This window comes from Arthrobacter sp. PsM3 (assembly GCF_030433895.1).
In the GTDB taxonomy this organism is placed as follows: domain Bacteria; phylum Actinomycetota; class Actinomycetes; order Actinomycetales; family Micrococcaceae; genus Arthrobacter.
This window is the reverse complement of sequence record NZ_JARUXE010000029.1, coordinates 1-55,110: the sequence shown is the minus strand read 5'-3', so window position 1 is coordinate 55,110 and position 55,110 is coordinate 1. Positions and strand designations below refer to the sequence as shown.

The 55,110-nt window shown below is 66.0% G+C and carries 60 protein-coding genes, 3 tRNA genes and 2 pseudogenes (1 of these 65 only partly in view); 42 read left to right on the top strand and 23 right to left on the bottom strand.

The features are described from left to right. Positions 1–2,650, bottom strand: the 5' portion of a protein-coding gene (locus tag QCD75_RS15650; protein WP_301230194.1) for an Rne/Rng family ribonuclease. 629 nt of this gene lie to the left of the window's left edge; the window shows 2,650 of its 3,279 coding nt (coding positions 1–2,650); the start codon lies at positions 2,648–2,650; the stop codon falls past the left edge of the window. 473 nt (positions 2,651–3,123) lie between these two features. On the opposite strand from QCD75_RS15650, the gene QCD75_RS15645 reads away from it, so the two are divergent. Continuing rightward, positions 3,124–3,795 carry a vitamin K epoxide reductase family protein gene (locus QCD75_RS15645; RefSeq protein ID WP_301230192.1) on the top strand — a complete coding sequence of 224 codons (672 nt, stop codon included), beginning with the start codon at positions 3,124–3,126 and terminating at the stop codon, positions 3,793–3,795. Between the two features lie 116 nt (positions 3,796–3,911). On the opposite strand, the gene ndk is transcribed toward QCD75_RS15645, so the two are convergent. From ndk to ileS, 4 genes are read right to left on the bottom strand one after another with little or no spacing between them, the layout of a single operon-like run. Next, positions 3,912–4,331: a nucleoside-diphosphate kinase gene (gene ndk / locus QCD75_RS15640; RefSeq protein ID WP_226761098.1), complete on the bottom strand. Its 420-nt coding sequence runs from the start codon at positions 4,329–4,331 to the stop codon at positions 3,912–3,914. A gap of 40 nt (positions 4,332–4,371) precedes the next feature. Beyond that, a complete protein-coding gene (locus QCD75_RS15635; RefSeq protein ID WP_301230189.1) occupies positions 4,372–4,815 on the bottom strand; it encodes a DUF4233 domain-containing protein in 444 nt (147 codons plus the stop codon). A 3-nt stretch (positions 4,816–4,818) separates the two neighbouring features. Continuing rightward, complete coding sequence (locus QCD75_RS15630; protein WP_301230187.1) at positions 4,819–6,177, bottom strand: bifunctional folylpolyglutamate synthase/dihydrofolate synthase; 1,359 nt, start codon at positions 6,175–6,177, stop codon at positions 4,819–4,821. 3 nt (positions 6,178–6,180) lie between these two features. Beyond that, complete coding sequence (gene ileS, locus QCD75_RS15625) at positions 6,181–9,561, bottom strand: isoleucine--tRNA ligase (RefSeq protein ID WP_301230185.1); 3,381 nt, start codon at positions 9,559–9,561, stop codon at positions 6,181–6,183. Between the two features lie 328 nt (positions 9,562–9,889). On the opposite strand from ileS, the gene QCD75_RS15620 reads away from it, so the two are divergent. Next, a complete protein-coding gene (locus QCD75_RS15620; protein WP_301230183.1) occupies positions 9,890–10,912 on the top strand; it encodes an endonuclease/exonuclease/phosphatase family protein in 1,023 nt (340 codons plus the stop codon). Positions 10,913–11,103: 191 nt separating this feature from the next. Here the strand turns inward: QCD75_RS15620 and QCD75_RS15615 are convergent, their stop codons facing one another. Then, positions 11,104–11,865 carry an SDR family oxidoreductase gene (locus QCD75_RS15615; RefSeq protein ID WP_301230181.1) on the bottom strand — a complete coding sequence of 254 codons (762 nt, stop codon included), beginning with the start codon at positions 11,863–11,865 and terminating at the stop codon, positions 11,104–11,106. 90 nt (positions 11,866–11,955) lie between these two features. Further along, entirely contained in the window at positions 11,956–12,330 is a 375-nt protein-coding gene (locus tag QCD75_RS15610) for a DUF488 domain-containing protein (protein WP_301230179.1), read from the bottom strand. A gap of 72 nt (positions 12,331–12,402) precedes the next feature. On the opposite strand from QCD75_RS15610, the gene valS reads away from it, so the two are divergent. Next, positions 12,403–15,021: a valine--tRNA ligase gene (valS, locus tag QCD75_RS15605; protein ID WP_301230177.1), complete on the top strand. Its 2,619-nt coding sequence runs from the start codon at positions 12,403–12,405 to the stop codon at positions 15,019–15,021. Positions 15,022–15,073: 52 nt separating this feature from the next. On the opposite strand, the gene QCD75_RS15600 is transcribed toward valS, so the two are convergent. The 8 genes and pseudogenes from QCD75_RS15600 to QCD75_RS15565 form a co-directional block, all read right to left on the bottom strand. Then, a complete protein-coding gene (locus tag QCD75_RS15600; RefSeq protein WP_301230210.1) occupies positions 15,074–15,370 on the bottom strand; it encodes a putative quinol monooxygenase in 297 nt (98 codons plus the stop codon). A gap of 297 nt (positions 15,371–15,667) precedes the next feature. Beyond that, a pseudogene (locus QCD75_RS15595) lies at positions 15,668–15,823 on the bottom strand (trehalase-like domain-containing protein); the annotation flags it as partial. Between the two features lie 405 nt (positions 15,824–16,228). Continuing rightward, the gene (locus QCD75_RS15590; protein ID WP_301230175.1) at positions 16,229–16,873 is read right to left on the bottom strand and encodes a mycothiol-dependent nitroreductase Rv2466c family protein; all 645 of its coding nucleotides are present in this window, start codon (positions 16,871–16,873) and stop codon (positions 16,229–16,231) included. Positions 16,874–16,976: 103 nt separating this feature from the next. Further along, positions 16,977–18,257 (bottom strand): ATP-dependent Clp protease ATP-binding subunit ClpX, encoded by a 1,281-nt coding sequence (clpX, locus tag QCD75_RS15585; RefSeq protein ID WP_226761218.1) that lies wholly within the window; start codon positions 18,255–18,257, stop codon positions 16,977–16,979. Positions 18,258–18,472: 215 nt separating this feature from the next. Beyond that, positions 18,473–19,132, bottom strand: a complete 660-nt coding sequence (locus tag QCD75_RS15580) for an ATP-dependent Clp protease proteolytic subunit (protein WP_226761217.1) — start codon at positions 19,130–19,132, stop codon at positions 18,473–18,475. A 38-nt stretch (positions 19,133–19,170) separates the two neighbouring features. Further along, a complete protein-coding gene (locus QCD75_RS15575; protein ID WP_226761225.1) occupies positions 19,171–19,812 on the bottom strand; it encodes an ATP-dependent Clp protease proteolytic subunit in 642 nt (213 codons plus the stop codon). Between the two features lie 244 nt (positions 19,813–20,056). Then, positions 20,057–21,451, bottom strand: a complete 1,395-nt coding sequence (gene tig, locus QCD75_RS15570) for a trigger factor (RefSeq protein ID WP_301230172.1) — start codon at positions 21,449–21,451, stop codon at positions 20,057–20,059. 68 nt (positions 21,452–21,519) lie between these two features. Continuing rightward, a tRNA-Pro gene (locus tag QCD75_RS15565) sits at positions 21,520–21,594 on the bottom strand. A 131-nt stretch (positions 21,595–21,725) separates the two neighbouring features. Here QCD75_RS15565 and QCD75_RS15560 point away from each other — a divergent pair. Continuing rightward, positions 21,726–21,796: transfer RNA gene (locus QCD75_RS15560), tRNA-Gly, on the top strand. A 267-nt stretch (positions 21,797–22,063) separates the two neighbouring features. Here the strand turns inward: QCD75_RS15560 and QCD75_RS15555 are convergent. From QCD75_RS15555 to QCD75_RS15545, 3 genes are all read right to left on the bottom strand, one after another. Further along, the gene (locus QCD75_RS15555) at positions 22,064–22,981 is read right to left on the bottom strand and encodes an Fpg/Nei family DNA glycosylase (protein ID WP_301230170.1); all 918 of its coding nucleotides are present in this window, start codon (positions 22,979–22,981) and stop codon (positions 22,064–22,066) included. After that, complete coding sequence (locus tag QCD75_RS15550) at positions 22,981–23,472, bottom strand: ribose-5-phosphate isomerase (protein ID WP_301230168.1); 492 nt, start codon at positions 23,470–23,472, stop codon at positions 22,981–22,983. Before QCD75_RS15550 ends, QCD75_RS15555 begins: the two co-directional genes overlap by 1 nt. 117 nt (positions 23,473–23,589) lie before the next feature. Then, on the bottom strand, positions 23,590–24,591 hold the full coding sequence (locus QCD75_RS15545; protein WP_301230166.1) for a hypothetical protein: 1,002 nt from the start codon (positions 24,589–24,591) through the stop codon (positions 23,590–23,592). 144 nt (positions 24,592–24,735) lie between these two features. Between QCD75_RS15545 and pepN the strand changes: the two genes are divergently transcribed. The 4 genes from pepN (at position 24,736) to QCD75_RS15525 (ending at position 29,090) form a co-directional block, all read left to right on the top strand. Further along, entirely contained in the window at positions 24,736–27,294 is a 2,559-nt protein-coding gene (pepN, locus tag QCD75_RS15540) for an aminopeptidase N (protein WP_301230164.1), read from the top strand. Then, a complete protein-coding gene (locus QCD75_RS15535; RefSeq protein WP_301230162.1) occupies positions 27,291–27,776 on the top strand; it encodes an OsmC family protein in 486 nt (161 codons plus the stop codon). Before pepN ends, QCD75_RS15535 begins: the two co-directional genes overlap by 4 nt. A 191-nt stretch (positions 27,777–27,967) precedes the next feature. Beyond that, positions 27,968–28,627 carry a mechanosensitive ion channel family protein gene (locus QCD75_RS15530; RefSeq protein WP_301230160.1) on the top strand — a complete coding sequence of 220 codons (660 nt, stop codon included), beginning with the start codon at positions 27,968–27,970 and terminating at the stop codon, positions 28,625–28,627. Between the two features lie 4 nt (positions 28,628–28,631). Then, the gene (locus QCD75_RS15525; RefSeq protein WP_301230158.1) at positions 28,632–29,090 is read left to right on the top strand and encodes a globin; all 459 of its coding nucleotides are present in this window, start codon (positions 28,632–28,634) and stop codon (positions 29,088–29,090) included. 38 nt (positions 29,091–29,128) lie between these two features. On the opposite strand, the gene QCD75_RS15520 is transcribed toward QCD75_RS15525, so the two are convergent. Beyond that, positions 29,129–29,830, bottom strand: a complete 702-nt coding sequence (locus QCD75_RS15520) for a Pr6Pr family membrane protein (RefSeq protein ID WP_301230156.1) — start codon at positions 29,828–29,830, stop codon at positions 29,129–29,131. Between the two features lie 88 nt (positions 29,831–29,918). Next, a complete protein-coding gene (locus QCD75_RS15515; protein WP_301230154.1) occupies positions 29,919–30,578 on the bottom strand; it encodes a hypothetical protein in 660 nt (219 codons plus the stop codon). 63 nt (positions 30,579–30,641) lie between these two features. On the opposite strand from QCD75_RS15515, the gene tesB reads away from it, so the two are divergent. After that, positions 30,642–31,622, top strand: coding sequence for an acyl-CoA thioesterase II (tesB, locus tag QCD75_RS15510; protein WP_301230152.1), 981 nt, complete (start codon positions 30,642–30,644; stop codon positions 31,620–31,622). An 84-nt stretch (positions 31,623–31,706) separates the two neighbouring features. On the opposite strand, the gene ettA is transcribed toward tesB, so the two are convergent. The 3 genes from ettA to QCD75_RS15495 all read right to left on the bottom strand — a co-directional run bounded on the left by ettA (position 31,707) and on the right by QCD75_RS15495 (position 34,698). Beyond that, positions 31,707–33,389 carry an energy-dependent translational throttle protein EttA gene (ettA, locus tag QCD75_RS15505; RefSeq protein WP_301230150.1) on the bottom strand — a complete coding sequence of 561 codons (1,683 nt, stop codon included), beginning with the start codon at positions 33,387–33,389 and terminating at the stop codon, positions 31,707–31,709. 129 nt (positions 33,390–33,518) lie between these two features. Then, on the bottom strand, positions 33,519–34,091 hold the full coding sequence (locus QCD75_RS15500) for a single-stranded DNA-binding protein (protein WP_301230148.1): 573 nt from the start codon (positions 34,089–34,091) through the stop codon (positions 33,519–33,521). Positions 34,092–34,374: 283 nt separating this feature from the next. Beyond that, the gene (locus QCD75_RS15495) at positions 34,375–34,698 is read right to left on the bottom strand and encodes a helix-turn-helix domain-containing protein (RefSeq protein WP_301230146.1); all 324 of its coding nucleotides are present in this window, start codon (positions 34,696–34,698) and stop codon (positions 34,375–34,377) included. Positions 34,699–34,870: 172 nt separating this feature from the next. On the opposite strand from QCD75_RS15495, the gene QCD75_RS15490 reads away from it, so the two are divergent. From QCD75_RS15490 to QCD75_RS15335, 33 genes and pseudogenes are all read left to right on the top strand, one after another. After that, positions 34,871–35,110, top strand: a complete 240-nt coding sequence (locus QCD75_RS15490) for a helix-turn-helix domain-containing protein (RefSeq protein ID WP_301230144.1) — start codon at positions 34,871–34,873, stop codon at positions 35,108–35,110. 154 nt (positions 35,111–35,264) lie between these two features. Continuing rightward, positions 35,265–35,753, top strand: coding sequence for a hypothetical protein (locus tag QCD75_RS15485; protein WP_301230142.1), 489 nt, complete (start codon positions 35,265–35,267; stop codon positions 35,751–35,753). Further along, positions 35,750–36,007, top strand: coding sequence for a hypothetical protein (locus tag QCD75_RS15480; protein ID WP_301230141.1), 258 nt, complete (start codon positions 35,750–35,752; stop codon positions 36,005–36,007). The genes QCD75_RS15485 and QCD75_RS15480 overlap by 4 nt, the downstream gene beginning before the upstream one ends. Then, positions 36,004–36,192: a hypothetical protein gene (locus QCD75_RS15475; RefSeq protein ID WP_301230139.1), complete on the top strand. Its 189-nt coding sequence runs from the start codon at positions 36,004–36,006 to the stop codon at positions 36,190–36,192. Before QCD75_RS15480 ends, QCD75_RS15475 begins: the two co-directional genes overlap by 4 nt. Next, positions 36,189–36,629 carry a hypothetical protein gene (locus QCD75_RS15470; protein WP_301230137.1) on the top strand — a complete coding sequence of 147 codons (441 nt, stop codon included), beginning with the start codon at positions 36,189–36,191 and terminating at the stop codon, positions 36,627–36,629. The genes QCD75_RS15475 and QCD75_RS15470 overlap by 4 nt, the downstream gene beginning before the upstream one ends. After that, positions 36,626–37,930 (top strand): ParB/RepB/Spo0J family partition protein, encoded by a 1,305-nt coding sequence (locus QCD75_RS15465; RefSeq protein WP_301230135.1) that lies wholly within the window; start codon positions 36,626–36,628, stop codon positions 37,928–37,930. The genes QCD75_RS15470 and QCD75_RS15465 overlap by 4 nt, the downstream gene beginning before the upstream one ends. Then, the gene (locus QCD75_RS15460) at positions 37,923–38,324 is read left to right on the top strand and encodes a hypothetical protein (RefSeq protein ID WP_301230133.1); all 402 of its coding nucleotides are present in this window, start codon (positions 37,923–37,925) and stop codon (positions 38,322–38,324) included. The genes QCD75_RS15465 and QCD75_RS15460 overlap by 8 nt, the downstream gene beginning before the upstream one ends. Before the next feature lie 100 nt (positions 38,325–38,424). After that, positions 38,425–39,021, top strand: a complete 597-nt coding sequence (locus tag QCD75_RS22235; protein ID WP_367400661.1) for an HNH endonuclease signature motif containing protein — start codon at positions 38,425–38,427, stop codon at positions 39,019–39,021. A 13-nt stretch (positions 39,022–39,034) separates the two neighbouring features. Further along, positions 39,035–39,478, top strand: coding sequence for a hypothetical protein (locus tag QCD75_RS15455; RefSeq protein WP_301230131.1), 444 nt, complete (start codon positions 39,035–39,037; stop codon positions 39,476–39,478). 289 nt (positions 39,479–39,767) lie between these two features. Then, positions 39,768–40,613, top strand: coding sequence for a hypothetical protein (locus QCD75_RS15450; RefSeq protein ID WP_301230129.1), 846 nt, complete (start codon positions 39,768–39,770; stop codon positions 40,611–40,613). Beyond that, entirely contained in the window at positions 40,610–40,954 is a 345-nt protein-coding gene (locus QCD75_RS15445) for a hypothetical protein (protein ID WP_301230127.1), read from the top strand. The genes QCD75_RS15450 and QCD75_RS15445 overlap by 4 nt, the downstream gene beginning before the upstream one ends. A gap of 205 nt (positions 40,955–41,159) precedes the next feature. Beyond that, the gene (locus tag QCD75_RS15440) at positions 41,160–42,185 is read left to right on the top strand and encodes an HNH endonuclease (protein WP_301230125.1); all 1,026 of its coding nucleotides are present in this window, start codon (positions 41,160–41,162) and stop codon (positions 42,183–42,185) included. A 2-nt stretch (positions 42,186–42,187) separates the two neighbouring features. Further along, positions 42,188–42,517 carry a VRR-NUC domain-containing protein gene (locus QCD75_RS15435; RefSeq protein WP_301230123.1) on the top strand — a complete coding sequence of 110 codons (330 nt, stop codon included), beginning with the start codon at positions 42,188–42,190 and terminating at the stop codon, positions 42,515–42,517. Then, complete coding sequence (locus tag QCD75_RS15430) at positions 42,514–43,098, top strand: hypothetical protein (RefSeq protein ID WP_301230121.1); 585 nt, start codon at positions 42,514–42,516, stop codon at positions 43,096–43,098. Before QCD75_RS15435 ends, QCD75_RS15430 begins: the two co-directional genes overlap by 4 nt. 111 nt (positions 43,099–43,209) lie before the next feature. Beyond that, positions 43,210–43,491 (top strand): HNH endonuclease, encoded by a 282-nt coding sequence (locus QCD75_RS15425; RefSeq protein ID WP_301230119.1) that lies wholly within the window; start codon positions 43,210–43,212, stop codon positions 43,489–43,491. A gap of 152 nt (positions 43,492–43,643) precedes the next feature. Beyond that, the gene (locus QCD75_RS15420) at positions 43,644–43,934 is read left to right on the top strand and encodes a hypothetical protein (protein ID WP_301230117.1); all 291 of its coding nucleotides are present in this window, start codon (positions 43,644–43,646) and stop codon (positions 43,932–43,934) included. A 494-nt stretch (positions 43,935–44,428) separates the two neighbouring features. Beyond that, positions 44,429–44,503, top strand: a pseudogene (locus QCD75_RS15415). A gap of 53 nt (positions 44,504–44,556) precedes the next feature. Then, positions 44,557–44,630, top strand: a tRNA-Val gene (locus tag QCD75_RS15410). 84 nt (positions 44,631–44,714) lie between these two features. Beyond that, the gene (locus QCD75_RS15405; RefSeq protein WP_301230115.1) at positions 44,715–45,236 is read left to right on the top strand and encodes a terminase small subunit; all 522 of its coding nucleotides are present in this window, start codon (positions 44,715–44,717) and stop codon (positions 45,234–45,236) included. A 3-nt stretch (positions 45,237–45,239) separates the two neighbouring features. Continuing rightward, complete coding sequence (locus tag QCD75_RS15400; protein WP_301230113.1) at positions 45,240–46,835, top strand: hypothetical protein; 1,596 nt, start codon at positions 45,240–45,242, stop codon at positions 46,833–46,835. Between the two features lie 17 nt (positions 46,836–46,852). Then, positions 46,853–47,077, top strand: coding sequence for a hypothetical protein (locus QCD75_RS15395; RefSeq protein WP_301230111.1), 225 nt, complete (start codon positions 46,853–46,855; stop codon positions 47,075–47,077). Between the two features lie 11 nt (positions 47,078–47,088). After that, positions 47,089–49,101: a phage portal protein gene (locus QCD75_RS15390; protein WP_301230109.1), complete on the top strand. Its 2,013-nt coding sequence runs from the start codon at positions 47,089–47,091 to the stop codon at positions 49,099–49,101. Between the two features lie 3 nt (positions 49,102–49,104). Then, on the top strand, positions 49,105–50,097 hold the full coding sequence (locus QCD75_RS15385; RefSeq protein ID WP_301230107.1) for a hypothetical protein: 993 nt from the start codon (positions 49,105–49,107) through the stop codon (positions 50,095–50,097). An 18-nt stretch (positions 50,098–50,115) separates the two neighbouring features. Further along, positions 50,116–51,345, top strand: a complete 1,230-nt coding sequence (locus QCD75_RS15380; RefSeq protein ID WP_301230105.1) for a phage major capsid protein — start codon at positions 50,116–50,118, stop codon at positions 51,343–51,345. An 83-nt stretch (positions 51,346–51,428) separates the two neighbouring features. Then, positions 51,429–51,791, top strand: coding sequence for a hypothetical protein (locus QCD75_RS15375; RefSeq protein WP_301230103.1), 363 nt, complete (start codon positions 51,429–51,431; stop codon positions 51,789–51,791). Between the two features lie 5 nt (positions 51,792–51,796). Further along, on the top strand, positions 51,797–52,402 hold the full coding sequence (locus tag QCD75_RS15370) for a hypothetical protein (protein ID WP_301230101.1): 606 nt from the start codon (positions 51,797–51,799) through the stop codon (positions 52,400–52,402). Next, positions 52,402–52,746: a hypothetical protein gene (locus QCD75_RS15365; protein ID WP_301230099.1), complete on the top strand. Its 345-nt coding sequence runs from the start codon at positions 52,402–52,404 to the stop codon at positions 52,744–52,746. Before QCD75_RS15370 ends, QCD75_RS15365 begins: the two co-directional genes overlap by 1 nt. Beyond that, entirely contained in the window at positions 52,746–52,922 is a 177-nt protein-coding gene (locus QCD75_RS15360; RefSeq protein WP_301230097.1) for a hypothetical protein, read from the top strand. Before QCD75_RS15365 ends, QCD75_RS15360 begins: the two co-directional genes overlap by 1 nt. Then, positions 52,897–53,154, top strand: a complete 258-nt coding sequence (locus tag QCD75_RS15355; RefSeq protein WP_301230095.1) for a hypothetical protein — start codon at positions 52,897–52,899, stop codon at positions 53,152–53,154. The genes QCD75_RS15360 and QCD75_RS15355 overlap by 26 nt, the downstream gene beginning before the upstream one ends. Then, on the top strand, positions 53,147–53,530 hold the full coding sequence (locus tag QCD75_RS15350) for a hypothetical protein (protein ID WP_301230094.1): 384 nt from the start codon (positions 53,147–53,149) through the stop codon (positions 53,528–53,530). Before QCD75_RS15355 ends, QCD75_RS15350 begins: the two co-directional genes overlap by 8 nt. 46 nt (positions 53,531–53,576) lie before the next feature. Further along, entirely contained in the window at positions 53,577–54,155 is a 579-nt protein-coding gene (locus tag QCD75_RS15345; protein ID WP_301230092.1) for a hypothetical protein, read from the top strand. A gap of 112 nt (positions 54,156–54,267) precedes the next feature. Further along, positions 54,268–54,567, top strand: coding sequence for a hypothetical protein (locus QCD75_RS15340; protein ID WP_301230090.1), 300 nt, complete (start codon positions 54,268–54,270; stop codon positions 54,565–54,567). Between the two features lie 56 nt (positions 54,568–54,623). Then, positions 54,624–54,959 (top strand): hypothetical protein, encoded by a 336-nt coding sequence (locus tag QCD75_RS15335; protein WP_301230089.1) that lies wholly within the window; start codon positions 54,624–54,626, stop codon positions 54,957–54,959. Positions 54,960–55,110 lie beyond the last annotated feature (151 nt).

Here is a 55,110-nt window from a genome sequence, read left to right as displayed (position 1 = left end):
CCGCACGGGTTGCCTCTGCCTTGGCGTGGCGTTCGGCCTCGGTGGGCTCGGGGTGGACTGCTGCCGGGACGGACTGCTCCTCCGCGCCCTGGCCTCCCCTGCCGCGGCGGCGGCTCTTGCGTTCCGTCCGAGCAGCGGGCTGTTGCTCGGTCCGCGGAACGTGGTGCTCCGCGGCAACAACGTTGGCGCGGCGGTGCTCGACGGGCTCATCGTGGGTGACGATGCCGCGGCCGGCGCAGGTTTCGCACTGTTCCCCGAAGACTTCCAGCAGCCCGGTGCCCATCCGCTTGCGCGTCATCTGCACGAGGCCCAGGGAGGTCACCTCGGCCACCTGGTGCTTGGTCCGGTCCCGGCCCAAGCACTCGACCATGCGGCGCAGCACGAGGTCGCGGTTCGATTCGAGCACCATGTCGATGAAGTCGATGACGATGATGCCGCCGATGTCGCGGAGCCGGAGCTGCCGGATGACTTCCTCGGCTGCTTCGAGGTTGTTCTTGGTGACGGTTTCCTCGAGGTTTCCGCCGCTGCCGGTGAATTTGCCGGTGTTGACGTCGACCACGGTCATGGCCTCGGTGCGGTCGATCACGAGGGAGCCGCCGGAGGGCAGGAAGACCTTGCGGTCCAGGGCCTTGTGGATCTGCTCGTCGATGCGCCAGGCCGCGAAAATGTCCGTGTCCTTGGTCCACTTCTCCAGCCGGCCCACGAGGTCGGGCGCCACGTACGTGACGTAGGCCTCGATGGTGTCCCAGGCTTCCTCGCCGGAGACGATCAGCTTGGAGAAGTCCTCGTTGAAGACGTCGCGGACCACCTTGATGGTCAGATCGGGTTCGCCGTAGAGCAGTTCGGGGGCGAGGATCTTGGTGGAGGTCGACTGGCCCTCGATGCCTTCCCACTGCGCGCGCAGCCGGTTGATGTCGTGCGTGAGCTCTTCCTCGGACGCGCCCTCGGCCGCCGTGCGGACAATGACGCCGGCGTTTTCCGGCAGCCGGTCCTTGAGGATCCGCTTGAGGCGGTTGCGTTCGACGTCGGGCAGCTTGCGGGAGATGCCGGTCATGGAGCCGCCGGGAACGTAGACGAGGTAGCGGCCGGGCAGCGAGATCTGGCTCGTGAGGCGGGCGCCCTTGTGGCCGACCGGGTCCTTGGTGACCTGGACGAGCACGGAGTCGCCGGACTTCAGCGCGTTTTCGATCCGGCGCTGCTTGCCCTCGAGGTTGACGGACTCCCAGTTGACTTCACCGGCGTAGAGCACGGCGTTGCGGCCGCGCCCGATGTCGACGAAGGCGGCTTCCATCGACGGCAGCACGTTCTGGACCTTGCCCAGGTACACATTGCCGATCAGGGAGTCCTGCTGGGTCTTTGAGACGAAGTGCTCGGCCAGGACGCCGTCCTCGAGGACGCCGATCTGGATTCTGTCGTCGCGCTGGCGGACGATCATCTGCCGGTCGACCGATTCGCGGCGGGCCAGGAACTCGGCCTCGGTGATGACGGTGCGGCGGCGGCCGGTATCGCGGGATTCCCGGCGGCGCTGCTTCTTGGCCTCGAGCCGGGTTGAGCCCTTGAGGGACGTGACGCGGTTGTTGACCGGCGCCTCGGTGGCCGCACGGGGTGCACGGACGCGGGTCACGGTGTTGGGCGGGTCGTTGTCTTCCCCGCCGGTCAGTTCCAGGTCCTGGTCACCACGGCGGCGGCGGCGGCGGCGGCGCGAGGTCACGCCCTCTTCGAGCTGTTCCTCGGAGCCTTCTTCCGCTTCGTCCCCGGTGTCTTCGGAGTCAGTCCCGGCGCCGGTCTCGCCGTCGGAACCGCGGCTGCTGCGTCCGCGGCGGCCGCGGCTGCGGCGGCGGCGGCGGCTTCCGGCATCTTCGCCTTCGCCCTCTTCGCCTTCTTCTTCTTCCGTTTCGGCCACTGCCGCGGCGGCCGGGGCGGCGGCGGGGACCGGGCGGACGACGGCGGTCAGGTCGGGGGCCTGGAAAATCATCGAGGTGACTGCTCCGGGCTCCATGAAGAGCGAGGAGGCGGAGGGTGCTTCGGCAGGCGTCTCCGCTACCGGGGCGGCCGTGTCCGCGGCGGGGGCAGGGGCGGCTGCGGGGGCCTCCGGTGCCACTGCGGCTTCTCCCGCTGCCGGCGCTTTCGCGGCGGGGGCTTCGACGGCGGGAGCCTTCGCGGTGGAGGCTTCCACGGCGGGAGTTTCTAAAGCAGGAGCCTCCGCGGCGGGAGTCTTCGCGACGGGGGAACCTGCCTTGGCGCGGCTGACGCGGCGGCGGACCGGCTTCTTGACCGGTACTTCGGCGGCCTCGGCGGCCAGGGTCTCTGCAGCTGGGGTCTCTGTTGCCGGTGCCTCGGCGATGGGCGCCGCGGTTTCCGGGGCGAAGGCCGGAAGGGGTTCGGCCGGTTGGGCGACCTTGCGGGCCCGGGAGCGCCGGACGGGTGCCTTGGCCTTGGCTTCGTCGGCGGGAGCTGCGTCGGCCGGAGCCTCTGTGCCCTCAGCGGGGACTGCGGCGTCCGCTGCGGCACCGGTCTTGGGAAGGGCCTTGCGGCGGGTCCGTACCGGCCGCTTCGGCGGCGTGGCTACGGCTGCTGCGTCAACTGTCTCTGTTGCTGGTGCGGTAACAAGTGCTTCTTCGTTGCCCGTGACAACCTGGTCATTATCCATATGTGGCGACACTCCTGCCCCTGACTGCCGCCACATCCGGCACCCGTTGGGGCAAATATTTGTCAACACCCGCAGGCATTGACAGAAGTCAATTGGATACCCTCAGGTTCGCACCGGCAGTGGGGTGCGGCAGCCCTGGAGGGCCGGCGGAATTGTTCTGAAACCCGTTGATCTACACGCCACAACCAGGTGCCGTCCAATGGCATTGCGGGACAGCCCGGATCAGAGGATCCGTAGCTCCCTGCTCATCATTGGCGGTCTTGGGAACAAAGTCGCCGGACCGGAATCCGGATGTGGATCGGATTCCAGCCACGATCATTGTCTCACAGGACCCGTCAAAGCAGGCGTAAGCAAGTCATCCGGCCCACAACGTGTACCGAATCACTGGTGACGGCACAACGCATTCCGGTCTTCATCCAGCCAGCGGCGATACAATCTGACCAGTTGCAACCGACCCGAAGGACATTCATTTCATGCCCAGCATCTCCAGTGCCACCGGCGAGGCAGCCGCGAGGCAGCAAAGCTCCAGCACGGCCGCGGCGGACCGGCCGCTGCCTCCGATGACCCGCGACCGCCCGTTCGCGTGGCTCCTGCTGATCACCGGCGTCGTCGGCTGGCTTGCCTCGGGAGCCCTGGTGCTGGAGAAGCTGGCAGTCCTCAAGGACCCCAGCCACGTGACGGTGTGCGATGTGAACCCCTGGATCTCCTGCGGCCAAGTCATGCAGACCTGGCAGGGGTCGGTGTTCGGCTTCCCCAACATGTTCATGGGCATCGTCGCGTTCGCGGTCATCATCACCACGGCCATGGGCTTGTTCGCCGGTGCGAGCTTTTCCCGCTGGTACTGGCTCGGGCTGCAGACCGGCGTCACCCTGGGCTTCGCGTTCGTGGTGTGGCTCTGGTCGCAGGCGCTGTACTCCATCCACATCCTGTGCCCGTTCTGCATGGTTGTCTGGGCCGCAATGATTCCGCTGTTCGTCTGGGTCACCGTCCGCAACGTGAGCCACGGCGTGATTCGGCTGCCTGCGGGCCCCACCCGGGTCCTGGGCGACGCCGGCTGGATCATCTCCGCGCTGCTCTACGTGGCCGTGGTCGCCACCATCTTCTTCGCTTTCATCCAGGTCTTCATCGGGACGTCCGGCTATTAGGCCGCGGGATCGCCGTTAACCAGCGCGAGGTGACAGTTAAGGCCAATGTTCGTTCTGAACATTGGCCTTAACTGTCACCTCGGTGCGCGGGTGGGCCCCGGTGCGGGGGCCGGGACTTAGCCCTGGAACCAGATCTTGATCTCGCGCTCCGCGGAGTCCACGGAGTCCGAGCCGTGGACCAGGTTCTGCTGCACCTTCAGGCCCCAGTCGCGGCCGAAGTCGCCGCGGATGGTGCCGGGAGCCGCCGTCGTCGGATCCGTGGTGCCGGCGAGCGAGCGGAAGCCCTCGATCACGCGGTGGCCCTCGAAGATCGCGGCGACGACCGGTCCGCTGAGCATGAACTCGACGAGCGGCTCGTAGAAGGGCTTGCCCACGTGCTCCTCGTAGTGCTGCTCCAGCAGTTCGCGGCTCGCGTCGACCTTCTTGAGCTCGGCCAGGGTGTAGCCCTTGGCTTCGATGCGGGCGATGATGCTGCCGGTCAGGTTGCGGGTGACGCCGTCGGGCTTGATCAGGACGAGGGTGCGCTCAATGCTCACAGCTGCTCCAATGTGTAGTGGGTGGGATTCGGAAACAAGTCTAGTTGCTTTGGCCTTCTGGGTGGGCTGCATCCCAGGCGGCCTGGTCTCGTTCCCGCAGCGCGGCCTCCCGGTCAATCCGGATGCCGGTGCGGATGCCGTACCACCAGGCCACTGCGAAGAGGCCTCCGACCACGAACATCGCCGGCTCCAGGATGCCGGTCAGGATCAGGATGATCTGCAGGATCCAGCCCAGTGCCACCCCCCACGGCTTGGTCAGCACCGCGCAGGTGAAGGCGTACACGAGGCACAGCGCGATCCCGACGGAGAAGATCAGCACCGGCGGGAACTCGTCCCGCCGCAGCCCGAACACGGTGAGGGTGCCGAAAAGCACCACAAAAGCTTCCAGCAGCAGCACCGTGGAGGCGAACATGACCTTGGTGGAGCGGCGCTTCTTGGGCATGCCCGGGCGCCATTCGCGCTGGGCTTTAGTGAGCTTCGCCATGGTCTAGGCGTCCGCCTTTCCGAGCAGGATCCGGGCTTCCGCGACGAGCGTGATGGAGCCGGTGACGAGGACGCCGCCGGCGAGGTCATCGTTGGCTTCGGCACGTTCCACCGCCCATTCGAGGGCGTCGTCGAGCTTCTCCGCGACGTGGATGTTGTCCTCGCCGAATCCCAGCTCGACGGCGAGTTCCGCGAGGTCCTCGGCCGGGACGGCGCGCGGCGAGTTGGACTGGGTGAAGCAGTATTCGGCGGCCAGGTCGCCGAGGGATTCCTTGAGCTGGCGGAGGATTTCCTCGGCGTCCTTTTCGCGCAGGATGCCGACCACCACCACAAGCTTGGTGAAGCTGAAGGCCTCGTGGATGGCCTCGGCGGAGACCCGGATGCCTTCGGGGTTGTGCGCGGCGTCCACGATGATGGTCGGCGCGGTGCGCACCACCTCGAGGCGTCCGGGCGAGGTGACCGAGGCGAAGGCCTCCTGCACGAGTTCGGCGTCGAGCGCCTTTTCAGCGCCGAAGAAGGCCTCCAGCGCGGCGATCGCGACGGCGGCGTTTTCGGCCTGGTGCGCGCCGTGCAGCGGGACCAGCAAGTCCTCATAGCGGCCCGCGATGCCCTGGATGGTGACCATCTGGCCGCCGACGGCGACGGTGCGGGCTTCTACGCCGAACTCGACACCCTCGAAGCGGAACGGGACGTTCGTTTCCTTGGCCTTTTCCAGCAGCACCTGCGCCGCGTCCCGGGGCTGCGCGGCGCTGACCAGGAAGCCGCCGGGCTTGATGATGCCGGCCTTTTCGCGGGCGATCTCCTCCGTGGTTTCGCCCAGGAGGTCCGTGTGGTCCAGCGAAATCGGGGTGACGACGAAGACCTGGCCGTCCCCGACGTTCGTCGCATCGGTGATGCCGCCCAGGCCCACCTCGATGACGGCGACATTGACCGGCTGGTCGGCGAAGACGGCGAAGCCGAGGATGGTGAGGCACTCGAAGTAGGTCAGCCGGGGCTGGCCCTCGGCCTCAAGTTCGCTGTCCACGATGGCCAGATACGGGCGGATTTCGTCCCAGATCCGGACGAAGGTCTCATCCGGCACCGGGGCGCCGTCGATGCTGATCCGTTCGGTCACCTTGGACAGGTGCGGGCTGGTGTACCGCCCGGTGCTTAGCCCGTGCGCGCGCAGCCCCGCCTCGATCATGCGGGCAGTGGAGGTCTTGCCGTTGGTGCCGGTGACATGGATGATCGGGAACGCCTTGTTCGGCTCCCCCAGGATGTCCATCGCCCGGTGCAGCGGGGCAAGCCGCGGCTCCATCTTGTTTTCCGGCGCCCGGCCCAGCAGTTCGGCGTAGACGCTTTCTACGGAGAATTCGTCGGTCATGGACTACGCCTCAACTTTCCTGGCAACACTGACCTGGGGTTCCTTGACGTCGGCCGCAACAGTGTCCAGCTCGATGGTCAGGGTTTCGGTCTTGACGAGTTCGGCGTTGGCCAGCAGGGCATCGACGATGTCCTGCTTAGCGGTGACCGTGGTGTGGATCCGGTCGCTGACGTTGAGTCCGGCGTCCTTGCGGGCCTGCTGGATGGCGCGGACCATGTCGCGGGCCGCCCCTTCGGCTTCGAGCTCGGGCGTGACCTCGGTGTTGAGGACCACAAAGCCGCCGCCCGGCAGGACCGCAGCCGCGCGGGACCCCTCACCTTCCGCGGCCTCCGCCACGACGGTTTCCAGGCTGTACTCCTGCGGCTCAAGGGCGAGGCCGCCGGACACAACAACACCGTCAACACCGTCGATGGTCTGCACGGACCAGTCGCCGGATTTGGCGCCCTTGATGGCCTGCTGGACGTTCTTGCCCAGCCGCGGACCCGCAGCCCGGGCGTTCACCACGAGCTTCTGCTCGATGCCGAACTCCTCCGGGGAGGCGGCCTCGGCGTCGAGCAGCCGGACCGAGCGCAGATTCAGTTCATCGGCGACGACGGCGGCGAAGCCTGCCAGCGCGTCCGCGCCGGGCGCCACGACAGTGAGCTCCTGCAGCGGCAGGCGAACCCGCAGGTTCGCGGCCTTGCGCAGCGAGGATCCGGTGGAGCAGATCTGCTGGACCCGGTCCATGGCCTCAACGAGGCCCGGGTTGGCCGGGAACACTTCAGCGTCCGGCCAGTCGGCCAGGTGCACGGAACGCCCGCCGGTGAGCCCGCGCCAGATCTCCTCGGAGATCAGCGGCAGCAGCGACGCCGAGACGCGGCAGACCGACTCGAGCGCGGTGTAGAGCGCGTCGAAGGCATCGACGTTCTCGTCGAAAAAACGCTGCCGGCTGCGGCGGACGTACCAGTTGGTGAGCATGTCCAGGTAGCTGCGCAGTTCATCGCAGGCACCGGAGATGTCGTAGCTATCCAGCTGCGCGGTCATGTTCCGGACCAGGTCCCCGGTGTTGGCCATCAGGTACTGGTCCAGGGTGTCGGCGTAGCCGTCGTAGCGCAGCTTCGCGTCATACCCGGAGGCTTTGCCGTCAACGGCGTTCGCGGCGTTGGTGTACAGCGTGAAGAAGCTGTACACGTTCCACAGCGGCAGGATGACCTGGCGGACGCCGTCGCGGATGCCCTGCTCGGTGACCACGAGGTTGCCGCCGCGCAGGATCGGGCTGGACATCAGGAACCAGCGCATGGCGTCGGAGCCGTCGCGGTCCAGGACCTCGGAGACGTCCGGGTAGTTGCGCAGGCTCTTGGACATTTTCTGCCCGTCCGAGCCCAGGACGATGCCGTGGCTGATGACGTTGCGGAAGGCCGGCCGGTCGAACAGCGCGGTGGACAGGATGTGCAGCATGTAGAACCAGCCGCGGGTTTGGCCGATGTACTCGACGATGAAGTCCGCCGGGTTGTGGGTGTCGAACCATTCCTCGTTCTGGAACGGGTAGTGCACCTGGCCGTAGGGCATGGAGCCGGAGTCGAACCAGACGTCCAGGACGTCCTCGACCCGGCGCATCACCGACTGGCCCTCTTCCGGGGTGCGCGGGTCGTCCGGGTTCGGGCGGGTCAGCTCGTCGATGAACGGACGGTGCAGGTCCACCTGGCCCTCGTTGTTCATGGGCAGCCGGCCGAAGTCCGCCTCGATCTCGGCGAGCGAGCCGTAGACGTCGGTGCGCGGGTGGTCCGGGTCGCTGGACTGCCAGACCGGGATGGGGCTGCCCCAGTAGCGGTTGCGGCTGATGGACCAGTCGCGGGCGTTGGCGAGCCACTTGCCGAACTGGCCGTCCTTGACGTTGCCGGGGATCCAGTTGATCTCCTGGTTCAGTTCGGACATGCGGTCCTTGAACTTGGTGACCTCGACGTACCAGGACGACACCGCGCGGTAGATCAGCGGGTTGCGGCAGCGCCAGCAGTGCGGGTAGCTGTGCTCATAGCTGGCCTGGCGGACCAGCCGGCCCTGGGCACGGAGCACCTGGGTGATGGGCTTGTTGGCCTCGAACACCTGCAGCCCGGCGATTTCGGCGAGGTCGCCGTGGCCGAAAAGCGGCAGGAACTTCGCGCCTTCATCCACCGACAGGACCACCGGGATGCCGGCCTCCTCACAGACCTTCTGGTCGTCCTCACCGTAGGCCGGGGCCTGGTGCACGATGCCGGTGCCGTCGGTGGTGGTGACGTAGTCGGCAACGAGGAAGCGCCACGCGTTCTCGGTGCCGTACTTTTCGGCGTCGTGGAAGTAGTCCCAGAGCGGCTCGTAGCTCAGCCCTTCGAGCTCGGCGCCGGTGTGGCGGGAGGTGACGGCGGCCTCGGCGGCGGCAACGCCCTCGGCGCCGTCGCCGTAGCCGAGGTCCTTGGCGTAGGCGCCCAGCAGCTCGGCGGCCAGCAGGAAGCTGCCGGTGACGGGGGCGTCGGCTGCGGCGGCCTTGATGCCGGACGGTCCGGCCGGCAGGACGACGTAGTTGATGGCGGGCCCGACGGCGAGCGCCAGGTTGGTGGGAAGCGTCCAGGGCGTGGTGGTCCAGGCGAGCGCCTGCACGCCGGCGAGCTGCCGGGACAGCTCCGACTCCCCCGCGGTGATCGGGAAGGTGACGGTGACGGTCTGGTCCTGGCGGTTCTTGTAGACGTCGTCGTCCATGCGGAGCTCATGGTTGGACAGCGGCGTCTCGTCCTTCCAGCAGTACGGCAGCACGCGGTAGCCGTTGTAGGTCAGGCCCTTTTCGTGCAGCTGCTTGAAGGCCCAGAGCACGGACTCCATGTACTCGACGTTGAGCGTCTTGTAGTCGTTCTCGAAGTCGACCCAGCGGGCCTGCCGGGTGACGTAGCTCTTCCACTCATCGGCGTACTTCATCACGGACGCGCGGCAGGCGTCGTTGAACTTGTCGATGCCCATCGTCTCGATCTGGGTCTTGTCCGTCATGCCCAGCTGCTTCATGGCTTCAAGCTCGGCAGGCAGCCCGTGGGTGTCCCAGCCAAAGCGGCGCTCGACGCGGCGGCCGCGCTGGGTCTGGTAGCGGCCGACCAGGTCCTTGGCGTAACCGGTCAGCAGGTGGCCGTAGTGCGGCAGGCCGTTGGCGAAGGGGGGCCCGTCATAGAAGACGAACTCGTTGCTGCCGGGCTTGCCGCCAGGAAGATCAGAGTCCCGCTGGTCGATGCTGGCCTGGAAAGTGCCGTCCTCATCCCAGTACCTGAGGATGCGTTCTTCGATCTCCGGGAACTTCACGGAGGCCGACACACCGGAGGGGCTGGAAGCAGAGTCGGTGGCGCCTGCGCCGGAAGGTGCGGCGGAGGCCTTCGGGTAATAAGTCATCTCGACATCCTGGGTTGAGCTGGTGAACAAATGGATTCATTCAGGATGCGAGGACGGCCCCTGCACTGTCTTTCGACAACACCGGCACCGCGGTACCACCTCACTTACCGCCGCCTGGCCCCTGTGGTGGGACAGAGCTCCGGCGCCGGCCGCTCATTACTGCTGTGACGGGCTTACCCGTCCGGTTCTACCGGCCCTGGCGCGCATCTTTTCATCAAAGTTGCGGCGTCGGGGCGTTCTTCCGGAAGCTCACCGGTGATGGCCGGGTCAAAGCTGCTACCAGAAGTCTAACAACTGTCACGGGCCCGCACTGCCTACACTGAATCCCATGATGTTGCGGTCACGGGGCCGCGCTGCCCCGCGAATGCCTGCCGGCCGGGCTGCCGCCGGCTGGCGGATCATGGCCGGGCTCACCGCGGCCCCCGTCGTGGTGGTCTCATGCTTCCGCGCCGTGCCGCGGGAATGGCCCACCACCGTGGTCCAGCTGGTCTCCTTTACCCCGTGGCTGGTGCTGCCGGCCGGCGCCTCGCTGCTGTTCGCGGTGCTGGGCCGTCGCCGGTGGATGGCGGGCGCCGCGGCCGGCCTCGTGGCCGTGCAACTCTTCTGGCTGGTCCCGCTGGACTACGCCCGGGCGGCGCCGGATGCCGCACATGACACGGTGGAGCTGCGGACGATGAGCCTCAACGCGAAGCTCGGCCAAGCGGACGCGGCGGAAATCGTCCGGCTGGTCCGCGAGAACGGCATTACCGTGCTGACAATCCAGGAGTACACCAAAGCGCTCGAAGACCGGCTGGCAGCGGCAGGGCTGGCCACGCTGCTGCCGAACAGGATCAGCGCTCCGGCGGGGGGCGCCGCCGGGAATGCGGTCTACTCCGTCCACGGGCTGGCGGCCACCGGGAAGGTACCCGGCTCCCACTTCCCGATGCCGTTGATCCGGGTCACCGCGGAGTCCCGCGGGCAGCGCGCGGTCGTGGAACTGACGAACGTCCATACCCGTGCCCCCGTGGGCGTGGGCCTGCCGAAGTGGCGCAGTGACCTCGCGGCTCTTGGCCAGCTGGTCTCCCGGCCCGGCAACCTGGTGCTGGCCGGCGACTTCAACGCCAGCTATGACCACGCCGAATTCCGCCGGCTCCTGCAGAGCGGGGGCCGGGTAATGGTGGACGTGGGCATGCTTCAGGGCTCACGCCTGGTCCCCACCTGGCCGATGGAGGACCATGCCCTCCCCGGCATCACGATCGACCACCTGGTGGCCAGCCCCTCGGTGCTCAGCGCCAACTATGCGGTGCACCGCGTGCCCGGCACGGACCACGCGGCCATCATGGCGACGCTGAGCGTCCCGGCCACCGGCTAGACCAAACAACGCGGGGTCACTTACAGTCCCTAATCCCCCCGTTTATGGGCTGTATGTGACCCCGCGTTGCTGCTCAGGTACCCCGCGTTGCTGCTCAGGTACCCCCGGTGTTGCTGCTCAGGTACCCCGGCGTTGCCGCTCCGCGCCCGCGTTGCTGCTCCGGCGCCCGGTCTGCGCAGCGCCCCCGGAGGCTAGGCCTTGCGGATTAGCTTGTAGTTGGCGGCCTGGGCAACCGGGCGGATCACGATCTGGTCGAGGTTGACGTGGTGCGGTGCCACGACGGCGTACCGGACGACGTCGGCGACGTCCGCCGCGGTGAGCGGCTTCTCGACACCCTGGTAGACCTTCTCGGCGGCCGCCTGGTCGCCGCCGAGGCGGTTCAGCGCGAATTCCTCGGTCTGGACCAGGCCGGGCGCCACCTCGATGACGCGGAGGTTGTGCTCGGCCTCTTCGAGGCGCAGTGCGCCGGTGAGCGCGTGCTGGGCGAACTTCGCTGCGTTGTAGCCGCCGCCGCCCTCGTAGGCGGACAGTCCCGCCGTCGATGTCAGGTTCAGGACGGTGCCTTCACCGCAGGCGCGCAGCATCGGGAGGAACGCCCGGGTGAGCTTCATGGTGCCCAGGACGTTGACCTCGAACATCCATTCCCAGTCCTCGGTTTTGGCCTCGGCCACCCGGTCGGCGCCGCGGGCGCCGCCGGCGATGTTGATGAGTGTGTCGATGCCGCCGGCGCGGGTCACCTCGTCCACCAGCCGGGCGACGTCGGCGTCGTCGGTCACGTCTGCCGGAAGCGCGACGGCACCGGTTTCCGCGGCGAGCGCCGCCAACCGGTCCGCACGGCGGGCGACGGCGTACACCGTCCAGCCCTCGGTCCGGAGCGCACGGACGGTGGCCTCGCCGATCCCGGTGCTGGCGCCGGTGACAACTGCTGCTTGGTTCTGGATTCCTTCAGTCATGGCACCACCCTAACGGCAAGGCCCCGGGCACCCCGCCGGGCCCCCGCAGGATAAACAGGATGAAGCCGGATGAACCCGGGTGAATTCGGGTCAGTCCCGCGCCAGGAACTCCTGCAGGACCCGGGCATGGTTGGTCTCCGGGTCCCTCGCCCCGAACAGCAGCGTCACCTTCCCGTGTTCCGCGGCCAGGTCCCGCAGCGTCTGCACGGCGGGGTTGCCGTCGAGCTCCGCCTCGTAGGCGGCGCGGAAGCCGGCGAAGCGCTCCTGCATGTGCGCGAACTCGGTCCGCAGCGGCGGGGACGGCGCCACGTCCTTGAGCCATAGGTCCAGCTGCGCGCGTTCCTTGCTGACCCCGCGCGGCCAGAGCCGGTCCACCAGCACCCGGCACCCGTCGTCGTCGGCGGGTTCGTCATAGATGCGCTTGATGGCGAAACGTCCGGCAGAACTTCCCTGAGAATTGCCCATCTGCGCATGCTACTGCAGCGCCGGCGGCAGGCGACGGCGGCCTCCCGGGACGGACCGTGGAAGAATTGCCCCATGGCTGAAGACACTCAGGGTACAGACACGCCCACCACTGCCCCCATCAACGTTCCGGACAAGCCCGCCCTGGAGGGGCTGGAAGACGCCCTCACCCGGCGCTGGCTTGACGAAGGGACCTACAAGTTCAACCCGGACACCACCCGGGAGCAGGTCTACTCGATCGACACTCCCCCGCCCACCGCGTCTGGTTCGCTGCACGTCGGCCACATGTTCTCATACACCCAGACCGACGTCCTGGCGCGCTACCAGCGCATGAACGGCAAGAACGTCTTCTACCCGATGGGCTGGGACGACAACGGCCTGCCCACCGAGCGCCGCGTGCAGAACTACTACGGTGTGCGCTGCGATCCGACCACCGCGTACGACGCCGGCTACCGGCCGCCCGCCGAGCCCGCCAAGAACCAGCGCGACTTCGACGTCGTCTCGCGCCGGAACTTCATCGAACTCTGCGAGGAACTCGCCGTCGAGGACGAGTTGGTCTTCGAAAACCTCTTCCAGACGCTGGGCCTGTCCGTGGACTGGGACCTGACCTACCGCACGATCGATGACAAGTCCCGGGCCATCTCCCAGCGCGCCTTCCTGGCGAACCTCGCCGCCGGCGACGCCTACATGGCCGAGGCGCCCACCCTGTGGGACGTCACTTTTCGCACCGCCGTGGCCCAGGCCGAGCTCGAGGACCGCGAGGTCGCGGGCGCCTACTACCGGTACCCGTTCTTCACCGAAGACGGCGAGAAAATCTACATCGAGACCACCCGCCCGGAACTGCTGGCCGCCTGCGCCGCCCTCGTGGCGAATCCCGACGACGCCCGGTACCAGCCGCTGTTCGGCAAGAAGGTCACCTCCCCGCTCTTCGGCGTCGAGGTGGAGGTCCGTGCCCACCCGCTTGCCAAGGCGGACAAGGGCTCCGGCATCGCCATGGTCTGCACCTTCGGCGACCTCACCGACGTCACCTGGTGGCGCGAACTCCAGCTGCCCACCCGCGCGATTGTGGGCCGCGACGGCCGCATCATCGGCGACACCCCGGAGTGGATCACCACCGCCGAAGGCCGCGCCAGCTTCGGGGCGATCGCGGGCAAGACGGTCTTCAGCGCCAAGGAAGCCGTGGTGGAACTCCTGACCACCGCCGGCCTTCTCGAGGGTGAGCCGAAGAAGATCATGCACCCGGTGAACTTTTTCGAGAAGGGCGACAAGCCCCTCGAAGTGGTGACTTCCCGCCAGTGGTACATCCGCAACGGCGGCCGCGACGCGGAACGCCGCGAGCGGCTCATTGCCCGCGGCCACGAGATCGATTTCCACCCCGCGTTCATGCGCTCCCGCTTCGAGAACTGGATCTCCGGGCTGAACGGCGACTGGCTTGTTTCCCGCCAGCGTTTCTTTGGTGTGCCGGTACCGGTCTGGTACCCGCTGGACGCCGACGGCAACCCGGACTTCGCAGCTCCGATCGTGCCCTCCGACGCGCAGCTCCCGGTGGACCCCGCAGCGGACGCGGCCCCCGGGTACCAGGAAACCCAGCGTGACGTGCCGGACGGCTTCACCGGCGACGCCGACGTGCTGGACACCTGGGCGACGTCCTCGCTCACCCCGCAGATCGTCGGCGGCTGGAGCACCGACGAGGCGCTCTTCGCCAAGGTCTACCCCTTCGACGTGCGCCCGCAGGGTCACGACATCATCCGGACCTGGCTGTTCTCCTCCGCGGTGCGCGCCGACGCCCTGCAGGACTCCGCGCCCTGGAAACACGCCGCCATCTCCGGCTGGATCCTGGACCCGGACCGCAAGAAGATGTCCAAGTCCAAGGGCAACGTGATCGTTCCGACCGACGTGCTGGAGGAGTACGGCTCGGACGCTGTCCGCTACTGGGCGGCCTCGGCCAAGCTGGGCGCGGACACCGCCTACGAGATCGCGCAAATGAAGATCGGCCGCCGGCTCGCGATCAAGCTGCTCAATGCCTCGAAGTTCGTGCTGAACCTGGGCGCCACCGAGAACTCCGTGGTTTCCGGGGATCTCTCCGTGCTCAGCAACCCCCTGGACCGGGCCGTACTGGCCCAGCTCTCCGACGTGGTCGAGCAGGCCACGAAGGCGTTCGAGAACTACGACTACGCCCGGGCGCTGCAGATCACCGAGAGCTTCTTCTGGCACTTCACCGATGACTACGTGGAGCTCATCAAGGACCGTGCCTACGGTGCCGCGGGTGAGGCCGAGCAGGCCTCCGTCCTGGCAGCGCTGGCAACGAGCCTGGACACGCTGCTGCGGCTCTTCGCCCCCTTCCTGCCTTTCGCCACGGAGGAAGTCTGGAGCTGGTGGCGGGCCGGCTCCGTGCACCGTGCCGCGTGGCCGTCCGCCATCGCGATCGACGGCGACACCAGCCTGCTGGCCACCGTCGGGACCGCACTCAGCGGCATCCGCAAGGCCAAGTCCGAGGCAAAGGTCAAACAGCGCACCGAGGTGCTGTCCGCGACCATTACCGCCCCGGACTCGCTCACCATGCAGCTGAAGGCCGGCTTGGCCGACCTCAAGGCAGCCGCCAACGCCCGGGAGCTGACCCTGGTGGGCGGAGACGGCGAGCTGACCGTCAGCGACGTAGTCCTGGCGCCGGCCGAGGGGCCCGCGCAGGCATAGCGGCGGCCGCAACGACACCAGGCAACGACACGACGCAGCGACACAGGGGGGCTCAGACCCCGAAGGAGGTCTCGAAGCGCGTCAGCACCGGCGGTGCGGCCAGGAGTTCTCCCAGCCCGCTCGCGCCGTCGTCGGTTGCCCGCCACGCGCGGTAGGCGGAGTCCTGTTCCAGCGACGCCCACTGTTCCACCACAAGAAAGTGCGCCGGATCGGTGCTGTCGACCAGCACCTCGACGCCGAGGCATCCGTCAAACGCCCGCGTATCGGTGAGGACGTCGCGTAGCACGGCGGGCGCGGTGGGCAGGGATTCCGCTTTGAGGAACAGGTCAAGGTGGGCTGTGATGGGCATGTCGCTCCAATGTTCGCAGATGGGCACGGGACACAGGACACCACCGTGCGGGATGCCTGGGGCTCCCGGCACCGGGACCGATGCCCTGCCACTGGAAGCAACAGCGGCGCCACCGGGCTTGTTCCTTCGGATCCGCTCAGGGCACTTCCTTCCGCTGCCCGGCGCCGGGACCCGGGCGTTGCCGTTCCGCTTCGCTAATGCCCCAGACGGCATTGACCAGGCCGATGTGGCTCTCGAGCACCATCGTCGGGCCCAGGTAGCGGCGGGTAACGGTGTGCGCGCCGACGGGCCGGTCGACCAGAACACCGCCTCTTGGCCCAGCAGCCGTCCGAACACCGAGGGACTGTCAAAACGCGGGAAGCACAGCCAGACAACGCAACCGGACGCGCTGACCAGCGCCGCGGAGGAGCAGTCGGACAGCAGCGCGTAGCTGGCAATGGGCTCACTGCTCATGGGCACCCTGTTCACTGGCCAGTTCCTGGGCCGGCTGCTTTTGGGCCGGCCTGTTTTTAGGCCGGGCTGTTTTTAGGCAAAGGGGAAGCCCCATCAGCGTGTTGCCGTTGGTGGGGCTTCGACTTTTCGATTGCCACGTGACGTCTTAGGCAATCTGGCAAGATCCTTAGATTTTCAGGTCTTCCTACCTCGTCACTGGTAGCCATCATCTGACTTTGCCGAAGGCTGCGTCGGATGAGTGTCACTGAATCTTTGGTTCCTGCGTCCCGCTTCTTTCGAAGTGGGTAAATTCAATTGTTCTCCCGTCGTTCCGGATGCGCAAGGGCCCCGGAAGAACTACATCGAAGTAGTTCTTGCGGGGCCCGTTGCTGCCCGGAAGCGCCGTTCTGCGCCCGGCGGGAGGCGCTAGTTGAAGACCGGGTCTTCGGTCCGGCTGCGCTTAATCTCGAAGAAGTACGGGAACGACGCCAGGGCCACCGAGGCATCCCACAGGCGCCCGGCTTCCTCGCCCCGCGGGATGCGGGTCAGTACGGGGCCGAAGAAAGCAGTCCCGTTGAACGAGACGACAGGTGTGCCCACGTCCTGGCCCACCAGGGTGATCCCGGCCTCGTGGCTTGTGCGCAGGGCTGCGTCGAATTTTTCGCTTTCCCCCGCCGCCGCCAGTTCCGCCGGCAGGCCCACCTCAGCGAGGGACTTCGCGATGACCTCGGCGATGTCCTTGTTGGCCTCGTTGTGGATCTTGGTGCCCATGGCATCGTAAAGCGCCTTGACGTACTGGGGGCCGTGCTGCTCGGCGGCAGCGGTGATCACACGCACCGGGGCCCAGGCCTTAACCAGGAACTCCTTGTACTCCTCGGGCAGTTCGTCACGGCCCTCATTCAGCACGGCCAGGCTCATAACGTGCCATTCGGTGCGGATGTCGCGGACGCCTTCCACCTCGCCGATCCAGCGGGACGTCACCCAGGCGAACGGGCACATCGGGTCGAACCAGAAGTCCGCGCTGTTGGTCTCTGCTGTGGTCTCTGCTTGCTTGTTCAGGGATTCAGACACAGGTGATCTCCTAGGGAAGTCTGCGGGAAATGGTGCGCTGCGCCGGCTCAACGGCTTGGCACGTCACAGGTGACAGCGATGGGTGCCGCGTGTTTATTCCGGATCAGGCGGACTTGCGGCGCTTGACGTCGTGGGCGATCAGCGTGGGCGCTGCCTTCGTGGAGACGACGTCCTCAGTGATGATGACGGTGGCGATGTCGTCGCGGCTGGGCAGGTCGAACATCACGGGGAGCAGGACTTCCTCCATGATGGCGCGGAGCCCGCGGGCGCCGGTGCCGCGTTCGAGCGCCTGGTCGGCGATCGTGTTCAGCGCTTCCTCCTCGAAGACCAGTTCGACGCCGTCGAGCTGGAACATCTTCTGGTACTGCTTCACGAGGGCGTTCTTCGGGGTGGACAGGATCTGGATCAGCGCCGCCCGGTCCAGATTGGAAACCGTGGTGATGACCGGGAGCCGGCCGATGAATTCCGGGATCAGCCCGAACTTCAGCAGGTCCTCGGGCATGACTTCGCCGTAGGAGTCGGTGTTGTTTTTGACCTCATTGAGCGGCGCCCCGAATCCGATGCCCTTGCGTCCAGAGCGGGAACCGATGATTTCCTCGAGCCCGGCGAAGGCGCCGGCAACGATGAAGAGCACATTGGTGGTGTCGATCTGGATGAATTCCTGGTGCGGGTGCTTGCGGCCGCCCTGCGGCGGGACCGAGGCGACCGTGCCTTCCAGGATTTTCAGCAGGGCCTGCTGCACCCCCTCGCCCGAGACGTCCCGGGTGATGGAGGGGTTTTCGCTCTTGCGCGAGATCTTGTCGATCTCGTCGATGTAGATGATGCCCTGTTCGGCTTTTTTGACGTCGTAGTCAGCGGCCTGGATGAGCTTCAGCAGGATGTTCTCGACGTCCTCGCCGACGTAGCCGGCTTCGGTCAGCGCGGTGGCGTCGGCGACGGCGAAGGGGACGTTGAGGCGGCGGGCCAAGGTCTGCGCAAGGTAGGTCTTGCCGCAGCCGGTGGGGCCGATCAGCAGGATGTTGGACTTGGCGATCTCGACGTCGTCGTGGTGCACACCCTCGGCGAGGCTTCCGCTCTTGGGGGCGTGCCCGGCCTGGATGCGTTTGTAGTGGTTGTAGACGGCGACGGCGAGCGAGCGTTTGGCAGGCTCCTGGCCGATCACGTATTCCTGCAGGAAGTCGAAGATCTCGCGGGGCTTGGGCAGTTCGAAACTGCCCAGGTCGGCTACTTCGGCGAGTTCTTCTTCAATGATCTCGTTGCAGAGTTCAATGCACTCGTCGCAGATGTAGACGCCGGGCCCGGCAATGAGCTTCCGGACCTGCTTCTGGCTCTTTCCGCAGAAAGAACACTTCAGCAGATCCGTGCTCTCGCCAATCCGAGCCATATGTGAACCCCTTTTAGTATCTTGCTGCCGGCTCTGTCGATCTCCCGCGCAGCGCTGCACCCGTTACTGGAATCACGGACGATCCCTCCGGGACGGAGCCGTGACATGTTCCACTCTAGGTCACTTTGGGCCTGTTGGGTGGAAAGCCGACGCCGGTGCGGCCACTTAAAGTGGGCCGCACCGGCGTCGGGTACTGCTTGTTACACGATGATCCGCTACTTGGTGATTGCCTGGGGCTTCATCTTGCGGGAATCCAGCACCTGGTCGATCAGGCCGTACTGCATGGCCTCGGCCGCGGTGAGGATCTTGTCGCGCTCAATGTCGTTGTTGACCTGCTCCGGCGTCCGGCCGGAGTGCTTGGCCAGGGTGTCCTCGAGCCAGGACCGCATGCGCATAACCTCGGCGGCCTGGATTTCGAGGTCGGAAGCCTGGCCGCCCTGGCCGCCGGAGAGCGAGGGCTGGTGGATCAGGACGCGGGCGTTCGGCAGGGCGAGGCGCTTGCCCGGAGTTCCGGCGGCGAGGAGTACGGCGGCGGCACTGGCGGCCTGGCCGAGGCAGACAGTCTGGATCTCCGGGCGGATGTACGTCATGGTGTCGTAGATCGCGGTCATGGCGGTGAACGAGCCGCCCGGGGAGTTGATGTACAGCGTGATGTCGCGGTCCGGGTCGGTGGACTCGAGCACCAGCAGCTGTGCCATCACGTCGTCAGCAGAGGCGTCGTCAACCTGGACACCGAGGAAGATGATGCGGTCCTCGAACAGCTTGGTGTACGGGTCCTGGCGCTTGAAGCCGTAGGGGGTGCGCTCTTCAAACTGCGGCAGCACGTAGCGGCTGCTCGGCAGGTTACCGGCAGTCGAACCGAAGTTGTAGTTCATGTTCATTGCTCCTGAATTCATTGCTGTCTACGTGCCGGTCAGTTCTCGGTGGCAGTGTCGGTCGAGTCGGTGACCGAGCCGGTGGAGTCTGCGTTGGTTCCGCCGCCGCCGGCCACGGATCCGGCGTGCGCCGCGATCTTGTCGAAGAAGCCGTACTCGAGGGCTTCCTTGGCCGTGAACCACTTGTCGCGGTCGTTGTCCTTGAGGATGGTCTCGACGGTCTGCCCGGTCTGGTCGGCCGTCAGTTCGGCCATGACCTTCTTCATGTGCAGGATGAGCTCGGCCTGGATCTTGATGTCCGAGGCCGTGCCGCCGATGCCGCCGGAGGGCTGGTGCATCAGGATGCGGGCGTTGGGGGTGGCGTAGCGCTTGCCCTTGGTGCCGGAGGAGAGCAGGAACTGCCCCATCGAGGCGGCGAGGCCGGTGGCGACGGTGACGACGTCGTTCGGGATGAACTGCATGGTGTCATAGATGGCCATGCCGGCGGTGACGGAGCCGCCCGGTGAGTTGATGTAGAGGTAGATATCCTTCTCGGGGTTCTCGGCCGAGAGCAGCAGCAGCTGCGAGCAGATCGCGTTGGCGTTCTCGTCGCGGACCTCGGAGCCGAGCCAGATGATGCGCTCTTTCAGCAGGCGGTTGTAAATGTAGTTATCCTGGGCTGCCGGATCGACAGTAGCCATCCGGGGTGCCCCTGCTTGCTGTGACATATGTACTTACCTCTCGCTGGCGACGGTGACGCCACTGGACGACATCACTGAACTTTCCTACATGGACACTAACGGTTTTCCTTCCCGCTTTGTGCTCAGGCGCGGGGCTGTTCGCTGACGGCGCACGATTGCCCGGGAGGGTTCATCGTGGGCTTAAAAAGCCGCACCCCCGGATCAAAGATCCGGGGGTGCGGCGGAATTACGGGAACAGAAAGTATTAGAACTTCACTGCTGCCGGGTCATCGTTCTTCGCGGTCTCGGTGGCTGCTTCTTCGGAAGCGGTTTCCTCGGTCTCGGCAGCCTCAACCGGTGCCTCTTCGCCGCCGGGGCGGACGAAGTCGCTCAGGTCAACCTTGTTGCCCTCGGAGTCGGTGACCTCGGCCTGGCCCAGAACGACAGCCAGTGCCTTGCGGCGGCGCACCTCTGAGACCATCATCGGGACCTGGCCGCTCTGATCGATGATCTGGGCGAACTGGTTCGGATCCATGCCGTACTGGCCGGCGGTGGTGACGATGTAGTCGATCAGCTCGTTCTGGCTGACATTGACTTCTTCCTTTTCCGCGATGGCGTCAAGGATGATCTCGTTCTGGAAGGCGCGCTCGGTGTTGGCCTTGACCTCGGCGCGGTGCTCCTCGGTGTCGTGCTCGCCTTCGCCGTGGGCGTTCTCGGCGTTGAAGTGCTGCTCGAGCTGCTCTTCGACGACGGAGTCCGGGACGGGTACCGCTACGAGTTCGACGAGCTTGTCGAGGACCTTGTCACGGGCTTCGACGCCCTGCTCGACGACCTTGGACTCTGCTGCCTGCTTCGCGAGGTCCTCGCGCAGTTCGGCCAGGGTGTCGAATTCGGAGGCGAGCTGGGCGAAGTCATCGTCAGCCTCGGGAAGCTCGCGCTCCTTGACCGACTTGACGACCACCTTGACCTGGGCGGACTCGCCGGCGTGCTCGCCGCCCACGAGGGTGGTGTCGAAGATGGCGTCCTCGTCGGCGCTGAGGCCCGTGACGGCTTCGTCGAGGCCTTCGAGCATGGTGCCGGCGCCAACCTGGTAGGACAGGCCGGTGGCGGAATCAACCTCGGCGCCGTCGATGGTGGCGGTGATGTCGATGGTCAGGAAGTCCTTGTCCGCGGCGGGGCGGTCCACGGACTTCAGCGTGCCGAAGCGGCCGCGGAGTTCGTCCAGGGCCTTGTCGACGTCGGCGTCGGTGGACTCAGCGGCGGCAACCTCAACCTTGATGCCGGCGTAGTCAGGCAGTTCGATCTCGGGGCGGACGTCAACCTCGGCGTGGAACTTGAGTTCACCGTCGGTGGCGGACGGGTCCGGCACCTCGGTGATTTCGACCTCGGGACGGCTCAGCGGGCGGATGCCGGTTTCCTGAACGGCTGCCTGGTACCAGCCGTTGAGGCCATCGTTGATGGCAGTCTCCAGCACGTAGCCGCGGCCAACGCGCTGGTCAATGAGCTTGGAGGGGACCTTGCCCTTGCGGAAACCGGGAACCTGGATCTGCGAAGCAACAGTCTTGTATGCCTCTGCGATGCTGGGCTTCAATTCCTCAAAGGGGACCTCAACATTGAGCTTGACCCGCGTGGGGGTGAGGTTCTCGACAGCGCTCTTCACAGTCTAAGTACTCCTGGTTTTAGGGGGTGGGGTTCTGCACTGCCAAGGGTCTGGCAGTACTTGCAGAGTCGGGGTGACAGGATTTGAACCTGCGACTTCCTGCTCCCAAAGCAGGCGCTCTAGCCAAGCTGAGCTACACCCCGTAAGTGCACAGAACAGTCTACGGTCAAATCGCGCCGGTTTGCACATTTGACACCGGGGCCCTGAATTAGGTTTAGTTGTATCCGGCTTCAACAGCCGTCCGGAAGTTTTGCTGAAGTTCCAGCATGTTCCCGGGGACGTAGCTTAGTGGTAAAGCCTCAGTCTTCCAAACTGATGATGCGGGTTCGATTCCCGTCGTCCCCTCCGAAATATGACGAAGTAGCCCCTCTCCGGAGGGGCTTTTTTCATCTCCGGGTCCCGGGCTCCGGCTCCCGGGAGCCCGATCGGGCCGTCTTGGACGCGCTTCGGGGCTACTTTGACACGGACACGCCGCAAATAGCGGGGCTACGACCCGGAAGGACAGCCAAAGGCGCCCCCGGGCGCAGCCAATGGCGCCCCGCCGGGGGTACGCCGGCCCACGTCGGGTCCCGCAGCTGTTCCCGGGTCCAGCAGGTGTTCCAAGCCCATGCGTCAGCCGGACTGGCAGGCCGGGCACCAGTACAGCTTGCGGGCGCCGAGCTCGGTCAGGGCCACCGGCGTGCCGCAGTGGCGGCAGTCGAGTCCCTGCCGCCGGTAGACGAAGTGGGACTCCTCCGGGGCGGGCAGGCCGCCGCGGGATCCCCCGGCCCCGGGTGCGCCCCAGTAGTGCGGGGGCGTGGTGATGATCCGGCCGTCGCGGACGCCGTCGGACATCACCGCGACGGTGTCGTCCCAGAGCCGGCCCGCTGCCTCCCCGGACAGCCCCTGCCCCGGCAGCCAGGGGTCCAGGCGCTGCCGGAACAGCAGTTCGGCGCGGTAGACGTTCCCGACGCCGGCAATGGCCTTCTGGTCCATCAGCAGGGCCGCCAGCGGCGTGCGCCTGGCCAGGAGGCCGGCAACAAAGGACTCCCGGTCCCCGGGCAGGTTGCGCAGCGGGTCAGGACCGAGCCGTGCCAGCACGGCCTCCGCCTCCGCCTCCGTGACCGCCTCGCAGGTGGTCGCACCGCGGAGATCGGCCCAGCCGTGGGCGCTGGCGATCCGGACGCGGACGGCACCGACCGGTGCGGGCGGCCCCTGGTACCGGGCCGGCCCAGCCGCTTCCCCGTCGTCGTAGACCTCCCGCTCCCCCACTTTGCGGGGCGCGCCGATGCTGGACGCTCCACGGAAGCCGGCGTCGCCGCCGAAGTCCCAGGCGCCGTAGAGGCCGAGGTGGACATGTAATAGCAGCCCGTGCTCGAACTCCAGGAAGAGGTGCTTGCCGTGCGCGGCCGAGCCGGTGAGGGTGTGGCCGTCCAGCAGCGCCGCGCCCTGGGCGAAACGCCCCTGCGGACTCGAGACCGCCAGCCGCTCCCCCGCGAAGACGTCCCCGAACTGGCGGGCCAGACGGTGGACGGAATGCCCTTCCGGCACTAGGCGACGACCTCGCCGGTGCGCTCGTAGGTGGCGATTTTGCCGATCCGGCGGACGTGGCGTTCGTCGTTGCTGAAAGGTTCGGCCAGGAACGCTTCAATGATTTCGGTGGCCTCGTCGACGCTGTGCTGGCGGCCGCCGACGGCGACCACATTGGCGTCGTTGTGGTCGCGCGCCAGCTTCGCGGTGGACAGGTTCCAGGCCAGTGCGGCCCGGACGCCCTTGACCTTGTTGGCGGCAATCTGTTCGCCGTTGCCGGAGCCGCCCAGGACGATCCCGAGGGCGCTGGTGCCTGCTTCCTGGTCCGCCACCACTGCGAGCGCGGCGTTGATGCAGAACGAGGGGTAGTCATCCAGCGCGTCGTAGACCTTGGGTCCGTGGTCGACCACCTCGTAGCCCTTGGCGCCGAGGTGCCGGACGAGATGGGCGCTGAGTTCCATACCGGCGTGGTCGGTGGCGATGTGCACGCGCGGGAGATCGGTTGGGGTCACGGCGTTTCCGTTCAGTGGGGCAGATCAGTGGAATCACGTGGGCTGCGGGCGGTCTGGAGGCTGTTACCAGCCTACTAGGGCGCGGGCCGGCGGGCTTGTTCAGCGGCCGGCCGGACTTCACAAATCAGTGCCGCCGCCGGTCCGGCGGGCCCGCGCCGCGACCCGCGAGATCACCTGTGCGACATTGTCCGCCGTCGTGGCACTCCCGGCACTGACGGTCAGGGTCCGCCCGTCCGAGCGGTCGACGACGACGGCGGGTCCGCTGCTGACCAGCAGCGCCGTGGAGGTGCCCTTGCTCCGGTAACCCCAGCCGCCGAAGTCAGCGGCCCTGACCTCCTTCGGCGTCGCGGCCTCGATGGCAGCCGCCGGGACATCCATGACCCGGACGATTCCGGCGGCGAAGACCCGGAGACCGCTCCGGTCCACCTGGAGGCGGGCAAACAGGCACGCGGCGGCGAGCAGGGCCAGCGCGGCGAGCAGCGCAGCCAGCCAGGGCACGGCGACGGTGAGGAGGGCGGCCGGAAGCAGGGTGGCGATCCCGAGCATCACGAAGACCGAACTGCGGGCGTGCACCCACAGGCTCACCGAGTCCCGGGCCAGGTCGGGATCACGTTCGCGGGCCAGGGCGGCCTGGATGGCCCGGTCGTCGTCCGTGGACCAGCGCTCGTCGGCCTTAAAGACGAAACCCATGACGAAGCCCAGGCCGAGGGCTGCGCCGCTGCCCATGGCGAGCACGGCAACGTCCACCCGGGCCTGCCTCGCGTCCTGCAGGCCGAGTTGTCCGACCAGCACTGCGGCGAGCACAGTGGTGATGAAGAGGCTGACGAACAGTCCGGCGCCCATCATGATCCGGCGCATGATGGCCGGACGGGACAGCGGCGCCGCCTGCACCAGCACGGCCCAGCCGATCATCACGATCATGGCCGCCCCGACTCCGACGACGGCCCCGAACGGGGCGAAGTCCACCGCCACACTCCCGGTCCAGCGGACCGCGAGCGGCTCGGGCAGATCGGAGCGGATCAGCAACGAACAGACCACAAACGCCGCCGCGAGCATCACCGGGAACCCGACGGCGAAGCGCAGTGCCCTGGCATCCACAGAATCCCGAATCTTTCCCATATCCCCAACGCTACCCCCGGCGGTTCGGCGTTGTATCTTGGTGTGACCCGGACAACTTGCCAAGCGCCGCAGAAGTGAAAGAATGATTTCACAGTAACGAGTTCCCCGTCCCTAAGCATCCCCGGAGGCCCAACTTTGCCTGGAATGAACCTGACGCGCGCCGAGGCACGCGAGCGTGCCGAACTGATCGCCGTCGACTCCTACGAGGTCGAACTCGACCTGAGCCGCGGGGACAAGGTCTTCGGCACCACCACCGCCGTGAAGTTCTCGGCCAAGCCGGGGTCCTCGACCTTCATCGATGCCGTGACCCACGCCGTGCTGGGCGTGACCCTCAACGGTCGCGAGCTTGACCCGGCAGAGGTTTCCGACGGCGTCCGCATCCAGTTGCCGGACCTCGCGGCGGAGAACGAGCTGCTGGTCGTCGCCGAAGCGCCGTACATGAACACCGGCGAAGGCCTGCACCGCTTCGTGGACCCGGTGGACCATGAGGTCTACCTCTACACCCAGTTCGAGGTGCCGGATTCCCGGCGGATGTTCGCCGTGTTTGAACAGCCCGACCTCAAGGCCAGCTTCACGTTCACGGTCATTGCCCCCTCGCACTGGGATGTCGTGTCCAACTCCCCCACTCCCGTGCCGGTCGAGACCATCCCCGGCACCGACGGCGGCGCCCGCTCCGTCTGGGAATTCACCCCCACCCCGCGGCTCTCCTCCTACGTGACGGCGCTGATCGCCGGGCCGTACCAGTGCGTCCGCAGCGAGGTCGTCTCCGCCGACGGGAGAGTCACCCCGCTGGGCGTTTTCGCCCGCAAGTCCCTCATGCAGTACCTCGACGCCGACAACATCTTTGAGCTGACCCGCCAGGGCTTCGAGTTCTTCGAAGCGCAGTTCGGCTGCCCCTACCCGTTCGAGAAGTACGACCAGCTCTTCGTGCCGGAGTTCAACGCCGGGGCGATGGAGAATGCCGGGGCCGTGACCATCCTGGAAGGCTACGTCTTCCGCAGCAAGGTCACCGACGCCCAGGTGGAGCGCCGCGCCATTACGGTGCTGCACGAGCTCGCTCACATGTGGTTCGGGGACCTCGTGACCATGCGCTGGTGGAACGACCTTTGGCTCAATGAGTCCTTCGCGGAGTACATGTCCCACCTGGCCGCAGTGGAAAACACCAAATTCGACCGCGCCTGGACCACCTTTGCCTCGGTGGAAAAGTCCTGGGCCTACCGCCAGGACCAGCTCCCCACGACCCACCCGATCTTCGCGGAGATCAACGACCTGGAGGATGTCGAGGTGAACTTCGACGGCATCACCTACGCCAAGGGCGCCTCGGTGCTCCGCCAGCTCGTGGCATGGGTGGGTCCGGAGGAATTCATGGCCGGCGTCCGCGAGTACTTCCGCAAGCACGCCTGGCGGAACACCGAACTCAGCGACCTGATGGCCGAGCTTGAGAAAGCCAGCGGCCGTGACCTGGACCAGTGGGGGCGGCTCTGGCTGGAGACCGCCGGCGTCAACACGCTCGTGCCCGAACTGTCCGTCGGCGAGGACGGCACCATCTCCTCCTTCGCGATCCTGCAGTCCGCCACCGACGCCCAGCCCACCATCCGCCCGCACCGGCTCGCCGTCGGCTTCTACAACCTCAACGGTGCCGGCAAGCTGGAACGCGTGCACCGCGAGGAGCTCGATGTCGACGGCGCACGCACCGAAGTGCCGACGCTGGCCGCGCTCGCCCGGCCGGACCTGGTCCTGCTCAACGACGACGACCTCGCCTACGCCAAGGTCCGCCTCGACCCGAAGTCTCTCGCCACGGCCACGGCCCACCTCAAGGACTTCAGCCAGAGCCTTCCCCGCACCCTCGTGTGGGGCTCGGCCTGGGATGCGGCCCGCGACGGCGAAACCCCGGCCCGCGGCTACGTGGAACTGATCCTGGCCAACATCGCCGAGGAATCCGATTCCTCCGTGATCCTGGTCCAGTTGCGCCAGCTGGCCACCACACTGAATTTCTATGTGGCCACGGAGCACAAGGAAGCCACCACGGTTGCCGCCGCCGACCGGCTCTGGGAGCTCGCCGCAGGCGTCCCGGCCGGCTCCGACGCGCAGCTGCAGTTCGTCAAGTCCTATGCGCTGCTGGCCCGCAGCGCCGGCCAGCTCGACGCCGTGTCCGGCCTGCTGGAGGGCAGCCTCACACTGGACGGTCTCACCGTGGACCAGGACCTGCGCTGGGAACTGATCACCTCCCTTGTCGCCGGCGGCCGCGCCGGCCAGGAGAAGATCGACGCCGAGCTGGAGCATGACAACACCGCCACCGGGCAGAACGCGGCAGCACTCGCCACGGCCGCCATCCCGACGCCGGAGGCGAAGGCCGCTGCCTGGGACTCGATTGTGGTCAAGGGGGAGCTGTCCAACGCGCTGCAGGGTTCGGCCGTCAGCGGCTTCACCCGGGTGCTGGACACGTCCCTGCTGGAGCCGTACGCCGAGAAATACTTCGACGCAGTCCCGGGAATCGTCCGGGACCGCACGCACGCGCTGGCCCAGCAGATCGTCGTCGGACTCTATCCGGCGCAGCTGACCACGCAGGCCACCGTGGACCGCACCGACGAATTCTTGGCCTCGCTGCCGGAAGACAGCTCGGCCCTGCGGCGGATGATGCTGGAGAACCGCGACGGCGTGGCCCGTGCGCTCCGCGCCCGCCAGGCCGACGTCGGCGCATGAGCCTCGACGAACACCGCTATGCGCTGACAGTCCGCTGGACGGGGAACCTCGGTGAGGGGACGGAGTCGTACCGTGGCTATTCACGGGACCACGACATTGAGATCCCCGGGCTGCCCGTCCTGCGGGGCTCCGCCGACCCGGCCTTCCACGGCGACCGCAGCCGCTACAACCCGGAACAGCTGCTGCTGGCGGCCCTGTCCCAGTGCCACATGCTGTCCTTCCTGCACGTCGCAGTGAAGCACGGCGTGGTGGTGACGGCATACGAGGACCGGGCCGAGGCCCTGATGCGGACCAACCGCGACGGCAGCGGACAGTTTGAATCGGCCACGCTCAAGCCCCGGGTGACCGTGGCGGCCCCGGTGGCGGAGGAACTTATGGCGGAACTGCACGCCGGCGCGAACAGGCTCTGTTTCATCGCCCGGAGCGTCAACTTCCCGGTGCTGCACGAGCCGAGCGTCCTGGTCGGGGGCCAGGCGGGCTGAACGGTCCGGCCGGCCGGAGGCGGTTACCCGGCAGGGTGACAGCCAGGATGCGCATGGGGGCGGGCCACGGCGCTAATGTTGAAGGAGACCAGAGCGTTATGCGCCCGCCGAAAGCCGGCCGCCGCGCAGCACGCCCAGGCCGGCGCTAACGGCCGGCAGCAGGACCGCAGCTACAAGGAGTACCCCCGCCGATGTTCAGCATGACCACGACAGATCCCATCACCCCTCCGGACATTTCGGCCATCAATGTGCCCGGTGTCCTCATCAGCCTGGGGGTCGGCGTTGCCGTCTGGCTGGTGGCGTCGTTCGTGATCGTCGGAATCACCAAGCGCGTCGCCGCGGGCAGCACGTTCTTCAAGAAGCCGCACTTCCGCTGGGTGGCCCCCGCTTTCCGTGCCTTGGACCATGAGCGCCGGGAGCAGCGGGCCAACACCGTCGGCGCACTGCTCAACAGCGTGGTGGGCGTCCTGGTGGCCGTCCTCACCAGCGTGTATGTGCTCAAGAACCTGAACGTGGACGTGGCGCCGATCCTGACCAGCGTCGGAATCCTCGGTATCGCCATCGGCTTCGGCGCCCAGCAGCTGATCCGCGACTTCCTGGCCGGCATCTTCATCACCATGGAGGACCAGTACGGCATCGGCGACGTCATCGAGACCTCCGAGGTCGTGGGCACGGTGGAGGCGATGAACCTGCGGATCACCCGGGTCCGGGCGGAGGACGGCACCATCTGGTACCTGCGCAACGGCGAGATCCTGCGGGTGGGCAACCGCTCCCAGGGCACGTACGTTCCGCCCGATGCATCGGCACCGGGCGAGGCCGACAGCACCCCGCAGCAGAAGGCCGGAGAATAGAGCCATGACAATCCCCAGCGCCGGCGAACCCCGCCAGCCCCAGCAGCTGCTGCAGAACGATCCGTTCAGCAAGCCCGGCTACACGGACAACTTCTACGACGCAGTGGGCGGCCACCAGACGTTCGTGAAGCTCATCGACGTGTTCTACGACGGCGTGGCGGCTGATCCGCTGTTGCGGCCGATGTATCCCGAAGAGGATCTGGGCCCCGCCAAACGGCGGTTCCTGATGTTCCTCGAGCAGTATTGGGGCGGCCCGACGACGTACGGCGAGGAGCGCGGGCACCCCCGCCTGCGGATGCGGCACCAGCCCTTCCGGGTAACGCCGGAGGCCAAGGACCGCTGGCTGCATCACATGCGCAGCGCGGTGGATTCGCTGGAGCTCCCGCCGCTGCACGAGGGAACGCTGTGGGACTACATGGAGCGGGCGGCCCTCTCCATGGTGAACAGCCCGTCCGGAGCCTGAGGGCTGTCCTCCGCCGTCCTTGAGGCGTGGGGCCGGGATCAGCGCCCGTGCCGCACTGCGAGCGCGGAGCGCGCATTCCCGGCCACATGCAGGAGGACCGCGACGATGAGGAACGCGACGAGCACCTGCGCCGTCGTCGTCAGCGCGGCCGGCCAACCGCCGAGCGTCGGATCGAGGAAGTCGTAGACGTACCAGCCGTCGATGGCTCCGCGCACCCACGAGAAGACGAGGAAAGCCGCGGGGTAAGCGAGCCACACGATCGGCCGCCGCCAGGTGCCGCGCACGGTCCGCGTGACGAGCAGCCAGTCAAGCGCGGCGAACAGCGGGGCCACGCGGTGGTGTACGAGCTGGGGCCAGTACATGTCCAGGCTCCACCACGGCTCCCCGGGAGGCGCCACGAGTATGACGTAAATGAGGCCCGTCATCACCAGGTACAAAGCAAGCGCCCCGAACAGGCGGTCCCACCACTCCGGCAGCCGCGTCCGCGGCAGCGCTGCGGATGCGACGAGCACCAGCCCGAGGACGAGGTTCGACTGGACCGTGAATTCCGAGTAGAGCTGGGCGACGTCCACGTCATTGCCGGGGAGCGTCGCATCGTACGTCTTCCGGACGAGGGCGGCGAGTACGAAAACGCCGACCACGAGGCGGAGCGCGCGGATCCAGATGCGGTCCGGATGCAGCGCATCGTTGAAGCCAGGGTGTCGCTCAACCGGGGGATCCAGCACCGACAAGCCGCTCATGCGCTTAGTATGTCAGGCCCGTCAAGGCCGGCACGGGCCAGAACGAAACGGTCCTGGAGCCCGAGCCGGTGCGGGCCGGCACGACGCCCTAGAGGCCTGAACCGGTGCGGGCCAGCACGTGCCCGCGGGCCCCGCTGAGCCGGAACCAGCGGCCGGCCCGGAAAAGCTGTTGTTCGCCGTCCGCCAGGAAGCCAAGGGTGAGGGCCGCAAATGCGGCGCCCAGCGGGAGACCGGAGGCGCCCGGCAGTTCCCTGCCCCAGACCGCGGCCCGGGCGTTGTTGACGATCAAAGCTCCGGGCTTGTCCGGGATGATGGCGGCGACCTCGCTGATGCCGGCTTCGGCGGACTGGCGCAGCGCGGAGTCGCGGAGCGTGCCAACGGCTGCCCAACCGGTGCGGGGCGCGCCGACGCCTGCCCACGATTCGGTGACGGTCACCGGCGGCAGCGGCAGCTCGACGTCGTTCTCCCCTGCTCGCGCCAGCCGGTCCAGCACTGCCGAGATCGGAACGGTGACATCGGTGTCCGCCGGTTGCGCCAGTGCCATGGTCCGGAGCCCGAGGATCGTCGGGGTCGACTCCCCCAGCAAGCGCGGCCGCAGCACGCACACGTAGGCGGCGAGCACCGGGCCGGACGCCTGGAGGCGGATGGCGCCGTCGTCGATCGACCGGGCGCGGGTCGCGAAGGTGCGCAGATCGGCAAGGTCGCGCGGATCGGTGAACTGCAGGGGCTGGGTTAGGACGTCAGACACAATATCGACTCTACCGGCTGTGCCTCTTTGGGACCGCGCCGAAGGGACGTCTAGAGTCGAACCATGACTGAAGCCGAAGCCGGATTGCAGGGGCCGCCGACACAGGACCCCACCTCCTCGCTCCTCCAATTGCTGAACCTCGGCGAGCTGGAAGGCGCCCGGACAGACGAAGACATCTTCATGGGCCCCTCCCAGCAGCAGCCCCGGCACCGGGTATTCGGCGGCCAGGTCCTGGCGCAGTCGCTGGTCGCCGGGAGCCGGACGGTTCCCGAGGGGCGCGGCGTGCACTCGATGCACGGATATTTCCTGCGCCCGGGGGACGCCAACAAGCCGATCACCTTCGGCGTCCAGCGGCTCCGGGACGGCCGCTCGTTCTCGGCACGGCGAGTCCACGCATACCAGGAGGGCATGCCCATCCTGTCCATGATCGCGTCGTTCCAGGACGAGGACGAGGGAATCGAACACCAGTCCGAGATGCCGGCTGGCATCCCCGGGCCGGAGTCGCTGCCCAGCACGGCTGACCTGCTGGGCAAGTTCGACCACCCGGTGGCACGCCACTGGGCCTACGAGCGGCCCTTCGACATCCGGCACGTCGACCCGGCCCTGTACGTCTCGGCCAAGGGCACCAAGGAACCGCGCAACGCGGTCTGGATGAAGACTTTCGGGCCCATGCCGGACGATCCGGACCTGCACCGCGCCGCCCTGGCCTATGCAAGCGACTACACCCTGCTGGAATCCATCCTCCGCAAGCACGGGATGAGCTGGATTACCCCGGGCATGTCCGTGGCCAGCCTGGACCACGCCATGTGGTGGCACCGGCCGGTCCGGGTGGACGAGTGGTTGCTCTACGTCCAGGAGTCCCCCAGCGCCCAGGGTGCCCGCGGCCTCGCGACCGGCAAGATCTTCAGCCGCGACGGCCGGCACGTGGCCACGGTGGCGCAGGAGGGCATGATCCGGGTTCCCACGGACCTCAAGAACAAGGTCAAGGGGGCCGTCCAGTCAAAGGTCCTGCAGCGCCAGATGCGCAAGGCTAAACGCGGCTGACCCCCGGCACGCGAAAGACCGGCTCCCCGGTAGGGAGCCGGCCTTTCCAAATCCGCTCAGCGCCTCGCGGTCACAGCCGGCGGCTTAGTCGCGGGTGAGGCGGCGGTGGGTCACCCGGTGCGGCTTGGCTGCGTCCGGGCCCAGGCGCTCGACCTTGTTCTCCTCATAGGATTCGAAGTTGCCTTCGAACCAGTACCACTTGGAGGGGTTTTCCTCGTCACCTTCGTACGCGAGGATGTGGGTGGCGACCCGGTCGAGGAACCAACGGTCGTGCGAAACCACGACGGCGCAGCCCGGGAATTCGAGCAGGGCGTTTTCCAGGCTGCTGAGGGTTTCGACGTCGAGGTCGTTAGTCGGCTCATCGAGCAGCAGCAGGTTTCCGCCCTGCTTGAGCGTCAGGGCCAGGTTCAGGCGGTTGCGCTCACCACCGGAGAGCACCCCAGCCTTCTTCTGCTGGTCCGGGCCCTTGAAGCCAAAGGCGGCGACATAGGCACGGGACGGCATTTCGACCTGGCCGACCTGGATGAAGTCGAGGCCGTCGGAGACAACCTCCCACAGGGTCTTGTTCGGGTCGATGCCGCCGCGGCTCTGGTCCGCGTAGGAGATTTTGACGGAGTCGCCGACCTTGAGTTCACCGCCGTCGAGGGGCTCGAGCCCGACGATGGTCTTGAACAGAGTGGTTTTGCCGACGCCATTGGGACCGATGACGCCAACGATGCCGTTGCGCGGCAGGGTGAAGGAGAGCCCGTCGATCAGGGTGCGGTCCTCGAAGCCCTTCTGCAGGTTTTTCGCCTCCAGGACGAGGCCACCCAGGCGCGGTCCCGGCGGGATCTGGATCTCTTCGAAGTCCAGCTTGCGGGTGCGGTCTGCCTCGGCGGCCATCTCCTCGTACCGGGCCAGACGGGCCTTGGACTTCGTCTGGCGTCCCTTGGCGTTGGAACGGACCCACTCCAGTTCCTCGGTGAGCCGCTTGGCCTGCTTGGCGTCCTTCTTGCCCTGGACTTCCAGGCGGGCGCGTTTCTTCTCGAGGTATGTGGAGTAATTGCCCTCGTACGGGTACAGGTGGCCGCGGTCCACTTCGGCGATCCACTGGGCCACGTGGTCAAGGAAGTACCGGTCGTGGGTTACCGCGAGCACTGCGCCGGGGTAGCTGGAAAGGTGCTGTTCCAGCCACAGCACGCTCTCGGCGTCAAGGTGGTTGGTGGGCTCGTCGAGGAGCAGCAGGTCCGGCTTCTGGAGCAGGAGCTTGCAGAGGGCGACACGGCGACGCTCACCACCGGAGAGCAGGGTGACGTCGGCGTCGGCCGGCGGGCAACGGAGAGCGTCCATAGCCTGCTCGAGCTGGGAATCGAGGTCCCAGGCATCAGCATCATCAATCGCTTCCTGCAACTGGCCCATTTCCTCGAGGAGGGCATCGTAGTCAGCGTCGGGGTTGGCCATCTCTTCGGAGATCTCGTTGAAACGCTGGATCTTGCCGTAGATCTCGCCGACACCTTCCTGGACGTTGCCCAGGACGGTCTTTTCCTCGTTCAGCGGCGGTTCCTGCAGCAGGATGCCGACGCTGTAGCCGGGGCTGAGCCGGGCCTCGCCGTTGGAGGGCGTGTCCAGACCGGCCATGATCTTGAGAATGGTGGACTTACCTGCACCATTCGGGCCGACGACGCCAATCTTGGCCCCCGGGAAGAAGGACATGCTTACGTCATCGAGGATGAGTTTTTCGCCAACAGCCTTGCGGGCCTTGGTCATTGTGTAGATAAATTCCGCCATGCCTATAAATCTAGTGGTTCAGCCGGGATAACTCACATTCACGCCGTCCTCATCGACCACCTGCCCGCGGCACGGGCCCAGCCCCGCGTGGCGTGACACCGGGGCCGGGCGGTGCAGATCCGCGGCCCTTCAGGCGGCCGCCCCTTTCAGCTCGCCCGTCTCCTCGTCGAACTCCTCCACCTCGCCACTGATGTCATCGACGAAGACATTGTGGGCTGCGGGCTCGTCGCCGTCGTTGTCGTCGGGCTCCTCGTGGGGCTCGTCGTCATCCTGGCCACCGTCCCGGTTTCCCTCCGGGAAGTCTGCTTCCCGGCCGTTCGGACCGGCAGCAGCCTGAGGCCCGTTGCCGGCCGTGCGGATGTAATTGGCCGAACCCCACTTGAGGTCGTGGCCGACAGACTCGGCGTCGATTTCAGCCGAATGATAGATCCGGCCCTCATGTTCCCAGCTCCTCAGCTTTAGCCGCCCCACGACGATGACCTTCTGGCCCTTCTTGATACTGCAGCCGATGTTTCCGGCCAGTTGCCGGTACCCCTGAACCGTGAACCAGTTGGTGTCCCCGTCAATCCAGGCGTTCGTGGCGCGGTCGAAGCGCCGTGGGTTGGACCCCAGCCGAAAGTTCGCCGTCGCCACACCGCCGGGCGTCGTCGAGCTCTTGGGCTCCGTGGCGACGAAGCCACGGACCGTGATGTTGTCACTCATGCTCATGTCCTGTCTCGAAATGTCGTGCCCTAGCAGGCTCTTTCAGCTTCGCGCCAGGGACGACCCTCCGCGAGGGGCCAGCTGCGCCATGTGGATAACCCGGGCCTGGACTGACGCCGAGGGAGGCCAAGCTGCAGCCCGCGCATGCGGGTGCCAAGGCGACCAGGTGTTCCTGACGGCGGACAGCCGCAGGGCAATGTAAACTTTTTGAGGCGTCCCCCGGCAGCAGCCGGGCTGGCACGCCGACGTGCCCCAGTAGCTCAGGGGATAGAGCAGCGGCCTTCTAATCCAAAGGCCGGGTATTTGAGACCGCCTCAGATTTTGGGTTGCGCTCACCGTCCCGTGGTGGGATCGGCCCGCGGGCCGAGAGTGTGCCCATGAGGATGTATTCCAGGCTGATGCCTGTGACGTCACAAATCGCCTGAAGCTCATCCAGGGTGAAAGGCGTGCCGCCGATAAGCTTCCGCGAGATTGTTTGCTGGGGCAGCCCCGTCATCCGGGAGAGGGCCGAACCCTTGATGTTCCGTTCTGCGAGTTGACCCCGTAGACGCCGGGCAACTGCGACAGACAACGACTCTGAATGTTGTTCGCTGATTGCTGTGCTCATGGACTGAACTATACCCACTCAACGGGTATTAGCAACAGCGAACGGGAAAATGAATTGCCTTTCCTTTAAAAACACCCACTCGATTAATTGCTGGCGGCTACTCGCCGACACGGGGCGAGCTACTTGGATGACACGCTTGTAAGTTACGCAATTATGGGTAATACTCATCCACATGAGTGAATCAGTCAGCGAACGGGTAGCGGCAAATGTCCGAGCAGAGGCGGCCCGCCTCAAGATGTCGCAGCGCGACATCGCCACAGCCTTGGGAGTGAGCCAGTCCTCCGCCAATCGTCGGTGGCTGGGAGTCACCCCGATTGACGTTGAAGAACTCTATGCGCTTTCAGCCGCCTTTAGCATCCCCGTATCAGCACTTTTGCCCCCGGACTTTCCGGTGCAGGCCCAGTCCGCCTGACCCCATAGTTGTTCCGCCCGGCACCGCCGGCGGGCAGTAAATAGGGCGGTCCAGTTCCTTCCGCCAAGAACTCACTGGACCGCCCATTCCAAACCCAAGAGCCAGGCCCTTCTGACGGGTCTACCTGGCTCTCGAATCAGAAACGAGTCTAGCAATGGACGCTCGCACTGCACAGGAAAACCCGGTAGCTGATCCGCCCCGGCATTTGTTCTTCGGCGCCGAGGACCGCCGCCAGGGCGGCCGGGCCGGCCTTGATGAGAAGTACCTGGTGATGGAAAAGGCTCGCCGGCACCAGCTGGCCGAGCACGTCATCAACACCGCGAACCAGCTGGCGTCCGCAGTCCGCACGCTCCGCGCTTTCGACCGGACCGGGAACGCAGAAATGGCCCTGGACCACATCGAGCAGACCTTCGCGGACCTGAAGAAGTACACCAGCAATCTGGTCAACGAAGTGACCGGCTCCGTGGACCGCTTCGGCGACGAGCTGGAGCGGCTGGCCTTCCGCGACATCGCCGCCGCCCGGGAAGCCACCGACGCGCAGACGCCCAAGCCCGGCCCCGTGATCAGTCACATTCCGTCGCCTGCCGTCATCGCCCGGCTCAAGGCCAACCTCGACATCGCGATTGATAGGGCAACCCGGTGAAGGCCCGGATCAAGCGCTTCGCCGTCGTCCAGCCAATCGGCCACCGCCCCTACAAGGACCACGCGGACCTCGACTTCCGCGACAACCTGGAACTCACCGCCCAGCTGGCCACCTACGCCCGCTCGAAGTGGCCGGCCCCGCAGGCCATCGCCGTGGACGTCCACTCGAAGCAGATCATCGTGGACGGCACGCCCAGGGCGAACTACTCCATCCACGAGTACCGGAAGCCGGCCACCGCCGGGGTCCCGCAGTGAGGGCCCCATCAGTGCGGGTCGGCCGGAACCGCCGCCGCACCTACCTCTACACCCCGGCCCTCGCCCTCGGCGCGCTCCTGATGCTCGCCGCATTCCCGCTCTTCAACGCCGCGTACCTGACGGGCGTGCTCTTCCTCACTGCCGGCGCTGCCGGATTCGTTCTTGAGACAGGAACCCAGAAATGACTGAACAGCCGGCAGAGCCCACGACCGAACAGGCATGGCTCGGCAACCCCCGCCCGATCGCTTACCTGCACAACGGCCATCGCATCCCCGCCCGGCCCGCTGCGGAGATGGCCCCGAAGGACCGCACAGGACTGGCAGCCAAGTTCCTCGGCGCCATCGACTCGGCCTTCGACAAAGCCGACCACGACCTGACCGGTCGCCGGGCAACCGACGCCGGCCTGAACCGCATCCACCAGGACATCGAAGCCGGCGCCACCAAACCGCAGACCATTGACCCGCAGACCAAGCTGCTGCTGGAAGCGGAGTTCCAAGCCAACGAAGCCGTGACAGCACTCTCCAGCGGTGAGCTGGATCTTGGTATTGCCTATCTCCAGTCCGCGCTCGCATTCGCCCAGAACCACCGCCACGCCACCCGCCACGAAGGAACCGACCAGTGAGCACCCACTTCCAAGAACTCCCGATCGGCCAGCTGGCCATCCACCCGAAGAACGTCCGCAACGACGTCGGGATCGTCACTGACCTCGCGAACAGCATCACCGCCCAGGGCATCATGCAGCCCCTCGTCGTCGCCCCACTGACCAGCCGAAGCACTGGCGTCACCTACGTCATCATCGCCGGGCACCGCCGGCACGCCGCCGCGCAGCTGGCCAACCTCGAAGTCTTGCCCTGCGTGATCCGTGAGGACCTCAACACCGAACCCAAACAGCTCGAAGCGATGCTGGTCGAGAACACCCAGCGCACCGACCTCACCGTTACCGAGGAAGCCGAGGCATACCAGTCCCTGCTGGAGTTCGACGGCTACACCGTCAAGTCCGTAGCCAAAGCCACCGGGCGCTCGCAGAGTCTGGTCCGGTCCCGTATCGCTCTCACAAAGCTCTCGGAGGATGCCAAGGGCAAGCTCGAAGACCGCACCCTGAACGTTGACCAGGCTCTCGTGCTCGTGGACTTCACCGACGACGACGCCGCCACCAAGCGGCTCCTCCGTGTCGCTGCCACGCCGAACGAATGGTCCTTCCAGCTAGCCAAGGAACAGGGCCGGAAGACGTGGCTGGAGAACCTGCCCCGCCTGACCGCAGAGCTGCAGGGCGCCGGCGTCGACATCATCGAACGGCCCGCCGGGCAAACATGGGAATGGACCGACTGGAGGATCTCCTACCAGCAGATGACGGTAGCCGAGGCCGTCGCCGGCGGCTGGTCCGCGATCTGCGACGACACCAAGGAAGAAATCACGTGGATCCGGGAGCGGCCCAAGGGAACGGGCCACGTCGTCCCGCAGCGGACGCCCGAGCAGCTCGCTGACGAGATCCGCCAGCAGGAGCTCACCAGGGGCCTCGCGACTGCCGCCCAAGTCCGGACCGCCTTCATCAAGGAAGCCATCCAGAAGCCAGCAGCGGACAAGACCCGCGAGATGCTCGTTGACTACATCATCGATCGGCGGCGCCTCGGCGACCTTGCACCGTGGCTGGACATCGACCACGAAAACATCGATGAGCAAGAAGTCATCGACGCCATCGGCAAGCTCAACGTCCCCCAGCTCGTCGCCCTCATGCACGTCGACACCTTCGAACGCGAAATGCACATGGACTCCATCGGCGGATGGCATGACGGCCCAGGCTGGCAGACCACCAAGACATGGCGCGACCGCCTCGGCACCGTCTACGGATACCAGTGGACCGAAGCCGAACAGGCAGCCATCGACTACCACCACGAAGACAAGGACGGAACCGAAGATGAGTAACCACTTCCTCAAGCGCAACCCGGACAACGAACCCGTCTGCTCCTGCGGCTACCGGCCCGAAGTATTGGACGGCCCCGCGCCCGTAGGCCAGCAGTGGAAAGCCAAAGCCGCCGTCCTCGACCACGCCAAGGCCATGACCGACACCACCACCGAACCGCAGCGCTCGTCGGATGCGCCCTTCCGTCTGCCGGAGCGGGTGAAGTTCCCGCGGGCCGGCGTCCGGAGGACTGAGGACGGCCGCTGGCTCCTCTCCTGCTGGGATGCCGACCGGATTGTCCACGTCATCGATGAGCCGATCTTCGATGACCGGGTGACGGCCTTCGACTACGGCTATCTGACGATCGGCGCCTGCCGCGAGTCCGGAACGAACCTGAACGGCTGGGCCAACGCGTGAGCGATGACAAGAAGATCACCGAACGACCGGCCCCGCTTGAGCGCTGCAGCTCCTGCAACGCCGTAATGGACCCCCACAACGGCGATTGTAGGTGCTCGTGATGAAGCTCTGCCTCGTTGGTGGGTGCCAAGGTGCCGGCTACTCAAAGGACTTTTGCGGGAAGCATTATGCCCGTTTCTTGAGGCACGGCGATGCCACTGTGACCCTTCACCGCCATGTCCGTGGGACGCCGGCCGAGCGCCTTAGCGCGTGGTCGGCGGTAGCCGCTGACGGGTGCATAGAGTTCTCCGGCAAACTGCGTCCCGATGGCTACGCAAACTTCAAAGTCGCGGGCAAGAACCAACTGGCGCATCGAGTCGCTTACCAGCTGAGCAAGGGGCCTATCCCTGAGGATCTGGAAATACGGCACCTCTGCGATAACCGCTGCTGCATAAACCCCCAGCATCTGGAACCTGGCACGCATCAGCAGAACGTGGACGACTGCACCAGCCAGCTGCGGCACACCTGGGGCGAGAAGGTCGGTAACGCGAAGCTGACAGCTGGGCAAGTACACAAGATCCGGGATTCCCCCGGCACAACAGCCGAAATAGCCAGCAGTTTCGGCGTCAACCCAAGGACCGTAAATCAGATCAGGGCCCGCCAGCGTTGGGCGAACCTGCCGGAACTCGGACCCCGCCACATGGCAACTTCAGACTAAGGAAGGCATGAACATGGTTGAACTCACTTGGCAGGACCCGCCCAGCAGGCGGGGAGGCACGAGCGCGGACTATGACGCCGTGATCGAGGTGCTGAAAGAGAACCCGGGCAAGTGGGCCCTCATCAGCGCGGAGTGGAAGACCACCACCCCGCCATCCGCATTCAAGCAGAACGGGTGCGAGGCTACCGCCAGGCGGAACAAGGACTCGAAGACCTGGAGCGTCTACGCCCGCTTTCCCCGCCCGAAGACCCAGCCCGCTCCGACCGCCAAAGTGGACGCAGAGAAGGCCCAGGTTCGCCAGGCCATCCAGACCGGGACAGCCCTGACCCCGCCGCCGGCAGCCGCCCCGAAGCGTCCGGCCCCGGCCGCTGAACCGGTTCGCCCCTCCAACGACATGGGGATGAGCCAGTTCCTCGCCGCACGCCGGGCCCGCGGCGTCCCGCCCGAGGGCCAGTAACACCAGGTGCCGGCCACCACCGGCACCACCCGGGCCCGATAGGCAACCGACCGCTGAAACCAAGTCCCCCTGCGGAAGTAGGCACCCGGGCCGCGTTCGAATCGCGGCGGGTCCACGAACACCAGTGACGGCGAAGGAGCCAGGACATGCAGTACTGCCCCACCTGCAGCCACTTCCACGGCCAGGACGGTGGCTGGGTCAAGTGCCTGGCAATCACCACCACAGAAGCCGGCGGCGCCCGCCGCTGCGCATGCTCCGGCCCTAAACCCAGCAACTAGAAGAGGAACCGATGATCCTTACCGTCAACACCCTGGACCTCAGGCAGGCCCTCATGTCAGTGATCCCCCACGCTGCCGATGCCAAGCTCAGCTCGGCCCTCGCGGTCGTCCACTTCACCGCGACGGACGGCATGCTCCACGTGACCGCCAGCAATACCGTCACCCTCGGCCACGCAGTAGCGTCGGTGTGGGACGCCGAAGGGCTGACAGGCGAAGTCAACGACGATGCGTTCAATCTCCCGACCGACGTCGCGAAGGAACTGCTCCAGATATTCAAGGCCAATGGCAATCAGCCAGAGGACGAGATCGGTGACACGCTTCGCATCACGCTGAAGCACGACTCCATCACCTTTCTGGATGTCTCTGGCCTGTTCCCGGGCAAAGAGTTCAAGATCCCTCACGAGGACGACAACGACTACCCAATCTCCTTCGGTCGGCTCCTCATCCAGGCAGCACTCTCAGAGAGGGTTATGCCAGAGCGTCTCGTCGCCGCCGGCCGCTTGGTCAGGCTCTTCGCCGCCGCCTCGGCAGCGTACGGCTCGCCGCTGGTCATTGAGCCGACTGAAGATGCTCGGCGGATCCTCATTAGCTGCGGTGAGTCGTTCCTCGGCCTGCTCATGCCCATCAGATCCGAAGAGGGCTCTACGATCGCTAACGAGCTGAACGAATGGCGCGCGGGTTGGATGCACCGCCTCCCCGAAATCGCCCACGCCGGCGGCGGGAAGAAACCGGAAGAGCCAACGCCATCCGCCTCCGACTTCCTGAAGCACGGGACTGGCCTTGTCCTCGAAGTCGCTGACCTCAAGAAGATGAGCGACCGTCTGGCCAATCGCAGACTAAGCGTGGTGACCCCTTGAGCGACGCAAGCGAATATCAGATCAGCATGGCCGGCGGGGACGGGGAACCCCTCAATGCCGTGAGTGTGCTGACTGTTGCAGATCTGACGGAAGAGCACGTCGGCTGGTACATGAAGATCAACGTGAAGTCCGAGACGGGGGCTATCTTCCCTCACTTCCACAAGCACATCGAACTAGGCGGAATCCGCCGGTGGGAATACGAAGGCACGGCCTACACCGGCCTCCTAGACGTCTCAACCAAGGCACCAGGCATCATCGGCACCGAACGACAGTTCGACGCAGCAGCCGAGGTGCAGCTCGTCCGCCACGTCCGGAAGCCACGAAAGAAGCGCACCCAGTGACCGCGGCGATGTCGGAGGACCCAGATGCCGAAGCCTACGCCCAAGCGCTCATCACCCGACGGCGGCGGAAGTGCATCGCCGAGGGCGCACACCGGTCCCAGCCGCCTGACGAAGCAGGCCCCAGCAATTGCCCCCGGTGCGGGTTATGACCCACCCGAACCAAAACCCCCGGCGCTCGCCGATCTCGAACCACTGAAGGAGCCAAGTGTCCTGGGCAAAGATAGGCGACAAGGCAGCGACCTTTCCGAAGGCGTTGAATGCCCCGCACTTCAGCCAGGGCGAGGTCAGCGTCAACGAGTTGTTCGGGTTCGTCCTGCGCTGTGGCTTCGAGTCTGCTGCGCACCGCACGGACTATGTGGTGGAGTTCGGCGTGGCCATGATGATGGGCGGGCCGAACTACCAGCAGCTGATCGACGTTGCCGAGAGGTGCGGGCTCCTCGAGCAGCTGGAGTCCGACGGGGCCCCGATGTGGAAGATCATCGAGGATCCTGACTTCCTCCACCTCATCACGAAGGCTGAGCAGGAATGGATGAACCAGCAGAAGCGGGACTCCCGCGATACGAAGCTCACCTCGGCTGTCCGTCTCCGCGACGGCGACTCCTGCCGGTACTGCCTCAAGATTGTCTACTTCGGGGCTGACCGGAAGTCTGCCCGGGCGGGCAGCTACACCCGGGCAGGCAGCTATGACCACGTCATCAGCGGCGAGGCCGCCACCATCGAGACGCTCGTCGTCGCGTGTGGTGAATGCAACTCGAAGAAGAAGGACAACGACGACGCCCTGGATCTCCAGCCGGCACCCGCCGAACCGTTCTACTCCCCCTCGACTGCCGCATGGCTGGCCAAGCACGGCCACCCCGTAGACCCGACTGACAAGCACCCAGCACTCAAGAAGAAGGCCACCAAAGCCGACGGCACGCCGTCAGCGCCGCGCCCCGTAGAGCAGCCCTCACCGGCCACTCCGGGAAGTAACCAGGCAACGGAAGCACCCTCCGGCCAGGCCAGCAGCACTGACGACACACCGGGCACCGGAAGCGCCACCACACCCGCGATCGCCGATCAGCCAGATCCGGCAGGTCACGAGCCCGACGGATCTAGATTTGTCGGGTCGGGTCATGGGTCGGGTCTTGGGTCGGGCAGTGCAGGGAGGCCAGCCCAGCCACCCACCAAGCCCAGCCCTCCATCAAAATCCAAACCCCGCCGTAGACGCCCCCGCACCCGAGGACGGAACTAGACATGCCCAGTCCCACTGCTTTCATCCCGAAACTCTCAGAAGAACAATTCCAGCAGCAGGTCATCGACCTGGCCCAGTACCACCAGTACGAAGTCACCTACCACAACCCAGATAGCCGGCGCTCGCAGGCCGGCTTCCCTGACCTGGTCCTGATCAGCTCCTCCCGCCGTCGTGCGTTGTTCCGTGAGCTGAAGACCGAGGACGGCCGGGTCCGCCCAAAGCAGCAGGCAGTCCTCCTCGCAATGGTTGCCGCTGGTCTCGACGCGGATGTGTGGCGTCCGTCTGATCTCCGGTCGGGCCGGATCGGCAAAGAGATGAAGGGCCAGGCATGAACAGCTGCACAACCCCTGACTGCCGCCGGGTCACCACGCTCTACCTGTGCACCCAGTGCATCGTGGAACTCGACGGGCTGCTGGACGACACCGACGATCTGATCAGGCTCCTCGCCGGGGCACGGGAAGGAATGGCAGTAGCACGCAAGCCCGGAGGTGGAGGAGGGGGACATCCCGGATCCAAACCACCAGGCAACCTCGATGCCATGCTGCTGCAAGCATGGCTCAGCCAGCTGCCGGCGCGGGCCTTCGGCGAAGCAACGGATAACCCAAAGGCAGGAGACATCCTGTACATGGCCAGGATCTGGGTCCCGCAGGCAAGGGAACTCGTGTGGGGACCAGAGGACGAGATCATCGATCATGCCACCAACCGTGAACGCGTCCGCGACATCGCACCGCCGATGCCCACCCGCCAGCTGCTGCCATGGCTCCGGACCAACGCCAAGATCGCTATCACCAGCATGGACATCAGGGACTGGGCCCGGCGTGGCAAACTCCGGGCAGTAGACACTGAACCCCAGCCGACCTATCACCCCCACGAAGTACTGAGCGCGTGGCACGACACGCGAGGACAGAAGTAGCGCTACCCCACCAAATCACGATAGTGTGGCAAATCGAGGGGACAGTTGTCCCAAGGCCTCGCCGGTTTACCAGCGGGGCCTTTGTCATGTCCGAGGTCCGGAGGTAATCCGATGGGCAAGAACGCTGGCCGATCAGGTGGCAGGTGGCGCGTGCTCCGGGCCAACCAGGCAGCGAAGCGCCTGCCGTGCTGGATCTGCGAACAGCCGATCAACTACAACGCCGGCCCGGACAACGACGACTCCTTTAGCGTTGACCACTTCAAGCCACGCTCCACGCACCGGCACCTGGCCGAAGAGCCGAGCAACCTGCGCAGCGCTCATCTTCGATGCAACAAGTCCCGCGGGGACCGTGACGTCAAGCCCGGTCTGGGCTTCGTCGCTCAGACCTGGTGACGAGACGACGACGCAGATTATTGATCCTCTCAGGGGTAGGGGCCGACAAATCGCTGACGGAAAACGACGCGGTCTTGTTCGCCGGGTAGGGAACTCCCCCTCCCCGTACCCCCCACCCCCCTTAGCGAAAACCCGACCCGAGGAGGAACCCAATGGCCGCGATCCTTGGCAAGAAGACAATAGGCCGTGTGCTGGTCCAGATCGGCGAAAACGAGCCAATTGAGATCGGCACCGTAGACCTCTCCTTTGAAGCCGAAAACACTGCGCCGCCGCGGGCAGACCAATCCGGCCGCGGTGCACACTTCCTCGCCGAGGACCATAACGGAGATCCCGTGTGCCGCTGTGGCTGGGACCCGGCACGTGCCCTTCCGTGCGCGCCTGTATCCCGCGAAAGCGCGAGGAGCGACATCCGGGAACATATCGGCAACGCTAAGCAGGAGTAGGGAATGCATCGAGAGCACATGGAAGTAGCCATCTCGTCAGCGGCACAGGGCGGCAAGGTTGCGATCTTCGCTGAGAACCTCCGGCAATCAGAACAGCTAGCCCATGATGTCGAGGAACTCGTGCCTAGCGAGTACGTGGAAAAGGTCTCCCGCGCAAATGGCAGGCGTGCCATCCACCTTCACGGCGGGGGCAGTATCCGCTTCATCCCAACCCAACAGAGCGCTGGTCGAGGGCTGTCGTTAGACCGGGCATACCTCCCCATCACAACTGATCGGGACACACTGGCCGCCATCATTCCCTCGCTATGCACTAGCCAAGACGGCGTCCTGACGGGCTACTGAAGACTCCCGCGTGACGGCGGGCTAAGACCGTCACTCCGTCGGGCCGGGGAGTGCTGCAGATCCTCCCCGGTCTGACATCAAGGAAGAATTCCCTCACGCTGTTGGCTGACTACCGACGCGCAAGAGGGCATCGCACGACTAGTCATCGTGCGTGCGTAGTAGCTCAGTCCGGTAGAGCTTAGGCGAATTTAGTAGCCTGGTCGGCGGTTCAAATCCGTCCTACGCAACGGCGACCCTATGTCGCTCCCATGAGTACGGCCGCCGGACTATTCACCCGGCAGCCCGGTTAGCCCAGAGGTAGAGGCACCGACCTAACCGGTCGGGTAAGGGCAGGTTCGATTCCTGCGCCGGGCTCTGACGGAGACCGCCACCGACCAACCACTGACGGAACCCGGTTGAGCCAGTATCCGTCCACCATTTAGCCCAGGAGGTGAGCACATGCCACGTGTCCGCCGCTCCTACTCGCCGGCCTTCAAGACGGAAGCCGCTCTCCTGGTGATGAACACCGGACGGGCGATCGCCGACGTGGGTCGTGAGCTGAGTGTCCCGGAGCAGACACTCGGGCGCTGGGTGTTCGATGCCCGGGAGGCAGCGGGCGAGGATCCCCGGGCGCCGCGGACTCCGAACTTCACGGCGCCGGCCCCACCCGATCTGGCAGGCTTCATTGCCTTCGATGGGCCATCGCTCCTCGAGGAGGTCCGTGAGGCTATCGGCCATATGGAGATCCTCCCGCAGGACAAGGGCCTTGTCGCGCTCGCCGAACGGTACGCGCATCAGATCAACGAGGTTGCCAAGTCCGGAGGCCGCGAGGCGATCTCCGTGATGTACCTCGGCCCGCACCTTTACAACATGCTCCGCGAGCTGGGCGGCACACCGATGCAGCGCGCCGGCAACGGCAAACCGGGAGAGAAACCCAAGAGCCGCCTGGAGCTGCTTCGTGGAGGACGGGAGACGGGCTAAGCGATGGTGACCGCAGCTGGCAGGGACAAGCTCTACGGCTGCGAAACACCCCGGATCTACACGCCCGAACTGCGGCCGCTGACCCGGCAGACGTCGAAGGGCTTCGAGTGCATCGCCTTCGCTGAGCAGGTCCTCGGCATTGAGTTGTTCCCCTGGCAGAAGTGGCTGCTGATCCACGCGCTGGAGCTGAACCCTGACGGGTCGTTCCGGTTCCGGACGGTAGTGCTGCTGGTGGCTCGCCAGAACGGCAAGTCCACCCTGATGCAGGTGCTGGCCTTGTGGCGGATGTACATGGACGCCGCGAAGCTGACAATCGGCACGGCGCAAAACCTGGACATCGCCGAAGAGGTCTGGCGCGGGGCTGTTGAGCTGGCCGAGGGCGTCCCCGAACTCAGCAATGAGATCGAGCGGATCGACAAGACTAACGGCAAGAAGGCGCTGGAGCTCTCCACGGGAGAACGCTACAAGGTGCAGGCAGCCAACCGCCGCGGCGGGCGTGGCCTGTCCGCTGACTTCGTGATTCTCGATGAGCTGCGCGAGCATTCCAGCTGGGATGCCTGGGCAGCCATTTCCAAGACCACGATGGCGCGCTTTTACGCGCAGGTCTGGGCGGTATCGAACGCCGGCGACGCATCCTCTATTGTGCTGCGCTTCCTGCGGAACATGGCGCACATGGCTCTGGGGAACCCGGACAACCTCGAAGACGTCGTCCTCCCCGAACTGGACGAGGACGACGAAGCTGACGGCGACTCCCTGGGCCTCTTTGAGTGGTCGATGGCGCCGGGCATGTCGGTCTGGGACCGGCACGGCTGGGCTCAGGCCAACCCATCGCTCGGTCACACGATCACTGAGAAGTCCATCGCGGCAGCCGTGAAGGGCGAGCCGGAGGGCATTGTCCGGACGGAGGTGTTTTGCCAGTGGCTGGACACGACAGCGGACGGCCCCTTCCCCCCGGGGCGGTGGGAGAAGGGCGCGGACAAGCACGATCTGATCGTGGGCAAGTTCGCGTTCTGCGTGGATGTCTCGTGGGACCGGACAACGGCGCATATCGGCGTTGCCGGGTTCAACGAGAAGGGCATCCTGCGCGTGCAGGTGGTCGCCTCCCGCTCCGGCACAGCCTGGGTGGGTCCGTGGTTCAATTCCCCGCCGGAGGGCGGGGGCGTCCCGCGTAAGAGCAACCCTGAACTGGTCGGGGTGACGCTGCAGGCGAAAGGCGCCCCGGTGTCATCGCTGCTCTCCGAACTGGAGGCCATCGACGGGCTGAACATCCTCCCGTGGGAGGGCGCAGACCTTTCGCGCTGGACCGGCATGTTTTATGACCGGGTCCGTGGGCAGGAGATGGACGACGACGGCGAGCCGATCAAGCCCGAAGACGTCGAGCCACTGATCAGCCACCCGGGCCAGCCGCTCCTGAACGTCGCCGCGGCCACCGCTCTGGCGAAACCGTCCGGCGACGCTTTCTTCTGGGACCGGGGAAAGTCCCCCAACGACGTCGCCCCGCTCGTCGCAGTGACCGGCGCGGCCGGCTGCTTCCTGGTCTACGGCACGGTGCCGGAGAAGGTCAGCAAATACGAATCTCAGGACCTGTTGGTCCTCTAGCTCGAAAGACGGTCCGCATGGCTCGCACAGACAGACTCCTCCGGGACGCAGAGCGTGGCCGGTTCCTCTTCACGCTCGACACCGAGGAAGCCTTCGAGGGCGTCCTCATCGATTGGGACGAGGCGCACTTCGTCATCGACAACACGTTCTCCATCGCCCCCACGGGTGACCGCCTCGCAGTGGACGGGCCGTTCTGGCTCCCCCGGCATCGCGTCAAGTACCACCAGGCCATCAGAACCTAGAAGGAGGCAGCATGTTCCTTTCCAACGGAGCGATTGTCCCCACCCAGGTTGACACGATCGGCGACCGGACACCCATGTTCGCTGATGCTTCCTACTACGGGTCCGGCTCGATGCAGCTCTCCGGGTTGTGGGCAGCCTACGGCGCGCTGTACAAGTCCCAGCTGTGGGTCGGCACCGTCGTCCGGAAGCTGGCGATGGCCACGGCCCGGATGCCGTTCGACATCAAGCGCTCAGGTGCCGGGAACGAGCAGTCCCCGGAGGACGGCCCGCTGACGGCACTGATGCGCCGGCCAAACCCGCGGATGAGCGGGTTCATGCTCTGGCAGTGGACCTCCTCCACCAGGGACGTCTACGGCGAGGCGTTCTGGCTGAAGCTGCGCGACAACAAGGGCGTCGTCCGGGAGCTGCACCCGATGCACCCGACCAACGTCGTGGTCCGCCGCACAGCAGACGGCTCGCTGGAGTACATCTACTCCGCCGGGGTCCGTGATGTGTCCATGCTCCCGCCGATCCCCGAACAGGACGTCGTCGCGTTCATCGGCTACAACCCGGACACCCTGAACCGTGGCCTCTCCAACCTGGAGAGCCTACGCATGACGCTCCTGAACGAGGACGCATCCCGCCGCGCGACGGCCAGCTTCTGGGACAAGGGCGCCCGCCCCTCGGTCATGCTGGGCACGGACGGGAACCTGTCCCAGGGAGCCATTGACCGGCTGAAGAAGCAGTTCGCGGCCAGCCACGGCGGCGCCGACAATATGGGCGGCACGGTCGTCTTCGAAGAGGGCATCAAACCCACCATTGTTCAGCTGAACATGGAGGAGATGCAGTACATCGAGTCCCGGAAGCTCAACCGGGAAGAGGTGTGCGCCGCCTACGACGTGCCCCCGCCCGTCGTGCATATCCTGGACCACGCCACATTCTCCAACATCACCGAGCAGCTCCGCTCGCAGTACCGCGACACGATGGCACCGCGCTTCGTGGACTTCGAATCCGTCATCGATCACCAGCTGGTCACCGACTTCTACGCACCGGGCGAGGTCTTCACCCGGTTCAACATGGACGAGGTCCTGCGTGGTGACTTCGAGGTCCGTGCCGAGTCTGCAAACAAGCTCGTGCAGGTCGGTGTGCTCAAGCCTGCCGAGGCCCGGCCGATGTTCGGTCTCGCCCCGGCGGGTCCGGAAGCGGACCAGCTCTACGGCAACGCCGCCCTGGTCCCGCTCGGGTCCAACGGCACCCCGGCGCAGGTCGCGACGGACGGGACGCTGATTCCGGCCCCGCTCGCTGCCCCTGCCTCGGTTCCTACAGCGGTACCTTCCAAGACGCTGACGGTCAGGCAGCTGATGGGCAGGATCTCCAGGGTCAAAGCCAGCAAGCAGGCCACCCGCGACAAGCTGGCGGCAGAACATAGCCGGGAACTCAAGGTGTTCTTCGCCGCGCAGCGCAAGGCAGTGAAGTCCGCTGTCGGGCAGAAGGACTCCGGGATCTTCGACCCGTCCGAATGGGACGGGGACCTCGCGGACATCCTGCACACGCTCTCCACCGCGACAGCAAAGGCCATCGGCACCAAAGTGGCCACTGACCTGGGCGGGCAGTACAACGCCGAGGACATCGCGGACTGGCTGAAGACCGACTCGGTCGACTCGGCAAAGAACATCAACAAGGCGACGGCAGACCAGATCGCCGCCGCCCTGTCAGCCCAGCTGGACGACGAGGATCCGGAAGACGCCGTTGACGGGGTCTTCGACGGGGAGATCGCGGCCCGAGCCGACCAGATCTCGCTCTCCCGGGTGGCCATGGTCGCCGGCCTCGCCTCCCAGGTGGCGGCACGGCAGAACGACGCAGCAACCAAGACCTGGGTCGTGACCGCTGCGAACCCCCGGCCGGCCCATTCCGTGATGGACGGCGAGACCGTCGCACTCAACGAGGTCTTCAGCAACGGAATGAACGGCCCCGGCGACTTCAGCGGCGGCGCCGACGAGGTAGCGGGATGCACCTGTGACCTGCAGTTCAGCAAGGAAGGCTAAGCCATGAAAGTTGTGAGGAAAGACGCCAGCATCGCCAACACGGCGCCTGATGATGAGTTCCCCGGAACTTTTCAGGTGATCCTGTCGGCTCCGACGCAGGACCGGGACGGCGACACGCTGCTCCCCGGGGACTGGAAGCAGCCCCTACCCGAGCACATCACGTTCGACCAGGACCACCTGATGTCCGTGGCCGGCACTGTTGGTTCCGGCGTCCCGGAGATTGATGAGAAGACCGGCAACCTGGTTGTCACTGGCACCTACTCCAGCCTCCCGCGGGCGCAGGAGGTCCGGACCCTCGTCAAGGAGGGGCACATCCGGACCACGTCGGTGGCGTTCATGTCCGAGAAATCCGTCAAGGACGGCAAGACCCGAACCCAGCGTGAACTGCTCAACGGCGCCTTCGTGGCGATCCCCTCCAACAGGGAAGCACTCGTCCTGGCATCGAAAGGCATCAAGGCCGGGGCACGCAACAGCGCCTCCGACGCTGCCGCCCTCCAGAGCATCCACGATTCCGCAGCCGGCCTCGGTGCGGACTGCGCCGCGGCGAAGTCGCACCGTCCCCCGGTGGTCAAGACCATCGTCGGGTCCATCGAAGCCACCCAGGAGCGCGTCCGCGACGCCCTGGCGGACTTCTACGGGCGGAACGCGTGGCCGTGGCTCCGTGGCACCCTCCCGGACAATAACGGCGGCGGGTACGCCGTCTACGACGTCGATGACCTGGACAGCTGGGAACGGGAAACCTACCAGCAGAACTACACAGACGACGGGCAGGTGGTCACCCTCGCCGGTGACGCCCGGCCCGTGGACGTAATGGAAATCATTGTGTCCGATCCAGACGCCGAAGAAGCTTCCGGCACCGCCCCAGACCCCGCAGCCGGCGCCCCGGCCCCCGCTGCCGGCTCGAAGGCTGTCCCCGTGGCAGAAGAGCGTTCGAACGACATGAGCACCCGGGCCGCCCGGCTCCGGATGCTCCAAAACCTCACTGCACACAGCTGATCCCGGAAAGGAATCATCATGACTACCCTGCTTGAAGCAAAGAACAAGGTCCGCGAACTCTCCAAGAAGGGTCTGGAGGTTGCCGAGTCGACCACCATGACCTTCGCAGAGCAGAAGAATGCTCTCGATCCCATCGAGGCGGACATCAAGACGTGGATGGGAGAGATCGAATCCCTCCAGTTCGTGGAGGAGAAGCGCAAGAGCTTCCTCGCCGCGGCCGGCAGCCCCGTCGACGAGGCACCCGCCGAGCAGCCGAACACCGGCGCCAAGTCCATCGGCGCACAGTTCGTCGGCTCCGCAGGCTACAAGAGCCTGCTGGAGAAAGGCCTCAAGGGCGGCCAGTGGTCCTCGGGCGACGTCGAGATCAAGACGACCCTCACCGAAGGCACCGCCGGCACCCCCGGCGGCGGCTACTCCACCATCCAGCAGCCCACGCTGCTCCCGGGCGTCGTGGACATCAAGTTCCGGCAGCTGACCATCTCCGATCTCTTCCCGGGCGGCACGACCAGCACCCCGCTGATCCGCTACCTCGTGGAGACCGCGGTGACCAACGCCTCGGCCGCCGTCCTCGAAGGCGGGCTCAAGCCCGAATCGGCGCTCGCGTTCTCCAAGGTGGACGAAGTCCTCCACAAGATCGCGACGTTCCTGCCGATCTCGGACGAGATGCTCGAAGACTGGGCCCAGGCACAGTCCTACGTGGACGCCCGCCTGATCCTCTTCATCAAGCTCGCCGAAGAGGCCCAGCTCCTCAACGGAGACGGCACCGGCGCGAACCTCGTCGGCATCCTCAACCGTCCCGGCCTCGCCACCCCGATCGTGAAGGGCACCGCCCCCTCCGTTTCCGGCGACAACGGCATGGACGCCATCTACCGGCAGATCACCGCGATCCGCACGACCTCCTTCCTGGAGCCGGACGCGATCGTCATCGACCCGCTGGGCTGGCAGACGCAGGTCCTGTCCAAGAACAGCCAGGGCGCCTACTACGCCTCCGGCCCGTTCGTCAGCGAACAGAACCAGACCCTTTGGGGCAAGCGCGTCGTCGCCACCCCGGCGCTCGCCGCGAACAGCGCCCTCGTCGGCGCGTTCCAGCAGGGCGGTCAGATCTTCCGCAAGGGCGGAATCACGGTGGAAGCCTCCAACTCCCACGCTGATTTCTTCCAGAAGAACCTGACGGCCATCCGTGCCGAGGAGCGCCTCGCGCTCGCGGTGTACCGTCCGGGTGCTTTCGGTCAGGTCACCGGCCTGTAGCCAGCCCCTGTTGTTCCCTGTGGCCCGGGCGCGTGCATGAGAGCGCGCCCGGGCCACAGCCCACAGCCTATTGAGGAGTCATCATGGCCCGCAGAACCCAAGAGAAGGACACGGATCTGTCCTTGGTGGAAAGCACGGGGAACGTTGAGTTCGATGCGTCCCCGGTCACCACTGAACAGCCGGCGGAAAACAAGAGCACCGGCGAGGTCGAGTTCGACGCAGCGCCGGTCACGACCGAAATCAGCTACTACACCGAGGACGTGATCGTGCGCGCTGAAACCCCGGGCCCGGTAACGGTCTCCTTCCCCGGCCTCCCCGGGGTGCAGAACAAAGTCATTGAGCCACCCGCCCCTGATGCGGCTCCCGCCCCGGACGCGCACGCGCTGCCGGCCACGGAAGAGCCTGCACCGTCTCCGGCCCCCGAAGACACCCCTGAGCCTGCGTAGCCGCCATGACGTACCCGGGCAGCGCTTTGTTCCCTGGCGGCCCGTCCACTGACCTTGCAACGGTCCAGGATCTAGCCGCTTTCTCCCAGCAGGCCATCGCGGCAGACGACGCAACTGCGATATTCCTGCTCAAGGTCGCCTCCGGGATGATCCGGGCGTTCCTGGACCAGACCGTGACACTCATGCCGGACGACGTCGAGTACCTGGATCCGGTCAATTCCTCCTTCGCCTCGCTCAGGGAACTGCCCGTTGTGTCCGTCTCCACAGTGGAGATCTCACCTGACGGCGGACTGACATGGGCGGTGGTCCCAGCGTCCTCCTACAAGGTCTCCCGGCGGACGGGCACCATTACGGCCCGGCAGGGTTCCAGCGTCCGGTGGCCGGCGGATGAGGAATCATGGCGGGTCACCTACACGCACGGGTACCAGTCCGTTCCTCCGGAGCTTGCCGGTGTCTGCTGCGGGCTCGCAGCGCGCTACTACTCCACCCCCATCGCGGTGGACATGGAGCGCGTCGGGCAGCGCCAGGTGAAGTACAACATTGAGGCCGGTGGATTCAGTGCGATGGAGTCGATGGCACTCTCAGGGTTCCGTCTCGCGAGGCTCGCCTGATGGGCCGGCCAATCGGGCGGAAGTCCATCACGGTCCTGACCGCGCAGAAATCACTGGACCCTTACTCGCAGGAGCCGGTAGACGACTGGACACTACCGCCAGCCGAGACCACGGTGACCGGTTGTGAGGTGGAACCCGGCACCACCCAGGAGTACCTGCTCAACCGGGATCAGGTGCTCGTAGCGTGGACGGTGTTCGCCCCGGCCGGCACCCAGGTCAGCACCTACAATCGGGTCCGTTTCAACGGCAACGTCTACACGGTCTACGGCCACCCGGCCGAATGGGATTCACCCAGCGGCCGACTCAACTACGTGGAGATTGTTCTGCAGGATTGGAGAGGCTGATGACTGTCCGTATCGAGTCAACTGAACGGCTCAGCGTCGGAGACGAGGTAGACCACGAGGGCGGGACGTTCGTCGTCACTGAGGCCGCTGTCTGGTCTGATGCTCTCGACAACTTTGCTTTCACGGAAGCCCTGTTGGAGCCCTTGGGGGGTGACGATGGCGGACGTCCGGATTGAGTTCAGCGAGGACGCAGCCAGGGAACTCCTGAAGTCCCCCGAAGTGCAGGCTGACCTTGCCCAGCGCGCGGCGGCCATCGCGGGCGCTGCGGGAATCGGGACCTTCGACGTAACGCCGTCAATGACCCCGACCAGGGCAAGAGTCTCCGTCGGCACCGCGGACCACGCGGCACGCCACGCGGAGGCCACCACGCGCTCGCTGACTTCCGCTCTGGACGCGGGCCGTGGCTGAGGGCGTCAAGTTCCCCGACGTCCCCCAGCTCGTGTGCAACTACCTGAGGAAACCCCTCCTGACCGGGATCCCCATCGGGACGAAGGTGCCGCCTACACGGCCGCCGGAGTTCATCAGGGTCTTGCGCACCGGTGGGACCAAAGAGACGGTCCGTTCCGAGGCTGCACAGATCACCATCGAGGCCTGGGCGCAGGACGAAGCCCGGGCCGCTGACCTGCTCAGCACTGCCAGGGCCATCCTGAACGCCGCTGACGGCCAACTGTTCGGCGTCCGTGAGTTCGGCGGCCCGGCAAACCTCCCCGACCCTACGACCGCGCAGATCCGGTTCACCATGAGCTTTCAGATTCGCGCACGCGGCACCGCAGTAACCGTCTGAACCACCAAATCCAAGGGTCCGCAAAATCACTTGGAAAGGCTCAATCATGGGTAACTCAATCAACAACGTGGTCGTCGGCAAGCCGCTCGTCACCGGCGGGATCTCCGTCGCCCCTCTCGGAACCGTCCTGCCTACGGACGCGACCACCGCACTGGATGCAGCGTTCGTGGCTGTCGGCTATGTCACGGACAACGGCGTGACCAAGTCCGAGAAGCGCAACACCGGCACCATTGCAGCCTGGGGCGGAGATACCATCGCCGCGACCAAGAAGGGCATGGACGTCACCGTCAAGCTCTCCATGGCCGAGCTGCTCAACAAGATCGTCCAGGGACTGATCTACGGTGACGCCAACGTGGTAGCCACCCCCGCGTCGGCAACCAAGGGAAATCTCCTGAAGGTCACCGTAACCTCCGCTCCGACTCCCCGCAAGGTCTGGGTCATCGAAGTGTTCTCGGACGCCGCGAAAGTCCGCGTAGTCCTGCCCATCGCCAAGGTCATGGACGTCGGCGACACCACCTTCAAGGACGACGCGATCGCGGCGGCCGACGCCACCATCCAGGCGTTCCCGGACTCCAACGGAGCCTACTTCTACCAGTACAGCGACGACGGCCAGAAGACGGCCTAGTCACCGCCCCCAATACCGGGTGGCAGGGGTTTGTCGTGCGGACCCTTGACCCCTGCCACCTGCACCACCCCATCCCGGTCCGCACACCACCACCACATCAAGGAGCCCGCACATGGCTGCACCCCGCAAACCCCAAGACCGCAAGCCCGCCCAGACCCCGGCCGGCACCGAAGCCCCCGGCTTCGAATTCGAACACCACGGCGAAACGTTCACCCTCGCCTCCGCCGACACCATCACCTCGGGCTTCGCAAGAAAAAACCGCAAGCTCTCCCCCGATGATCAGCTGTACACCCTCCTCGAGGAACTCGCCGACGATGACGCGCTCGCCGCGATCGACAGCATGCGCAAGCCTGAGTTTGAGGTTTTTCAGCGCGCATTCTTCGCCCATTCCGGGATTGAACTGGGGGAATAAATGGGCTCCTGGATCTGGTCGACCAGTACCAGGAGCCCATCGCGTACGACCTGATCGTGCTGGGCCTGCGGCTCCGCTGGCTGGGAACCGAGCACCTGACCTGGAGTGACCTGCTCGCCATTGTGCGGCAGTCGCGCCGCGGCACTGCCCTGTTCCGGGCAGTGGCAGGTGAGGACGGCGAGTGGGATCTCCAGAACCATCTGCTGGCCGGCGTCTTTGATCTGCTCGCGGCCGCGAACTGGCAGCGCGGCGGCGATGAGAGCGCGAAGAAACCCGAACGGCTCCACCGGCCCGGCGTCGTAAAGCAGGCCGAGGGTGAAGTGATGGCCCGCGGCAAGGCAGTGAGCATCGATGAGATGAACGCCCGCCTCGGCTGGCCCGCCCCGGCGTAAGAACAACAACTGAACAGAGGAGGCGACCCTTGGGCGCTGTAGAACTGGCAACCGCATATATTGCCCTGGTCCCGTCGCTCAAGGGCGCCTCCCAGAAGATCAGCGAACAGATCACCCCGGCGGCGTCGGGGGGGGGGGGGGGGGGGGGGGG

Bases quoted from the DNA above. Each gene is read 5' to 3' on its own strand.
- QCD75_RS15645 (WP_301230192.1), top strand. From the start codon at position 3,124: ATGCCCAGCATCTCCAGTGCCACCGGCGAGGCAGCCGCGAGGCAGCAA.
- QCD75_RS15635 (WP_301230189.1), bottom strand. From the start codon at position 4,815: ATGGCGAAGCTCACTAAAGCCCAGCGCGAATGGCGCCCGGGCATGCCC.
- QCD75_RS15630 (WP_301230187.1), bottom strand. From the start codon at position 6,177: ATGACCGACGAATTCTCCGTAGAAAGCGTCTACGCCGAACTGCTGGGC.
- ileS (WP_301230185.1), bottom strand. From the start codon at position 9,561: ATGACTTATTACCCGAAGGCCTCCGCCGCACCTTCCGGCGCAGGCGCC.
- QCD75_RS15620 (WP_301230183.1), top strand. From the start codon at position 9,890: ATGATGTTGCGGTCACGGGGCCGCGCTGCCCCGCGAATGCCTGCCGGC.
- QCD75_RS15615 (WP_301230181.1), bottom strand. From the start codon at position 11,865: ATGACTGAAGGAATCCAGAACCAAGCAGCAGTTGTCACCGGCGCCAGC.
- QCD75_RS15610 (WP_301230179.1), bottom strand. From the start codon at position 12,330: ATGGGCAATTCTCAGGGAAGTTCTGCCGGACGTTTCGCCATCAAGCGC.
- valS (WP_301230177.1), top strand. From the start codon at position 12,403: ATGGCTGAAGACACTCAGGGTACAGACACGCCCACCACTGCCCCCATC.
- QCD75_RS15600 (WP_301230210.1), bottom strand. From the start codon at position 15,370: ATGCCCATCACAGCCCACCTTGACCTGTTCCTCAAAGCGGAATCCCTG.
- clpX (WP_226761218.1), bottom strand. From the start codon at position 18,257: ATGGCTCGGATTGGCGAGAGCACGGATCTGCTGAAGTGTTCTTTCTGC.
- QCD75_RS15580 (WP_226761217.1), bottom strand. From the start codon at position 19,132: ATGAACTACAACTTCGGTTCGACTGCCGGTAACCTGCCGAGCAGCCGC.
- QCD75_RS15575 (WP_226761225.1), bottom strand. From the start codon at position 19,812: ATGGCTACTGTCGATCCGGCAGCCCAGGATAACTACATTTACAACCGC.
- QCD75_RS15545 (WP_301230166.1), bottom strand. From the start codon at position 24,591: ATGGGAAAGATTCGGGATTCTGTGGATGCCAGGGCACTGCGCTTCGCC.
- pepN (WP_301230164.1), top strand. From the start codon at position 24,736: ATGAACCTGACGCGCGCCGAGGCACGCGAGCGTGCCGAACTGATCGCC.
- QCD75_RS15535 (WP_301230162.1), top strand. From the start codon at position 27,291: ATGAGCCTCGACGAACACCGCTATGCGCTGACAGTCCGCTGGACGGGG.
- QCD75_RS15530 (WP_301230160.1), top strand. From the start codon at position 27,968: ATGTTCAGCATGACCACGACAGATCCCATCACCCCTCCGGACATTTCG.
- QCD75_RS15525 (WP_301230158.1), top strand. From the start codon at position 28,632: ATGACAATCCCCAGCGCCGGCGAACCCCGCCAGCCCCAGCAGCTGCTG.
- QCD75_RS15520 (WP_301230156.1), bottom strand. From the start codon at position 29,830: ATGAGCGGCTTGTCGGTGCTGGATCCCCCGGTTGAGCGACACCCTGGC.
- tesB (WP_301230152.1), top strand. From the start codon at position 30,642: ATGACTGAAGCCGAAGCCGGATTGCAGGGGCCGCCGACACAGGACCCC.
- ettA (WP_301230150.1), bottom strand. From the start codon at position 33,389: ATGGCGGAATTTATCTACACAATGACCAAGGCCCGCAAGGCTGTTGGC.
- QCD75_RS15500 (WP_301230148.1), bottom strand. From the start codon at position 34,091: ATGAGTGACAACATCACGGTCCGTGGCTTCGTCGCCACGGAGCCCAAG.
- QCD75_RS15495 (WP_301230146.1), bottom strand. From the start codon at position 34,698: ATGAGCACAGCAATCAGCGAACAACATTCAGAGTCGTTGTCTGTCGCA.
- QCD75_RS15490 (WP_301230144.1), top strand. From the start codon at position 34,871: ATGAGTGAATCAGTCAGCGAACGGGTAGCGGCAAATGTCCGAGCAGAG.
- QCD75_RS15485 (WP_301230142.1), top strand. From the start codon at position 35,265: ATGGACGCTCGCACTGCACAGGAAAACCCGGTAGCTGATCCGCCCCGG.
- QCD75_RS15470 (WP_301230137.1), top strand. From the start codon at position 36,189: ATGACTGAACAGCCGGCAGAGCCCACGACCGAACAGGCATGGCTCGGC.
- QCD75_RS15460 (WP_301230133.1), top strand. From the start codon at position 37,923: ATGAGTAACCACTTCCTCAAGCGCAACCCGGACAACGAACCCGTCTGC.
- QCD75_RS22235 (WP_367400661.1), top strand. From the start codon at position 38,425: ATGAAGCTCTGCCTCGTTGGTGGGTGCCAAGGTGCCGGCTACTCAAAG.
- QCD75_RS15455 (WP_301230131.1), top strand. From the start codon at position 39,035: ATGGTTGAACTCACTTGGCAGGACCCGCCCAGCAGGCGGGGAGGCACG.
- QCD75_RS15450 (WP_301230129.1), top strand. From the start codon at position 39,768: ATGATCCTTACCGTCAACACCCTGGACCTCAGGCAGGCCCTCATGTCA.
- QCD75_RS15435 (WP_301230123.1), top strand. From the start codon at position 42,188: ATGCCCAGTCCCACTGCTTTCATCCCGAAACTCTCAGAAGAACAATTC.
- QCD75_RS15430 (WP_301230121.1), top strand. From the start codon at position 42,514: ATGAACAGCTGCACAACCCCTGACTGCCGCCGGGTCACCACGCTCTAC.
- QCD75_RS15425 (WP_301230119.1), top strand. From the start codon at position 43,210: ATGGGCAAGAACGCTGGCCGATCAGGTGGCAGGTGGCGCGTGCTCCGG.
- QCD75_RS15420 (WP_301230117.1), top strand. From the start codon at position 43,644: ATGGCCGCGATCCTTGGCAAGAAGACAATAGGCCGTGTGCTGGTCCAG.
- QCD75_RS15405 (WP_301230115.1), top strand. From the start codon at position 44,715: ATGCCACGTGTCCGCCGCTCCTACTCGCCGGCCTTCAAGACGGAAGCC.
- QCD75_RS15400 (WP_301230113.1), top strand. From the start codon at position 45,240: ATGGTGACCGCAGCTGGCAGGGACAAGCTCTACGGCTGCGAAACACCC.
- QCD75_RS15395 (WP_301230111.1), top strand. From the start codon at position 46,853: ATGGCTCGCACAGACAGACTCCTCCGGGACGCAGAGCGTGGCCGGTTC.
- QCD75_RS15390 (WP_301230109.1), top strand. From the start codon at position 47,089: ATGTTCCTTTCCAACGGAGCGATTGTCCCCACCCAGGTTGACACGATC.
- QCD75_RS15385 (WP_301230107.1), top strand. From the start codon at position 49,105: ATGAAAGTTGTGAGGAAAGACGCCAGCATCGCCAACACGGCGCCTGAT.
- QCD75_RS15380 (WP_301230105.1), top strand. From the start codon at position 50,116: ATGACTACCCTGCTTGAAGCAAAGAACAAGGTCCGCGAACTCTCCAAG.
- QCD75_RS15375 (WP_301230103.1), top strand. From the start codon at position 51,429: ATGGCCCGCAGAACCCAAGAGAAGGACACGGATCTGTCCTTGGTGGAA.
- QCD75_RS15370 (WP_301230101.1), top strand. From the start codon at position 51,797: ATGACGTACCCGGGCAGCGCTTTGTTCCCTGGCGGCCCGTCCACTGAC.
- QCD75_RS15365 (WP_301230099.1), top strand. From the start codon at position 52,402: ATGGGCCGGCCAATCGGGCGGAAGTCCATCACGGTCCTGACCGCGCAG.
- QCD75_RS15360 (WP_301230097.1), top strand. From the start codon at position 52,746: ATGACTGTCCGTATCGAGTCAACTGAACGGCTCAGCGTCGGAGACGAG.
- QCD75_RS15345 (WP_301230092.1), top strand. From the start codon at position 53,577: ATGGGTAACTCAATCAACAACGTGGTCGTCGGCAAGCCGCTCGTCACC.
- QCD75_RS15340 (WP_301230090.1), top strand. From the start codon at position 54,268: ATGGCTGCACCCCGCAAACCCCAAGACCGCAAGCCCGCCCAGACCCCG.